This is a genomic window from Shewanella bicestrii (assembly GCF_002216875.1).
Lineage (GTDB): Bacteria > Pseudomonadota > Gammaproteobacteria > Enterobacterales > Shewanellaceae > Shewanella > Shewanella seohaensis.
The window spans coordinates 230,686-286,903 of the sequence record NZ_CP022358.1; the positions used below are offsets into that span (position 1 = coordinate 230,686).

Below are 56,218 nucleotides of genomic sequence, written 5' to 3' on the forward strand. Positions count from 1 at the left end.
GTGGTACTCACGAAGGTCTAACAATGAAGCCGCTGATCGAAGGTGGTGACGTTGTTGAGCCATTGCGTGAACGCGTACTGGGTCGTGTGGTTGCTGTTGATGTTCTGTACCCAGGTACAGAAGATGTGCTTGCACCACGTAACACTCTGCTCGACGAAGCATGGTGTGACAAGTTAGAAGAACACTCAATCGACGAAGTGATTGTACGTTCAGTAATTACCTGTGATACCGACTTCGGTGTGTGTGCGGCATGTTATGGCCGTGACTTAGCCCGTGGTCACCTGATTAACCACGGCGAAGCCATCGGTGTTGTCGCGGCACAATCAATCGGTGAACCAGGTACACAGTTAACGATGCGTACGTTCCACATCGGTGGTGCGGCATCGAGAGCGTCTGCAGAAAACAACGTTCAAGTGAAGAACTCTGGTTCGTTGAAACTGCACAACGCTAAGTACGTGACTAACACTGACGGCAAGCTGGTTATCGTTTCTCGTTCTTCTGAACTGGCGATCATCGACGAATTAGGTCGTGAGAAAGAGCGTTATAAAGTGCCTTACGGTACTGTGCTCGAGAAGTTAGAAGAAGCATCAGTTGAAGCGGGCGATATCATCGCTAACTGGGATCCACATACTCACCCAATCATCACTGAAGTGGCGGGTAGTATTAAGTTCGTTGACATGATCGACGGCGTGACCATGACTCGTCAAACAGACGAACTGACTGGTCTGTCATCAATCGTGATCCTCGACGTGGGTCAACGTGGTTCAGCGGGTAAAGAAATGCGCCCAATGATCCGTCTGGTTGGTGCCGACGGTAGCGACCTGATGATCCCAGGTACTGAAGTACCTGCACAATACTTCTTACCAGGTAGTGCGATCGTTAACCTTGACGACAACGCGCAAATCGCCGTGGGTGACGCGTTAGCACGTATTCCACAAGAATCGTCTAAAACACGCGACATCACGGGTGGTCTACCACGCGTTGCTGACCTGTTCGAAGCCCGTAAGCCAAAAGAGCCAGCAATTCTGGCGGAAATCTCTGGTACCATCTCGTTTGGTAAAGAGACCAAAGGCAAGCGTCGTCTGGTGATCACACCAGCGGATGGCGGTGAACAGTACGAAGAGATGATCCCGAAATGGCGTAACTTAAACGTGTTCGAAGGTGAAAAAGTCGAACGTGGTGAAGTTATTGCTGACGGTCCAGAAGCGGCGCACGACATTCTGCGTCTACGTGGCATCCACAACGTAGCAAACTACATTGTGAATGAAGTGCAAGACGTATACCGTCTACAAGGCGTGAAGATCAACGATAAACATATCGAAGTGATCATCCGTCAAATGCTGCGTAAGTGCGTGATCACCTCTGCGGGTGACAGTGAGTTCTTAGAAGGCGAACAAGTAGAAGTGTCTCGCGTGAAGATCGCTAACCGCGACCTGATCGAACAAGGCAAAGTGCCTGCGACCTTCGAACGTGAACTGCTGGGTATTACCAAAGCGTCTCTGGCAACAGAATCGTTCATCTCTGCAGCATCGTTCCAAGAAACAACTCGCGTACTGACAGAAGCTGCCGTAGGTGGTAAGTCTGATAACTTACGTGGTCTGAAAGAAAACGTAATCGTTGGCCGTCTGATCCCAGCCGGTACTGGTTATGCTTATCACAAGACCCGTAACGATGCCCGTGCTAAGAAAGACGAGCCAGTTGTAGTGAATAAGATCACTGCAAGTGAAGCAGAACAAAACCTTGCAGACCTCCTAAACCTGGCTGGTAGCCAAGATTAAGTAATCAGTTTGTAACAAAAAGGCGCCTATGGCGCCTTTTTTATTGTAAAATGCCGCAAAAGTTGGCTATTTCTTGACAGTCAGGCATTACCTTTCTAAAATTCCGCGTCCCACCATTGTGGGATATAGATTTTTCACACCTTATCGTTGAGTTTGATTCAACTGTTTCGGAGCTATACATGGCAACTGTAAACCAGTTGGTACGTAAGCCACGCGCACCTAAAGTCGAAAAGACTAACGTGCCTGCGTTGAACGCGTGCCCACAAAAACGTGGTGTATGTACACGTGTGTACACTACTACCCCTAAAAAACCTAACTCTGCACTACGTAAAGTAGCTCGTGTGCGCTTAACTAACGGTTTCGAAGTAACTTCGTACATCGGCGGTGAAGGCCACAACCTGCAGGAACACAGCGTGATCTTAATCCGTGGTGGTCGTGTAAAAGACTTACCAGGTGTGCGCTATCACACTGTTCGTGGCGCCCTAGACTGTGCTGGCGTGAACACTCGTCGCCAAGGTCGTTCTAAGTACGGTGCTAAGCGTCCTAAGTCTTAACGCAATCCGTTAAGTAAGGCCAAGCTAGTTTTATTTTGAGAATTCCAGTTTTGGAAATCCCTGAAGCATACGGAGAATTGTTATGCCAAGACGTCGCGTTGTAGGACAACGTAAAATCCTACCAGATCCAAAGTTTCACAGTGAGTTGCTGGCTAAGTTCATCAACGTCATTATGCAAGACGGCAAAAAGTCGACTGCAGAAAAAATCATTTACAAGGCGCTGGATGTTATCGCTGAAAAGAAAGGCGCTAATCATTTAGACATCCTTGAAGCAGCCCTGGACAACGTACGCCCATCAGTCGAGGTTAAATCTCGTCGTGTTGGTGGTTCTACTTACCAGGTACCATGTGAAGTTCGTCCTGTGCGTCGTAACGCACTGGCGATGCGCTGGTTAGTTGAAGCTGCTCGTAAGCGTGGTGAAAAATCTATGGCTTTACGTCTAGCAGGTGAAATGCTAGATGCGTCTGAAAACAAAGGTACTGCTGTTAAGAAGCGTGAAGACGTGCACCGCATGGCTGAAGCTAACAAGGCCTTTGCTCATTACCGTTGGTAATTTGATGGTGTGGGCTTAGGCCCACACCATTGTTGTTGATATTGCCAAGGCAATTGTCTTGGTGGAGAGGGTATAATAGTGGCTCGTACAACCCCAATTGAGCGTTATCGTAATATCGGTATTTGTGCTCATGTGGATGCAGGTAAAACCACCACAACAGAACGTGTTCTGTTCTATACCGGTTTGTCTCATAAAATCGGTGAGGTGCATGACGGCGCCGCGACCACTGACTGGATGGTACAAGAGCAAGAGCGTGGTATTACTATCACCTCGGCTGCTGTAACCACATTCTGGCGTGGTATGGATGCTCAATTCACTGAACACCGCATCAATATCATCGATACCCCTGGTCACGTTGACTTCACTATTGAAGTTGAACGTTCTTTGCGCGTTCTCGACGGCGCTGTAGTGGTTTTCTGTGGTTCTTCAGGTGTTGAACCTCAATCAGAAACCGTTTGGCGTCAAGCTGACAAATACCGCGTTCCACGCTTAGTGTTTGTTAACAAGATGGACCGCGCAGGTGCGGACTTTGAACGTGTAGTGAAGCAAATCAGAACTCGCCTGGGAGCGACTTGTGTGCCTATTCAATTGAATATCGGCGCAGAAGAAAACTTCACTGGCGTGATCGACTTAATCAAGATGAAAGCCATTAACTGGAACGAAGCGGACCAGGGTATGACTTTCACTTATGAAGAGATCCCTGCAGAGTTAGCGGCGAAAGCGGCTGAAATGCATGAGTATCTGGTTGAGGCAGCAGCCGAGGCCTCGGATGAACTGATGGACAAGTACCTTGAAGAAGGCACACTGTCAGAAGACGAGATAAAAAAGGCACTGCGTCAGCGTACTATTAATAATGAAATCGTTTTAGCGACCTGTGGTTCTGCATTTAAGAACAAAGGCGTTCAAGCGGTTCTTGATGCGGTTGTGGAATTCTTGCCAGCCCCCGTCGATGTGCCTCCAATTAAGGGCATTGATGACAATGAGCAAGAAGTTGAGCGCCCATCAGATGACAATGCCCCTTTTGCGGCGTTGGCATTTAAGATTGCTACAGACCCGTTCGTGGGTACTTTGACCTTTATTCGCGTGTACTCTGGCGTACTCGAATCAGGTTCTGGCGTTTATAACTCTGTTAAACAGAAGCGTGAACGTATCGGCCGTATCGTGCAAATGCACGCTAACGATCGTACAGAACTGAAAGAAGTTCGTGCAGGTGATATCGCTGCGGCTATCGGTCTGAAAGAAGTCACCACGGGTGATACACTTTGTGATCCTGATCACAAGGTGATCTTGGAACGCATGGAGTTCCCTGAGCCAGTAATTACCATTGCCGTTGAGCCTAAGTCTAAAGCAGACCAAGATAAAATGGGTATTGCGCTGCAAAAACTCGCAGCTGAAGATCCATCCTTCCGGGTTGAGACTGACGAGGAATCATCACAAACACTGATTTCTGGAATGGGTGAGTTACACTTAGACATTATCGTTGACCGTATGCGTCGCGAATTTGGTGTTGAGTGTAACGTTGGTAAGCCACAAGTGGCCTACCGCGAAACCATTCGCGCATCAGTCGAGGCTGAAGGTAAATTTGTACGCCAATCAGGTGGCCGTGGACAATTCGGTCATGTTTGGTTAAAACTAGAGCCTAATGAAGAAGGCGCTGGTTACGAATTTATCAACGCGATCGTTGGGGGTGTAGTTCCACGTGAATTCATTCCAGCGGTTGATAAAGGTATCCAAGAGCAGATGAAGAACGGTGTTCTCGCCGGCTTCCCTGTGTTGGACGTGAAGGTCACTCTGTTCGACGGTTCATATCACGATGTGGACTCGAATGAAATGGCGTTCAAAATTGCGGGTTCTATGGGCTTCAAAAAGGGTGCGCTCGAAGCGAATCCTGTGTTGCTCGAGCCTTGCATGAAAGTAGAAGTAACTACTCCTGAGAACTACATGGGCGATGTGGTTGGTGACTTAAACCGTCGTCGTGGTTTGATTGAAGGTATGGATGATGGCTTTGGTGGCATCAAAATAGTCCATGCTGTAGTGCCTCTTTCTGAAATGTTTGGTTATGCAACTGATTTGCGTTCTGCGACTCAGGGTCGTGCTTCCTACTCCATGGAGTTCTTGAAGTACACTGATGCACCGCAAAACATTGCGAAAGCGATTATTGAATCTCGTAGCTAATTTTAAGTTACGACATAAATGTAATATGGTCCTGTTGATACAGGATTATTCTGAAAAGAAAGGAATATATCGTGGCAAAAGCTAAATTTGAACGTAATAAGCCTCACGTAAACGTGGGCACCATCGGTCACGTTGACCATGGTAAAACCACTCTGACTGCAGCTATCTCTCACGTACTGGCTAAGACCTACGGTGGTGAAGCTAAAGACTTCTCTCAAATCGATAACGCTCCAGAAGAGCGTGAGCGCGGTATTACCATCAATACCTCTCACATCGAATACGATACTCCAACTCGCCACTACGCACACGTAGACTGCCCAGGCCACGCTGACTATGTTAAAAACATGATCACTGGTGCTGCACAGATGGACGGCGCGATCCTGGTAGTAGCTTCTACTGACGGTCCAATGCCACAAACTCGTGAGCACATCCTGCTGTCTCGCCAAGTAGGCGTACCATTCATCATCGTATTCATGAACAAGTGTGACATGGTTGACGATGCTGAACTGTTAGAATTAGTAGAAATGGAAGTACGTGAACTGTTATCAGAATACGACTTCCCAGGTGATGACTTACCAGTTATCCAAGGTTCAGCTCTGAAAGCGCTAGAAGGCGAGCCAGAGTGGGAAGCTAAGATCATCGAATTAGCAGCGGCACTGGATTCTTACATTCCAGAACCAGAGCGTGATATCGATAAGCCATTCCTGATGCCAATCGAAGACGTATTCTCAATCTCTGGCCGTGGTACAGTAGTAACTGGTCGTGTTGAGCGTGGTATCGTACGTGTTGGTGACGAAGTAGAAATCGTTGGTATCCGTGCAACTACTAAGACAACCTGTACTGGTGTTGAAATGTTCCGTAAGCTGCTTGACGAAGGTCGTGCAGGTGAGAACTGTGGTATCCTGTTACGTGGTACTAAGCGTGATGACGTAGAACGTGGTCAAGTATTATCTAAGCCAGGTTCAATCAACCCACACACTACTTTTGAATCAGAAGTATACGTTCTGTCAAAAGAAGAAGGTGGTCGTCACACTCCATTCTTCAAAGGCTACCGTCCACAGTTCTACTTCCGTACAACTGACGTGACTGGAACTATCGAACTGCCAGAAGGCGTAGAGATGGTAATGCCAGGCGACAACATCAAGATGAAAGTCACTCTGATCTGCCCAATCGCGATGGACGAAGGTTTACGCTTCGCAATCCGTGAAGGTGGCCGTACAGTAGGTGCTGGTGTTGTAGCTAAGATTTTCGCTTAATCGCGAATTAGTTATAGTACTGAAAAAGGAAGCTTCGGCTTCCTTTTTTATTTTGGGCTGGCGTTATTCTGAAATTTGTGTAAAATACCCGCCAATCTGAAGTTGAATAGTCTTTTTGATGACTATTTACACAGCGGGCTTGAAATCTAATTTTAGATAAGTATAATGGCCCCCTCGTTAACCTAGGTTAGCGAATTAAATGATGAGTCAATGAATTCGTCATTATCATAGCGGCTCCGATTGGGAGTCGAACGGTTAAATCATCTCGCTCTGCTTTTCCAGTTGGGAAGAAGCTAGAGGGTGATTTTTTATGTGTCCATTTTAGGAGCTCTGGTCAATGCAGAACCAAAGAATCCGTATCCGCTTAAAAGGATTTGATCATCGCTTAATTGATCAGTCTACAGCGGAAATCGTTGAAACTGCTAAGCGTACAGGCGCCCAAGTACGTGGTCCAATTCCACTACCTACGCGCAAAGAGCGTTATACCGTTTTGATCTCTCCGCACGTTAATAAAGATGCTCGTGACCAGTACGAATTACGTACTCACAAGCGCCTGGTTGACATCGTAGAGCCAACTGAAAAGACTGTAGACGCTCTAATGCGTTTAGATCTTGCGGCTGGTGTCGACGTACAGATTAGCTTGGGTTAATTGAGATCCTTAGAAGAGGTTTGAGAGATGGCTATCGGTCTTATTGGTCGTAAAGTTGGTATGACTCGCATCTTCACTGAAGATGGTGTTTCTATACCTGTTACAGTAATTGAAGTTGCTGGCAACCGTGTTACTCAAGTGAAAACTTTAGAAACTGACGGTTACCGCGCGCTTCAAGTTACTACTGGTACCAAAAAAGCCAATCGCATCACTAAACCAGAAGCAGGTCACTTTGCCAAGAGCGGTGTTGAAGCCGGTCGTGGACTGTGGGAATTGCGTCTGGCAGACGGTGAAGGCGAAGGCATTGAAGTTGGTGCTGAGCTAAATGTAGGTATCTTCGCTGATGTAGCGAAAGTTGACGTTACTGGTCAATCTAAAGGTAAAGGCTTCCAAGGCGGCGTTAAGCGTTGGAACTTCCGTACTCAAGATATGACTCACGGTAACTCTTTGTCGCACCGTTCGAACGGTTCTATCGGTCAGAACCAAACGCCTGGTCGCGTATTTAAAGGCAAGAAAATGTCAGGCCACATGGGTGCCGAGCGTGTTACTACTCAAAATCTGGACGTTGTACGTGTAGATGTTGAACGTAACCTGCTACTGGTTAAAGGTGCTGTTCCGGGCGCAACTAACGGCGACCTGATCATCAAGCCTGCAGTTAAAGCTTAAGGTCTGAGGAGATAGTAATGGAATTGGTATTGAAAGACGCGCAAAGCGCTCTTGAAGTTTCCGAAACTACCTTCGGCCGTGACTTTAACGAGGCACTGGTTCATCAGGTAGTTGTAGCATACGCTGCAAACGCACGTCAGGGCACTCGTGCTCAAAAGACTCGTGCGGAAGTAACTGGCTCTGGCAAAAAGCCATGGCGCCAAAAAGGCACTGGCCGCGCTCGTGCGGGTGGTGTTAAGGGCCCAATCTGGCGTGGCGGTGGCGTAACTTTCGCTGCTAAAACTCAAGATCACAGCCAAAAAGTTAACAAGAAGATGTACCGCGGCGCGCTGAAAAGCATTCTGTCTGAGCTGGTACGTCAAGACCGTCTGGTTGTTGTTGAATCATTCAGCGTTGAAGCTCCTAAAACTAAAGAGCTGAAAGCTAAACTGAAAGCAATGAACTTAGAAGACGTGTTAATTGTGACTTCAGAAGTTGACGAGAATTTATTCTTAGCAGCTCGCAACCTGTACAAGGTTGACGTTCGTGACGTTGCAGGTCTAGACCCAGTAAGTCTGATCGCGTTCAACACAGTGCTTGTGACTGCTGATGCAGTTAAGCAAATCGAGGAGATGCTAGCATGATGATCCGCGAAGAACGTTTGCTAAAAGTAATTCTTGCACCTCACATCTCTGAAAAGAGCACTGTGAATGCTGAGAAGCACAACACTGTTGTTTTCCGCGTAGCTATCGATGCAACTAAAGCTGAAATCAAAGCTGCTGTTGCTAAGCTATTTGAAGTTGAAGTCGAATCAGTTCGCACTTTAGTGAGCAAAGGCAAAACTAAACGTACTGGTGGCCGTGCTGGCCGTCGTAGCGATTGGAAAAAAGCCTACGTGACTTTAGCTGCTGGTGCTGACATCGATTTCGTCGGCGGCGCTGAGTAAGCAAAGGAGAATTATCATGGCAGTTATTAAGTGTAAGCCAACCTCTCCAGGTCGTCGCCACGTTGTTAAAGTGGTGAACTCTGACCTGCACAAGGGTAAACCTTTTGCTGGCCTGTTGGCGAAAAAATCTAAAAGTGGTGGCCGTAACAACACTGGCCGTATCACTGTTCGTCACGTTGGTGGCGGTCACAAGCAGCATTACCGTTTAATCGACTTCAAACGCGATAAAGACGGTATCCCTGCAAAAATCGAGCGTCTGGAATACGATCCAAACCGTACTGCGCACATCGCTCTAGTACTGTATGCGGATGGTGAGCGTCGTTACATCCTTGCTGCTAAAGGCATGCAAGCTGGCGACAAGATCCAGTCTGGTGTTGAAGCCGAAATCAAAACCGGTAACGCAATGCCACTGCGCAACATTCCAGTAGGTTCTGTTGTGCACGCTGTAGAAATGAAGCCTGGTAAAGGTGCTCAGATCGCGCGTTCAGCGGGTGCTTATGTACAAGTTGTTGCTCGTGATGGCGCATATGCCACTTTACGTCTTCGCTCTGGCGAAATGCGCAAAGTGCCAGTTGATTGCCGCGCAACATTTGGTGAAGTTGGTAATGCCGAACACATGCTACGCCAGTTAGGTAAAGCAGGTGCTAAGCGCTGGAGAGGCGTTCGCCCAACAGTTCGCGGTGTTGCAATGAACCCAGTAGACCACCCACACGGTGGTGGTGAAGGCCGTACTTCTGGTGGTCGTCACCCAGTGACTCCATGGGGTGTGCCAACTAAGGGTTATAAGACTCGTAGTAACAAGCGCACTGACAAGTACATCGTACGTCGTCGTAATAAATAGTAAGAGGATTCGCCATGCCACGTTCTCTCAAGAAAGGTCCCTTCATTGACCTGCACTTGCTGAAGAAGGTAGAGAAAGCGATGGAAGCCGGTGACAAAAAGCCTATTAAGACTTGGTCACGTCGCTCAATGATCATTCCAAACATGATTGGTTTGACCATCGCTGTCCATAATGGTCGTCAGCACGTTCCTGTGTTCGTAACTGACGAAATGATCGGCCACAAACTTGGTGAATTCTCACCAACTCGCACTTATCGCGGCCATGCTGCTGATAAGAAAGCGAAGAAGCGTTAATACGGGAGGAATAAGATGGAAGTTTTAGCTAAACATCGTTTTGCCCGTACGTCTGCGCAGAAGGCTCGTCTGGTTGCCGATCAAATTCGTGGTTTGCCTGTTGCTAAGGCCCTCGAAATTTTGACTTTCAGCCCAAAGAAAGCCGCCGTACTGGTTAAAAAAGTACTTGACTCAGCTATCGCAAACGCCGAACACAACGAAGGCGCTGACATTGATGAGCTAAAAGTAGGCGCCGTCTTCGTTGACGAGGGTCCAACTATGAAGCGTATCATGCCACGTGCTAAAGGCCGCGCTGATCGTATCATGAAGCGTACCAGCCACATCACTGTGGTTGTATCAGATCGCTAGGAGAGAGCAATGGGACAGAAAGTACATCCTAATGGTATCCGTCTGGGTATCACCAAGCCTTGGATCTCTACCTGGTACGCAGATAAGTCAGATTATGCAAATAACCTGAACAGCGACTGGGAAGTGCGTAAGTATCTTGCAGACAAACTGCAAGCTGCATCAGTATCTAAGATTGTTATTGAACGCCCAGCGAAAAGCATCCGCGTTACTATTCACACTGCCCGTCCAGGCGTTGTGATCGGTAAGAAAGGTGAAGACGTTGAAGTATTGCGTGCTGCAGTTTCAAAACTGGCTGGCACTCCTGCTCAAATTAACATCGCTGAGATCCGTAAACCTGAGCTAGATGCCAAGTTAGTTGCTGACTCAATTGCACAGCAATTAGAGCGTCGTGTTATGTTCCGTCGCGCTATGAAGCGTGCGGTTCAAAACGCAATGCGTATTGGTGCTCAAGGTATCAAAGTTGAAGTTAGTGGCCGTTTAGGCGGTGCTGAGATTGCGCGCTCTGAGTGGTACCGTGAAGGTCGTGTACCTTTGCATACACTGCGTGCTGATATCGACTATTCAACCTCTGAAAGTCACACTCAATACGGTGTGATTGGTATTAAAGTTTGGATCTTCAAAGGTGAAGTTCTGGACGGAATGCTGCCACAGATTGAAGAGCCGAAACAGCAGCAACCTAAGCGCAAGCCTCGTGGTAAATAGGAGAGCCGGCAATGCTGCAACCTAAACGTATGAAGTTTCGCAAGATGTTCAAAGGCCGCAACCGCGGTCTAGCGAACGGTACCGAAGTTAGCTTTGGTACTTTTGGTCTGAAAGCAGTCGGCCGTGGTCGTTTAACTGCTCGTCAGATCGAATCTGCACGTCGTGCCATGACACGTCACATTAAGCGTCAGGGACAAATTTGGATTCGAGTTTTCCCGGACAAGCCAATTACCTCTAAGCCTCTTGAAGTGCGTATGGGTAAAGGTAAAGGTAACGTTGAATACTGGGTATGTCAGATTCAACCTGGTAAGGTTCTTTATGAGATGAATGGTGTTTCTGAAGTGATCGCTCGTGAAGCGTTTGCTTTAGCTGCTGCCAAGCTTCCAATTAAGACTACCTTCGTAACTAAGACGGTGATGTAATGAAAGCGAGCGAACTAAGAGAAAAGAGCGTTGAAGAATTGAACGCTGAACTACTTGGTCTGCTGCGTGAGCAGTTCAACCTGCGTATGCAACACGCCACTGGTCAGTTGACTCAGACTCATCAACTGAAATTAGTGCGCCGTAACATTGCGCGCGTTAAGACCATTATTACTTCTAAGGCGGGTGCATAATGTCTGATAAAATCCGTACTTTGCAAGGTCGTGTGACAAGCAACAAAATGGATAAAACCATTACTGTAGCTATCGAACGCCAAGTGAAACACCCAATCTATGGGAAGTACATTAAGCGTACGACTAAGATCCATGCACACGATGAAGCTAATCAGTGCAACGAAGGCGATGTAGTAGCGATCCGCGAATGTCGTCCTCTGTCTAAGACTAAATCTTGGACTCTGGTTGAAGTAGTATCAAAGGCCTAATTGTATTAGGTATTTAGGTAAACGGCTCCAGTATTTGGGGCCGTTTGTTTTTTAATACTATACATTCCATATTTATGGTGTTATATTTGCGCGCCATTTTTGACTAAATTCAAAGCAAAAATGGTGTTTATAGTCCCAATTGTGGGAATTGTGTAGTAACGATAGCGGAGCACTTAAAATGATCCAAATGCAATCGACTCTTGACGTCGCATGTAACAGCGGCGCACGCAGAGTTCAGTGTATTAAGGTCTTGGGTGGCTCTCATCGTCGTTATGCCGGTATCGGCGACATCATCAAGGTTTCTGTTAAAGAAGCAATTCCTCGCGCTAAAGCGAAGAAAGGTGATGTGTATAACGCGGTGGTAGTCCGTACTAAGAAAGGCGTACGTCGTCCAGACGGTTCTGTCATTCGCTTCGATCGGAATGCAGCAGTTCTTCTGAACAACAACCTGCAGCCGATTGGCACTCGTATCTTTGGACCAGTGACACGTGAATTGCGCTCTGAGCAGTTCATGAAGATTGTCTCGCTGGCACCAGAAGTACTGTAAGGAGCTTCAAAATGGCAGCTAAAATCCGTCGTCAAGACGAAGTAATCGTATTAGCAGGTAAAGACAAGGGCAAACGCGCTAAAGTTGCTCAAGTATTACCTACTGGTAAGTTAATTGTTGAAGGCATCAATCTTGTCAAGAAACACCAAAAGCCAAACCCACAACTGGGTGTAGCCGGTGGTATTGTTGAGAAAGAAGCACCGATTCAAGCATCAAATGTTGCGATCTTTAACCCTGTCACTGGCAAGGCGGATCGTGTTGGTTTCCGATTTGAAGACGGCAAAAAAGTTCGTTTCTTTAAATCGAACAGTGAACTCGTTAAGTAACTGGAGTAAACGATGGCGAAACTGCATGATAAATATCAAGAGACTGTTGTCGCTGAACTGACTAAAAAGTTCGGTTATACCAGTGTCATGCAAGTCCCTCGGATTGAGAAAATCACCCTGAACATGGGTGTTGGCGAAGCCGTTGCAGACAAAAAAGTTATGGAACATGCTGTTCGTGACATGACTGCAATCGCTGGTCAAAAACCAGTAGTGACTGTTGCTCGTAAATCAGTTGCTGGTTTTAAAATCCGTGAAGGCTACCCTATTGGCTGTAAAGTGACCCTGCGCGGTGAGCGTATGTGGGAATTCTTAGAGCGTTTAGTTGACATCGCAATCCCACGTATTCGTGACTTCCGTGGTCTGAGCGCTAAAGCGTTCGACGGCCGTGGTAACTACGCAATGGGCGTGCGTGAGCAGATCATTTTCCCAGAAATCGATTACGATAAAATCGATAAAATTCGCGGTATGGATATTGTTATCACTACCTCTGCGAATTCTGACGAAGAAGGTCGTGCTTTGTTAGACGCTTTTAACTTCCCATTCAAGAAATAAGGGTAGCGTAATGGCAAAAACATCAATGAAAGCACGTGAAGCAAAGCGTGCACAGCTCGTAGCTAAGTTCGCTGAAAAGCGCGCTGCTCTGAAAGCAATTATTGCAAATCCAGCTTCTTCAGACGAAGACCGTTGGGATGCAGTATTAAAGCTGCAAGCTCTACCACGTGATTCCAGCGCATCGCGTCAACGCAATCGTTGTAATCAAACTGGTCGCCCACATGGTTTCCTGCGTAAGTTCGGTTTAAGCCGTATCAAGTTACGTGAAGCAACCATGCGTGGTGAAGTTCCTGGCCTGCGTAAGGCTAGCTGGTAAGCACTTGTCACGGAGTAAGCTAATATGAGCATGCAAGATCCTATTGCGGATATGTTAACCCGTATTCGTAACGGCCAAGCTGCTAACAAAGTATCTGTGAAGATGCCTTCTGCTAAGCTGAAAGTCGCTATCGCGAAACTGCTTAAAGAAGAAGGTTACATCGCTGATTACGCCGTAGCAGATGAAGCCAAGCCTGAACTGGAAATCACTTTAAAGTATTTCCAAGGCCAACCAGTCGTTGAGACTATCCAGCGCGTAAGCCGTCCTGGTCTTCGTATTTACAAAGGTAAAAACGAGTTACCAAAAGTGATGGGCGGACTGGGTGTCGCAATTGTGTCCACTTCTAAAGGCCTGATGACTGATCGTGCCGCCCGCCTTGCAGGCATGGGTGGCGAGGTTATCTGCTACGTAGCATAAGGAGCTAGGAATGTCTCGTGTAGCAAAAGCACCAGTATCTATTCCAGCTGGCGTAGAGGTGACCTTAAACGAACAGACCCTGACCGTCAAAGGCGCGAAAGGAAGTCTGACTCGAGTGATCAACAATGCGGTCAATGTTGTTATTGAAGATGGCGTGATCAAGTTCCTACCTGTTGAAGGCGCTGTTGGCGCTTGGGCACAGGCTGGTACCACACGTGCATTAGTAAACAACATGGTTGTTGGTGTATCTCAAGGTTTTGAGCGTAAGTTAAAGTTAGTTGGCGTTGGTTACCGTGCGAAGCTCGTCGGTTCTGACATTGACCTGACTTTAGGTTTCTCTCATCCGTTAGTACACAAACTGCCCGCAGGCGTTACTGCAGAGTGTCCAAGCCAAACTGACATCGTCCTACGTGGCGTTGATAAGCAGTTAATTGGCCAAGTCGCTGCTGAGATTCGCGGATACCGTCCACCAGAGCCATACAAAGGCAAGGGTGTTCGCTATGACGACGAAGAAGTACGCCGTAAAGAGGCTAAGAAGAAGTAGGTAACGCGATATGGATAAGAAAACATCTCGCTTACGTCGCGCTATTCGCGCTCGTAAGAAGATCCAAGAGCTGGGCGTGAACCGTCTGGTTGTACATCGTACACCGCGTCACATTTATGCTCAGGTGATCAATCCTGAAGCTCAGGTGGTGGCAGCTGCTTCAACCGTGGAAAAAGCGGTTAAAGAGCAACTGAAGAGTACCGGTAACGTAGACGCGGCTAAAGCAGTAGGTAAATTTATTGCTGAACGCGCGATCGAGAAAGGCGTAACGACTGTTGCGTTCGATCGTTCTGGTTTCAAGTATCACGGTCGTGTAGCTGCTCTGGCAGATGCTGCTCGTGAAGCTGGCCTCCAGTTCTAAGGGGTTATAAAAATGGCTAAATTAGAAGCTCAGCAAAAAGACGATCTGCAAGAGAAATTAATTGCAGTTAATCGTGTTTCTAAAGTAGTTAAGGGCGGTCGTATCTTTAGCTTCACTGCACTAACAGTAGTGGGTGATGGTAACGGTAAGGTCGGCTATGGCTATGGTAAAGCGCGCGAAGTTCCAGCAGCGATTCAAAAAGCTATGGAAAAAGCCCGTCGTAACATGGTGACCGTTGAGTTGAATGCAGGCACTCTGCATCACCCAGTTAAAGGTCGTCATACTGGTTCACGTGTATACATGCAACCAGCATCACAGGGTACCGGTATTATCGCCGGTGGCGCAATGCGTGCCGTATTAGAAGTAGCAGGCGTTCATAACGTTCTGTCAAAAGCATACGGTTCTACTAACCCGATCAACATCGTTCGCGCGACTGTAGATGCTCTGGTGCACATGAAGTCACCTTCGCAAATCGCAGCTAAGCGTGGCCTGAATGTTGACGAAATTCGGGGGTAATGCACCATGGCAACTAAAACTGTAAAAGTTACTCAGACTAAAAGTGCTATCGGTCGTTTACCAAAGCACCGTGCGACCTTAACTGGTCTTGGTCTGCGTCGCATTGGTCACACTGTTGAATTAGAAGATACTCCTTCAGTTCGCGGTATGATCAACAAGGTCTACTACATGGTTAAGGTGGAGGATTAATAGATGCGTTTAAATACTCTATCTCCAGCTGCAGGCGCTAAGCATGCACCAAAGCGTGTAGGCCGTGGTATGGGTTCAGGCTTAGGTAAAACTGCTGGTCGTGGTCACAAAGGCCAAAAATCTCGTAGCGGTGGCGGTGTACGCCCAGGCTTCGAGGGTGGTCAGATGCCACTTAAGATCCGTTTACCTAAATTTGGTTTTACCTCGCGTCGCGCTATGGTAACAGCTGAAGTTCGTGTACTCGAACTGGCTAAAGTTAACGGTGATGTTATCGACTTAAACGCTCTGAAAGATGCGAACGTTATTACTCGCAACATCCAGTTTGCGAAAATCGTTCTTTCAGGTACCATTGAGCGCCCAGTGACCGTAAAAGGTCTGAAGGTAACCAAAGGTGCACGTGCAGCGATTGAAGCTGCTGGCGGTAAGATCGAGGAATAATACGTCGATGGCAAAACCAGGACTTGATTTAAAAAGCGCGAAAGGTGGACTTTCTGAGTTGAAAGCTCGCCTCCTGTTCGTGATTGGTGCGATTATCGTCTTTAGAGCCGGTTCGTTTGTGCCAATTCCTGGTATTGACGCAGCTGTATTAGCAGAGCTGTTTGCTCAGCAAAAAGGTACCATCCTTGGCATGTTTAACATGTTCTCGGGTGGTGCTCTTTCCCGTGCTTCTATCTTTGCATTAGGTATCATGCCGTATATTTCGGCGTCGATTATCATGCAGTTATTGACTGTTGTGCATCCTGCACTCGCTGAATTGAAAAAAGAAGGCGAGTCTGGACGTAAAAAAATCAGTCAGTATACACGTTGGGGTACGTTGGTGCTGGGTACATTCCAGTCGATCGGTATTGCAACAGGGTTACCAAACTTAGTCCCTGGCCTTGTGGTCAACATTGGATTCGGTTTCTACTTTGTAGCGGTTGTGAGCTTAGTAACAGGAACCATGTTCCTCATGTGGCTAGGTGAGCAAATTACCGAACGAGGTATAGGTAACGGTATCTCGATTTTAATTTTCGCAGGTATTGTTGCTGGATTACCTTCCGCTATCGGCCAAACGGCTGAGCAGGCGCGTCAAGGTGACCTGAATGTGTTAGTATTGTTGTTGCTCGCGGTAATTATTTTTGCTGTGACTTATTTCGTGGTGTTTGTAGAACGTGGTCAACGTCGTATCGTCGTTAACTACGCTAAGCGCCAGCAAGGCCGTAAGGTGTTCGCTGCGCAATCTACTCACTTGCCGCTGAAAATAAACATGGCGGGTGTAATTCCCCCAATTTTTGCGTCAAGCATCATTTTGTTCCCAGGCACACTGGCTCAGTGGTTTGGTCAAAATGAGTCTATGTCATGGTTAAGTGATTTTTCACTGGCTGTGTCACCAGGACAACCGCTTTACTCATTATTGTATGCAGCAGCGATTATCTTCTTCTGTTTCTTCTATACTGCGTTGGTATTTAACCCACGTGAAACAGCAGATAACCTGAAGAAGAGTGGTGCATTCATCCCTGGGATCCGTCCTGGAGAACAGACTTCGCGTTACATTGATAAAGTAATGACTCGCCTGACATTAGCTGGCGCGTTATACATTACCTTTATCTGTTTAATTCCGGAGTTCATGTTAATTGCGTGGAAAGTACAGTTCTATTTTGGCGGTACTTCACTACTAATTATGGTAGTCGTAATCATGGACTTCATGGCTCAGGTTCAGACCCATATGATGTCACATCAGTATGAGTCTGTGATGAAGAAAGCTAACCTAGTAAACAAAGCGAACTTAGATCGCTTTGGTCGCTAAGTAGCTTTACGGAGTGATGAAATGAAAGTTCGAGCTTCCGTGAAGAAGATCTGCCGTAACTGCAAGATCGTCAAGCGTAGTGGCGTTGTACGCGTTATCTGTGTTGAACCAAAACACAAACAGCGTCAAGGCTAATAGAAAGATTGTTCAGCCCAATGTTGGGCTGAACAAAATATTGTTTGCAAATCTGTCAACTGTCGAGTATCCTTTCGGGCTTTTCGCAGTTGGCCTTTAACTTAAGGAGTGCATAGTGGCCCGTATCGCTGGCATTAACATTCCTGATCAAAAGCATACAGTCATCGCATTGACTGCAATTTTCGGCATCGGCCGTACTCGCGCTAGAGCAATCTGCGCGGCTACAGCAATTGCTGAAACTGCTAAGATCAAGGAATTGAGCGAAGCTCAAATCGACACCCTACGCGAAGAAGTTGCCAAATACTTAGTAGAAGGTGACTTACGTCGTGAGATTTCTATGAACATCAAGCGTCTTATGGATCTTGGTTGTTATCGTGGTCTCCGCCATCGTCGTAGCCTGCCTCTTCGTGGGCAACGTACTAAGACCAATGCGCGTACGCGTAAAGGTCCACGTAAACCAATCAAGAAGTAACGGGAAGGTAGACAATGGCTAAAGTTCCGTCACGTTCTCCGCGTAAGCGCGTACGTAAACAGGTTGCAGATGGCATGGCTCATATCCATGCTTCTTTCAACAACACAATTGTCACCATTACAGATCGTCAAGGTAATGCGTTGTCATGGGCTACTTCAGGTGGTTCAGGTTTCCGTGGTTCACGTAAATCTACTCCATTTGCTGCACAGGTAGCTGCTGAGCGTGCAGGTGCTGCTGCTCAAGACTACGGTTTAAAAAACCTTGAAGTGTTTGTGAAGGGTCCAGGTCCAGGTCGTGAATCAGCCATTCGTGCGCTGAACGCTGTTGGTTACAAAATTACCAACATTACCGATGTGACGCCGATCCCTCATAATGGTTGTCGTCCTCCTAAAAAGCGTCGTGTATAACGCGTTTCATTAGGATAGTTGGAGAAAGATCATGGCAAGATACTTGGGTCCCAAGCTCAAGCTCAGCCGCCGAGAAGGTACTGACCTTTTCTTAAAAAGCGGTGTGAGAGCAATCGATTCAAAGTGTAAACTGGAATCAGCACCTGGACAGCATGGCGCTCGTAAGCCACGTCTGTCAGAGTACGGTTTACAGTTACGCGAAAAACAAAAAGTTCGTCGTATTTACGGTGTGTTAGAAAAACAATTCCGTAACTACTACAAAGAGGCTGCACGTCTGAAAGGCAACACTGGTGAGAACCTGTTGCAACTTTTAGAAACTCGTTTAGATAACGTTGTTTATCGTATGGGTTTCGGTGCGACTCGTGCAGAATCACGTCAGCTAGTGAGCCATAAGTCAGTTATGGTAAACGGTCGTGTTGTTAACATTCCGTCATTCAAAGTGTCTGCGAATGATGTTGTAAGCATCCGTGAAAAGTCACGTACTCAAGCTCGTATCAAAGCAGCTTTAGAAGTGGCAGCTCAACGCGAGAAGCCTACATGGGTTGAAGTCGACAGCGCGAAAATGGAAGGTGCTTTCAAGCGTATTCCAGAACGTAGCGATTTGTCTGCGGAAATTAACGAACAGCTGATCGTCGAGCTTTACTCTAAGTAAGGCTAACAAACAAGAGAGGACACAATGCAGGGTTCTGTTACAGAATTTCTTAAACCGCGTCTCGTTGATATCGAGCAGGTTAACTCAACACGTGCCAAGGTTACTTTGGAACCGCTTGAGCGTGGTTTCGGCCACACTTTAGGTAACGCGTTGCGTCGCATCCTATTGTCGTCTATGCCCGGCTGCGCGGTTACCGAAGTCGAGATTGACGGCGTACTGCACGAATACAGCAGTAAGGAAGGCGTACAAGAAGATATCCTTGAAATCTTGCTGAACCTGAAAGGGTTAGCAGTGACTATCGAGGGTAAAGACGAGGCTATGCTTACATTAAGCAAGTCCGGCGCAGGCCCTGTCATCGCAGCAGATATCACGCATGATGGTGATGTCACTATCGTGAATCCTGATCATGTTATCTGTCATTTAACAGGTAACAATGATATCAGCATGCGTATTCGCGTTGAGCGTGGTCGTGGTTATGTGCCAGCATCTGCTCGTGCACAGACTGAAGACGATGATCGCCCAATCGGCCGCTTGCTGGTTGATGCTTCTTTCTCGCCAGTTGCACGTATTGCCTACAATGTAGAAGCAGCTCGTGTGGAACAGCGTACTGACTTGGATAAACTCGTTATCGATATGACCACTAACGGTACTATCGATCCTGAGGAAGCTATCCGTCGTTCTGCAACCATCTTAGCTGAACAGCTGGATGCGTTTGTTGAGCTGCGCGACGTGACTGAGCCAGAAATGAAAGAAGAGAAGCCGGAGTTCGATCCGATTCTGTTGCGTCCTGTCGACGATTTAGAGCTAACTGTACGTTCGGCTAACTGTTTGAAAGCCGAAGCGATTCATTACATCGGAGATCTGGTACAGCGTACTGAAGTTGAGCTGCTGAAGACCCCTAACTTAGGTAAGAAATCTCTTACTGAAATTAAGGACGTTTTAGCTTCTCGCGGACTGTCGTTAGGTATGCGTCTGGAAAACTGGCCTCCAGCTAGTTTAGCAGACGACCTATAAGTCTCAGGTTTGTACAGATTTAGGTTATAAGGATTAGGTCATGCGCCATCGTAAGAGTGGTCGTCAACTTAACCGCAACAGCAGCCACCGCCAAGCTATGTTCCGTAACATGGCAAGCTCACTGGTTCGTCATGAGATCATCAAGACAACCGTAGCTAAAGCGAAAGAACTGCGTCGCGTAGTTGAGCCTCTGATAACACTTGCTAAGAGTGACAGCGTTGCAAACCGTCGTTTAGCGTTTGCACGTACTCGCGACGCTGAAGTCGTAGGTAAGTTATTCACTGAATTGGGTCCACGTTACCAGGAACGTCCTGGTGGCTACACCCGTATCCTTAAGTGCGGTTTACGTGCTGGTGATAAAGCCCCAATGGCTTACATCGAGCTAGTAGGTCGTCCAGAAGCTGCTCAAGCTGTTGAAGTTGAAGCTGCTGAGTAATTAAGGTTACAAAGATTGAAAAACCGGGCTCTAAGCCCGGTTTTTTTGTTTTTAGCGTTTCTTCTTTAATCAACCCAAGTCGTTTGTTTCTCAATTTCCTTTGGCAGTTTGAGTTGCCATTTCTTTATCGCTGCACGGCTAAATCGATATTGGCCAAGAGCATCCGTGATAGGGAAGATGTTCTCAGGCTTTTCTCCTGTGAGTATTCTAAGGGCCATGTCCGCAGCGATTGAGCCATGATGATAGCCATCGAGCACATAGCCACCTAGATTGCCATTGGCATAGATGCTAAATCCCCAAAAGCCGAAATTCGGCACCGGCGTGTGGTTAGCAATCCATTCGAGCAAGTTATCGGCATCCACTGATTGATCGTGTTCATCTCTGACTGCGTGATACAGCGCCACTACAATTGCACTATAACCATTATCCTTTGCCGCTCTGACTTGTTGTTGCCACTCTGCTAATTGGGCTAGCTGGAGAATGTGAACTTCGATATCACTTAACATGCTTGATGGTTGCTTACTGATGTACTCGGCCGCGATTTTCGAAGTATTGCTGCCATCGAAGAGCACTAGGATTTTACGATGCTTGGCTTGTGGCAATAATCTCTCGAGTAAGAGTAAGGAACGCTTGAGTAAGGGGCGCTCTAGCACGCCTGTGAAGCGTCTATGTTCATTTAAATGGTATTCCCGAGGATTCATATTCACCTCGAGGTAAACCACGGGAATTTGGCCGTGATTGAGGCGTTTATGGAGATAATGAACGGCGTTGTCATCGGCAAGGATCACAAGTTGTGGTTGTTGCTCCACAATAAATTGCCAAGCGAGTTCTGCACGCTCGGCGTAGCGCTCTTTAGCTAAGCGCTTAGTGTCCATCTCAAAGTGGCTAACTTGATGTTGTGGTGTCAGTTTATCGGTAATGGCTTGATAGTATTCTTTATCCCACTGATAGCCTTGATGGTAACTTTCGATAACCACCACTTTAGCAGCGTAGAGCATCAGCGGGTGACTGGTGAGCATTAGGAGTAGCAACAGTCGCCATCTTTTGTTAAATGGCTTAATCACATTCATAGACAGCGTCCTGCTGGAAAACTGTCTTGAGTATAGTTCAGCCGTTAATTGTGAATGGACAATAAAAAAGCCTCCGAAGAGGCTCTTTGTTTATCTAAATTTACAGCATGGCGATTATTGCGCCGCCGATTTTTGCTGGCTGTAATCTAACTTTTCATGTTTTTGGCCCATGGCTTCGGCCACTTCTGGCGGCATGTAGTTTTCGTCATGCTTAGCCAGTACTTCGGTTGCGGCCAATTTGCCGTCTTCACCTAATACACCTTGTGCCACAATACCTTGGCCTTCGCGGAACAGATCCGGCAGCAGATCGTCATAGGTCACGAGAATTTCGCCACCTAATGAGTCATGCACGGCAAATTGCACGTGCAGGCTGTTTGGATCGCGCACCATAGAACCAACCGTTACCATACCGCCTACGCGAATACGTTGGCCCGCTTCGGGTTTAACACCGGTATCGGTTTTACCGTGTACGATCTCCGACGGTGTATAGAATAAGTTTAAGTTGGAGTTCAGCGCATACAGCAGAAGCGAAGCAATCGCGGCTACGCCACCGATTAATGCTACAGCTAACGTCAGTCTCTTTTTGCGTCTTGGGTTCACGATTTGGTACTCCTAGTCTCTTTAAGGCGTTCTTCGCGGTTCATCTTCTTCGCGATTTCAATCAGTACTTTGCGCTTTTGGCGCGCACTAGTGATGATCAGCGTCGATAAACAGAAGAAGGTCACGCCATAGGCAAGCCATACATAAAAGGCATAGCCACCCATGTTAAAAAAATCACTGATAGAATCGAATTGCATTATTTGACCTCCTCAGCTTTGGCAAGTTCACGCACCCAAGGGCGCATGCCGTTTCTTGCTAAGATTTCTGCTCTAAATCTCACAATAGTGATAGCCCCTATCATAAGGCCGAAACCTAAAATATTGATTAAAAGTGGGTACAACATTTCACTCGACATAGTCGATTTAGAGGTAATTTTAATGGTGGACGGTTGGTGCAGTGAGCTCCACCATTCCACAGAGTATTTGATGATCGGAATGTTGATCACGCCGACGATCGCTAAGATCCCTGCTGCACGTGCTGCCAGCACTTTGTCTTCGAAGGAAGCATAGAGCGAGATAACGCCCAAGTAGAGGAATAGCAGAACTAATTCAGACGTTAGACGCGCATCCCATACCCACCAAGTCCCCCACATGGGCTTACCCCAAGTCGCACCAGTAAAGAGGGCGATAAAGGTAATCACGGCACCAATAGGTGCAATGGATGCGGCGGCCCAATCAGCCAGTTTAATTTGCCATACGAGGCCGATAAATGCGGCTGTCGCCATACCCATGTAGGCGGCCATTGACATTGAGGCTGCTGGAACATGGATAAAGATAATCCGGTAGCTGTCGCCCTGTTGATAATCTGTTGGAGCAAACATTAATCCCCATACCGTGCCGACGGCAATAAAAAGGCAGGCTAAGGTGGCAAACCATGGAAATAATGTTCCTGATAATTTGTAAGCGCGCTCAGGATCCGCGTAAGGGTGTAACCATTTCCACATTTTAGTTAGTACTCACTCGCAGAGATGCACCAATTGCAAAGGGTGCTAAGGTTAACGAACCGATCAACATGGCGCCAATTATAGCGAGCTGACCATCATAGGGTAAATTCATTCCTGCAGCATCTATGGCGCTGGTCGCGAAAATCAGCACAGGAATATAAAGTGGTAAAATAAGCAGACTCAGTAACACGCCGCCTTTACGCAGACCCACGGTTAGGGCCACACCAATTGCGCCTAAGAGGGATAATACTGGTGTGCCCAGTGCGAGTGTTGCAATCAGCGCACCATAACTGTTGGCGTCTAAATTGAGCAGCACCGCCAGCAAGGGCGCGATAATAATCAGTGGCACGCCAGTCAGTAGCCAGTGGGCTAATACTTTGGCCAATACCAATACCGAGAGTGGCTGTGGGCTGAGTAGCATTTGCTCTAAGCTGCCATCGCTAAAGTCGGCTTTAAATAGACGCTCGAGTGAAAGCATAGACGCCAGTAATGCCGCAACCCAAATAATCCCAGGAGCAATACGGGCTAGCATTTGTGGTTCAGGACCAATTCCCAAAGGGAATAGAGTCACAACCATGATGAAGAATAACAAGGGATTAAAGATATCGCCGCGGTGACGAATGGCGATTTTTAGATCCCGCTGCAGTAATGTTAAAAACGCTTGGGTAAAGCTGATGCCTCTTTTCATTATGCCAAACCTTATACGAAGCGATAATCTAGACGAATTTTACGAAGCCTATCATCTTTGATAATGCCCATATCTTGGTGAGTGGTGAGGATCACGCAGCCACCATTATCCGCATGTTGAATAAATAACTGTTCAAGCTCTTCGACACCTCTTTTATCGATTGCGGTAAAAGGCTCATCGAGGATCCACACTTTACAGTCATTGTGCCAGAGTCTGGCTAGTGCTGTACGGCGGTGTTGACCAGCGGATAAATGCCCGGCGAGAGCTTCCTCAAACCCGGCTAAATTCACTTTAGCGAGAATGGCGGAAGTATCGAAATCATCATAGCCACTGATTCTTAAATTGAAGTTAAGGTTTTCTTCAGCGGTTAATTCGGATTTCACCCCGGCAAGATGGCCTAAATACAATAGGTCTTCGTTATATTCGTCGCGGCAACGGTTAATATCTTCATTGAGATAAAAAGTTTGTCCAGCGTAGGGACGAGATAAGCCTGCCAATATACGTAATAAACTGGTTTTGCCGGCGCCATTTGGGCCTTCGATCTGGACGATATCGCCAGCATTAATATCAAAACTTAATTCATCAAACAGGATGCGTTCTTCGCGGATACATGTCAGCTTGCTCGCCGATACCAGTGTGTTTACTGAAGTTATATTTGTCACTGAACCCTCTATCTCAAGCCGGAAGGAAACACAAGTGATTCTAACACAAACGATATTGCGGGGTTTACACTTGCTTAATACTAGATGTCAGCAATTTGATGTGGTTCCAATAACCGCAATATTTCTCGAACTAATCGAACTTTTTTAATACTTGCTAATATATTAACGAATTTGTCACGCTTGTCGCCTTATATCATTTGTGCTGAGATTCTAATCACAAAAAGATGAGATTTATTGAAGTTTGTAGTAATCTTAGTTCGCTATAATGAGTCTGCCTCAAAGGGCAGCGAGAGCTTTGTACGTATTTGCATTAGGAACATTGAACATGAAAAAACTGTTAGCAATGACTGCAGTCGCTGCTTTGACTATGTCAGTCAACGTTTCAGCTCAAGATGCTGAAGCTATTTTCAACAAGGCATGTACCGTATGCCACAGCATGGGTGTTGCTGGTGCTCCAAAGGCGCACAACGCTGCTGAGTGGGAACCACGCTTAGCAAAAGGTATGGACACTCTGTTACACAGTGTAAAAACTGGCTTAAACGCAATGCCACCAGGTGGTATGTGTACTGATTGTACTGACGAAGATTACAAAGCAGCTATCGAGTTTATGTCTAAAGCTCAGTAATTTTTGCAGTGTTAAAAAAACCGGCATTAGCCGGTTTTTTTATGTCTGCGCTAAGCCGAAACTTAGCGCTAGGTGCGGATAATTTATTGCACTTGGGTATCTAACACTAAGCTTGCAGTGTCACCCACATTCACTTTGCTGACCTTGCCTTGAATATCACCTGCTTGAGGTTTGATATTGCCATGCTTAGACAACACCGCAATCACTTCAACACTCGCAGTTTGGCTCAGTTTCACATCGCCACCCATACCCGTGCTGTCATCGAGCGTTACTGTTACCGGTAAAGATTTTGCGCTCACCTTAGTTGCCGCTAATGGCACTTTAGGACCTTCAGTAGCACGGGCGAAGACGAAGATAGTGTCATCAGGGCCAGCTTGTGCGGCCAGTTCAGGTGAAATTGAAATCGCAATACTTACAGACTTAGTCGCAACTTTTGCCTGCTTGTGGACATCATCGTTTGGCATGCCAGCGGTTTCGCCTTGCATACGCAGGTTTGCCGTTTCAATGGCATTCATCAGCGCGGCACGGTCTACATCGGTGCGGTCGCTATTGAGAATGGTTTGCCATGAATCAATGGCTTTTTGATAGTTAGCGGTGAAGAAAGCATCCATACCCACGAGCAGTAAGGTTGATGGATCCTGTGGATCTAATGCTAAAGATTCATCGATTAAGGCTTGAATTTGCGGTGTCATTTGCTGACCCGCTTTATAGTACAAGGCTGTTGCTTTTGGACCAATTAATTCAGCGTGTTTACCGACTAATTCCATCACCTTATCGAAGGCTGCTACAGCTTTATCGAATTGGTTAGCAGAGATATAAGCGTGACCTAGGCTGAACCAAGCTTGGCTGTTTTCAGGTTCGGCTTGTATTTGAGCTTCCATCATCTGTACGCGCTGCGCCATGATTTGCGCCGCGTCCATACCCGCATGTGGGTTAGCAGGTTGAGTGTTGCCGATATTCTCAAAGGCACCCAAGTGCTGATAGAGGTAACCTGAAATCGCAATCAAGCAGACCGACATGACCGATGGCCATAAAATGCTCTTAGGTTTGATCTGGTTGACGAGTGAATCATCGCTCGCTTGTTTGATGTCTTGGAGCAGGCTGATTTCTAGCTCTTTCTTCAGCGCATCAAATTCAGCTTGGTCGAGCAGTTCTTCATTGAGTTCTTTCTCAAGAGTGGCAAGACGTTCATTGAACAATTCAAGGTTAGTTTGTCTGCGAACGCCGGCTTCTTCAGTGCGTAACAACTTTTGCTGTCTGAAATGCGGGATCCAGATCAGCGTTAAGCTGACCAACACAACAAGCGCAATAAAAATCCAAAATGTCGTCATTGTTTCTATATTCACTTTAGTTTGCATAAAAGCGGTTGTTACCGCCGGCTTGGAAGCAAGATTATACGTAAAGATTATTCATTGAACAGTAATATAAGACCTTCAACGCAGTGAAAACTGAGAGTTGGGCACTGGTTCACAAATTGATCCATCAGGTAAATTTTGTATGAAACTTAAGGCTCATTTATCTGTCACATGCAAAACTGTAGGCCTGTGATGGCTCCATTTCGACAAAAATCGAGAATGAGACAAGTCACCCAGTTTTGTATGAAAGAGGCAGACAGGAACAATAGCAAATACTAAAATGAACAAAATTTCGTGCATTTGTGTGAACAGCATGTTGTGCGTTGGTCTAGAGTCTTTCTAAATCAACATATTATTAGAGACTGAGGAAAACCCATGATCCCAGAACTTGGACACTTTTCGCTGATTATAGGAGTGGCATTCGCCTTCTTATTAGTCAGCGTTCCCCTTATAGGTGTTGCCCGTAAAGACCAATATCTAGTGAGGTATGCTTGGCCGTTAACCTACGGAATGTTCTTTTTTATCGCTTTATCCGTAGTATCTCTTGGTTACAGCTTCGCCGTTGATGACTTCTCCGTTGCCTATGTGGCACATCACTCGAACTCCCAGTTACCTATCTTCTTTAAGATTGCGGCCGTATGGGGCGGTCATGAAGGGTCACTGCTGTTCTGGGTGTTTGCGCTATCGACCTGGGCGGCTTCGGTTGCCTTATTCAGTAAAGGCTTAGAAGAAGTGTTCACCGCTAGGGTTTTAGCGGTACTGGCGCTGATCGTGATTGGCTTCAGCTTATTTATGCTACTCACCTCTAGCCCATTTGAACGCCTATTCCCAATGCCAGCCGAAGGTCGTGACTTAAACCCAATGCTGCAGGACGTGGGCTTAATCTTCCATCCACCTATGCTGTACTTAGGTTATGTGGGCTTCTCGGTAAGCTTCGCGTTTGCGATTGCCGCTCTCATGAGTGGTCACCTTGACTCTGCTTGGGCACGTTGGTCACGTCCTTGGACCTTAGCCGCTTGGATTTTCCTCACAGGCGGTATTGCATTAGGTTCTTGGTGGGCATACTACGAATTGGGCTGGGGCGGCTGGTGGTTCTGGGATCCCGTAGAAAACGCTTCCTTTATGCCTTGGTTAGTCGGTACAGCATTAGTGCATTCACTGATCGTGACCGAAAAACGTGGTGCGTTCCGTAACTGGACCGTATTACTGTCTATCTTCGCGTTCTCTTTAAGCTTACTCGGCACCTTTATCGTGCGTTCTGGTGTATTGACTTCAGTACACTCGTTTGCAGCCGATCCAAGCCGCGGTATGTTCATTCTGTTACTACTGGGTCTAGCGATTGGTGGTTCACTCACGCTGTTCGCCTTCCGCGCCAGTGAAATGAGCAGCCCTGCACGTTTCGAGCTGAAATCAAAAGAAACCATGCTGTTAGTCTGTAACGTGTTACTCACGGTTGCAGCGGGTACTGTGTTGTTAGGAACTCTATATCCACTGCTGATCGATGCCTTAGGCATGGGTAAGATTTCTGTTGGACCTCCATACTTCAACGCTGTGTTTGTGCCTATCGTCCTTGTACTGTTTGGCTTTATGGGTGTCGGTCCAATCATCCGTTGGAAGAAATCCAAAGCCGGTGAGCTCAAGCGTCAATTACTGGTGCCAGCATTAGTCTCTGCAGCGATTGGTATCGTGACACCATTTATTGTTGATGGTGCGTTTAATGCTTGGGTTGCCTGTGGTATCGCTGCCGCGTCTTGGATTGTGTTAGCGACGGCAAGAGCCGCTTATAACATCGTTAAGCCAAAAGACGGCGAAGTGAGCGTGGCACGTATGGGCCGCAGCGAGCTAGGGATGATCTTAGCCCACTTAGGTATTGCCGTGTCGGTGATCGGTGCCACTATGGTATCGAACTACTCGGTTGAGAAGAGTGTGCGTATGGGACCTGGCGTGAGCCAAGAGCTTGCGGGTTACACCTTTAAGTATCTCGAGACTAAGAACGTTGTCGGTCCTAACTACACCGCGCAGCAAGGTCAAATTGAGATCTATAAAGGCGATAAACTGCTGACCTTACTCAAGCCCGATCGTCGCCAATACAATGTGCGTACCATGGATATGACCGAAGCCGGTATCGATTGGGGTCTGTTCCGTGACTTATATGTCACCATGGGCGATCCAATCAGCAGCACTGAATTTGCTGTGCGCTTGAACTACAAACCTTTTGTTCGTTGGTTATGGTTTGGAGCAATATTCATGATGGTCGGTGGTTTCTTTGCCGCATCAGATAAACGCTATCGCTCAAAAGTGGCCGCTACGGTTAAGCCACAAGCTGAAAAAGCGAAATTAGCTACCGCGCAATAATTGGGGAATGTATGAAGAAGTTGGTTCTGTTTATCCCATTAGTCATCTTTCTTGGCATGGGGGTATTTTTATACAAAGGATTGTTTTTAAATCCACAGAAACTGGATTCAGCTCTGGAAGGAAAGCCGATCCCGGCTTTCCAACTGGAACGTCTCGAAACACCAAGCGAGATGATTACCAATGAGCAACTGAAAGGTAAAGTGTCACTACTTAACGTATGGGCCACTTGGTGCCCATCTTGTAAGTATGAGCATCCTTTCTTAGTCATGTTGAAACGCCAAAATATTCTGCCTATCTACGGGATTAACTACCGCGATGAGCGTGTTCCCGCACTGGAAGAATTGAAACGTCAAGGCGATCCATACCATATCAACATCTTCGATAAGGATGGACGCTTAGGGTTAGATTTGGGTGTGTATGGCGCGCCAGAAAGCTTTATTGTCGATCATAAAGGTATTATTCGCTTCCGTTACGCGGGTCCAATCGACCAACGCGTGTGGAGCGAAACTCTGTACCCCATGATCCAACAATTACAAGCTGAAGCGGCGAAGGATGGTGCAGCGTGAAAACTCTGACAAAAATCATCGGTGGTTTAGTGTTGTTGCTGAGTATGGCAACAACGGCGATGGCGACACCTGTCGATACCTACGAGTTTAAATCGCCAGAAAACCAAAAACGCGGTCTATCTCTGGCCCATGAGTTACGTTGCCCACAATGTCAAAACCAAAACCTGATCGACTCTAATTCACCCGTTGCCCGAGATCTGCGTCTTGAAGTCTACAAGATGGTCGATGAAGGCAAGGGCGATGATGAGATCATCGAGTTTATGACCAGCCGTTATGGTGAGTTCGTCCTCTACAAACCGAAAATGGAAACCAAAACTTATATTCTTTGGTTAGGTCCAGTAGGTTTGTTGCTGCTCGGTCTTATCATTGGTTTCATCTTTATCCGCAAGCAACGCATCGGTGGCACGACCGAGCCTGAAATCAGCGCCGAAGATCAAAAAGCGCTTGATGCTCTATTAAAGCGTGATAATAAATGAAGTCATTTGCCTTAGCTGCAATCCTAGCGAGTCTGACTGTTGCCTTTGCTGGTGGTGCCCAAGCGTACCCCGGCATGCAGCAGGCAAATAAGCCGATAGAGTCGACAGTCGATCTGATTAACGTTTTACCAAAAACTTATCCTATCGAACCCGTTGCCTTTAGTGACGTCGATGGCAAAGCTATCGATTTCAGCCAATACAAAGGCAAAGTTGTAATGGTAAACATGTGGGCTACTTGGTGTCCTCCCTGTGTCAGAGAGTTACCTGCGATTGAACGATTGGCGACAAAGTTTAAAGCGGAAGAGTTTGCACTATTACCTATCTCTATCGATGCGGATGGCAAACAGCAGGTGCAGCCGTTTCTGACCTCATTAGGAATGGCGAACTTTAACTCCTACTACGATCCTGAACAAAACCTCGGGCAAGTGTTTCCATTAGATACTATTCCCGCGACCTTTATTCTCGATCAAAACGGCCAATTGATCGCGTTTGTGCGATCATTTGTCGACTGGGATGACGCAAAAGCCGTATCACTGATCCAAGGTTTTATCGATAAAGGCGCGAAAAAGCTGAATTAAGCAGCAAATTGCGCGTAAAAAGAACGTCATTGTAGAAAAGATCGCCATGCGATCTTTTTTCTTTTAAAAAGCCCTTGCACAAAAAGTTCTGCTGCCTATAATGCGCATCCACTGACACGGCAGACAGCGAAAGCAAGCGCGGTGACAGTGCGAATCGAATGCAAAATTTGCAGTTGATTCGAAAGCCTCAAGAAGTTTGCAAAAACGCCTTGACGCGACAAGGGAAATGCGTAGAATACGCATCCCTGACCCGCTGAGCGGTAACGCGAAGTGAATGGTCAAATGCTCTTTAACAATCTAAACAAGAAATCTGTGTGGACACTCACAGGTGTTGAGTTAATCGAAATTACTCTGCCGTTTGGCGAGTAATCAAAGAATTAAATCAATGAATGAGTGTTCATAGCAATATGTACAACGACTTATTAAGTTAAGTCGATTCAGAATTCATTGAGTCGAATCTTCGGATTCACAAAACTTTTAATTGAAGAGTTTGATCATGGCTCAGATTGAACGCTGGCGGCAGGCCTAACACATGCAAGTCGAGCGGCAGCACAAGGGAGTTTACTCCTGAGGTGGCGAGCGGCGGACGGGTGAGTAATGCCTAGGGATCTGCCCAGTCGAGGGGGATAACAGTTGGAAACGACTGCTAATACCGCATACGCCCTACGGGGGAAAGAGGGGGACTTTCGGGCCTCTCGCGATTGGATGAACCTAGGTGGGATTAGCTAGTTGGTGAGGTAATGGCTCACCAAGGCGACGATCCCTAGCTGTTCTGAGAGGATGATCAGCCACACTGGGACTGAGACACGGCCCAGACTCCTACGGGAGGCAGCAGTGGGGAATATTGCACAATGGGGGAAACCCTGATGCAGCCATGCCGCGTGTGTGAAGAAGGCCTTCGGGTTGTAAAGCACTTTCAGTAGGGAGGAAAGGTTGTAAGTTAATACCTTGCAGCTGTGACGTTACCTACAGAAGAAGGACCGGCTAACTCCGTGCCAGCAGCCGCGGTAATACGGAGGGTCCAAGCGTTAATCGGAATTACTGGGCGTAAAGCGTGCGCAGGCGGTTTGTTAAGCGAGATGTGAAAGCCCCGGGCTCAACCTGGGAATTGCATTTCGAACTGGCAAACTAGAGTCTTGTAGAGGGGGGTAGAATTCCAGGTGTAGCGGTGAAATGCGTAGAGATCTGGAGGAATACCGGTGGCGAAGGCGGCCCCCTGGACAAAGACTGACGCTCAGGCACGAAAGCGTGGGGAGCAAACAGGATTAGATACCCTGGTAGTCCACGCCGTAAACGATGTCTACTCGGAGTTTGGTGTCTTGAACACTGGGCTCTCAAGCTAACGCATTAAGTAGACCGCCTGGGGAGTACGGCCGCAAGGTTAAAACTCAAATGAATTGACGGGGGCCCGCACAAGCGGTGGAGCATGTGGTTTAATTCGATGCAACGCGAAGAACCTTACCTACTCTTGACATCCAGAGAATTCGCTAGAGATAGCTTAGTGCCTTCGGGAACTCTGAGACAGGTGCTGCATGGCTGTCGTCAGCTCGTGTTGTGAAATGTTGGGTTAAGTCCCGCAACGAGCGCAACCCCTATCCTTATTTGCCAGCGCGTAATGGCGGGAACTCTAGGGAGACTGCCGGTGATAAACCGGAGGAAGGTGGGGACGACGTCAAGTCATCATGGCCCTTACGAGTAGGGCTACACACGTGCTACAATGGCGAGTACAGAGGGTTGCAAAGCCGCGAGGTGGAGCTAATCTCACAAAGCTCGTCGTAGTCCGGATTGGAGTCTGCAACTCGACTCCATGAAGTCGGAATCGCTAGTAATCGTGGATCAGAATGCCACGGTGAATACGTTCCCGGGCCTTGTACACACCGCCCGTCACACCATGGGAGTGGGCTGCAAAAGAAGTGGGTAGCTTAACCTTCGGGAGGGCGCTCACCACTTTGTGGTTCATGACTGGGGTGAAGTCGTAACAAGGTAGCCCTAGGGGAACCTGGGGCTGGATCACCTCCTTACCTATACGACTAACTCGATGTTTGTTGAGTGTTCACACAGATGGCTTGTTGAACTTCTCGAAAGAGGAGGGAGAGCGAAATGCACCGCATGCCGGTAAGCATTGTTCTTTAACAATTTGGAAAGCTGATAGTAATTAATACAATGATGTCTGTCGTTGTGTTAATACGAAAAAAATTGAGTTCTTAAAACACTTTTTAAGTGTCTTGAATATTCAAGTCTAAGGCGAGTCCATCTTCTTGGTCGAAGATGAGACAAGTAAAACCAGCTGGTCGCAACAATTCAAGTGAAACTCATTTGGGTTGTATGGTTAAGCGACTAAGCGTATACGGTGGATGCCTTGGCAGTCAGAGGCGATGAAGGACGTAGTAACTTGCGAAAAGCGTTGGCGAGCTAGTAACAAGCATTTGAGCTAACGATGTCCGAATGGGGGAACCCAGCAGCATAAGCTGTTATCACTACATGAATACATAGTGTAGTGAGGCAAACGAGGGGAACTGAAACATCTAAGTACCCTTAGGAAAAGAAATCAACCGAGATTCCCCTAGTAGCGGCGAGCGAACGGGGATTAGCCCTTAAGTCAGAGGGGTGTTAGTGGAATGGTCTGGAAAGTCCAGCGGCACAGGGTGATAGCCCCGTACACGAAAACTAACCTTTGATGAAAACGAGTAAGGCGGGACACGTGATATCCTGTTTGAATATGGGGGGACCATCCTCCAAGGCTAAATACTCCTGACTGACCGATAGTGAACCAGTACCGTGAGGGAAAGGCGAAAAGAACCCCTGTGAGGGGAGTGAAATAGAACCTGAAACCGTATACGTACAAGCAGTGGGAGCGGTACTTGAGACCGTGACTGCGTACCTTTTGTATAATGGGTCAGCGACTTACGTTTTGTAGCGAGGTTAAGCGAATAGCGGAGCCGTAGGGAAACCGAGTGTTAACTGCGCGTTTAGTTGCAAGGCGTAGACCCGAAACCCGGTGATCTAGCCATGGGCAGGTTGAAGGTTGAGTAACATCAACTGGAGGACCGAACCGACTAATGTTGAAAAATTAGCGGATGACTTGTGGCTGGGGGTGAAAGGCCAATCAAACCGGGAGATATCTGGTTCTCCTCGAAAGCTATTTAGGTAGCGCCTCGGACGAACACCTTTGGGGGTAGAGCACTGTTAAGGCTAGGGGGTCATCCCGACTTACCAACCCTTTGCAAACTCCGAATACCAAAGAGTGCTATCCGGGAGACAGACGGCGGGTGCTAACGTCCGTCGTCAAAAGGGAAACAACCCAGACCGTCAGCTAAGGTCCCAAAGTGTATGTTAAGTGGGAAACGATGTGGGAAGGCTTAGACAGCTAGGATGTTGGCTTAGAAGCAGCCATCATTTAAAGAAAGCGTAATAGCTCACTAGTCGAGTCGGCCTGCGCGGAAGATGTAACGGGGCTAAACATACCACCGAAGCTACGGGTGCAATCCATTAGGGTTGCGCGGTAGAGGAGCGTTCTGTAAGCCGTTGAAGGTGAAGGGGTAACCCACGCTGGAGGTATCAGAAGTGCGAATGCTGACATGAGTAACGATAAAGGGGGTGAAAAACCCCCTCGCCGAAAGACCAAGGGTTCCTGTCCAACGTTAATCGGGGCAGGGTGAGTCGACCCCTAAGGCGAGGCCGAAAGGCGTAGTCGATGGGAAACAGATTAATATTTCTGTACTTCCGCTAACTGCGATGGAGAGACGGAGAAGGCTAGGCTAGCGCGGCGTTGGTAGTCCGCGTTTAAGGTGGTAGGTGGAATGCTTAGGCAAATCCGGGCGTTCTTAACACTGAGAGCTGATGACGAGTCCCCAAGGGGATGAAGTAGTTGATGCCATGCTTCCAGGAAAATCTTCTAAGCTTCAGGTTAGCGGGAATCGTACCCCAAACCGACACAGGTGGTCGGGTAGAGAATACCAAGGCGCTTGAGAGAACTCGGCTGAAGGAACTAGGCAAAATGGTACCGTAACTTCGGGAGAAGGTACGCTGCTGTTGGTGATGGGACTTGCTCCCTAAGCTGACGGCAGTCGCAGATACCAGGTGGCTGCAACTGTTTATCAAAAACACAGCACTGTGCAAAATCGCAAGATGACGTATACGGTGTGACGCCTGCCCGGTGCCGGAAGGTTAATTGATTGGGTTATCGCAAGAGAAGCTCATGATCGAAGCCCCGGTAAACGGCGGCCGTAACTATAACGGTCCTAAGGTAGCGAAATTCCTTGTCGGGTAAGTTCCGACCTGCACGAATGGCGTAATGATGGCCACGCTGTCTCCAGCCGAGACTCAGTGAAGTTGAAATTGCGGTGAAGATGCCGTATACCCGCGGCTAGACGGAAAGACCCCGTGAACCTTTACTATAGCTTGGCACTGAACATTGACCCTACATGTGTAGGATAGGTGGGAGACTTTGAAGCGGGAACGCTAGTTCACGTGGAGTCGTCCTTGAAATACCACCCTTGTAGTGTTGATGTTCTAACTTGGGCCCCTAATCGGGGTTAAGGACAGTGCCTGGTGGGTAGTTTGACTGGGGCGGTCTCCTCCCAAAGAGTAACGGAGGAGCACGAAGGTTGGCTAAGTACGGTCGGACATCGTACGGTTAGTGCAATGGCATAAGCCAGCTTAACTGCGAGACAGACACGTCGAGCAGGTACGAAAGTAGGTCATAGTGATCCGGTGGTTCTGAATGGAAGGGCCATCGCTCAACGGATAAAAGGTACTCCGGGGATAACAGGCTGATACCGCCCAAGAGTTCATATCGACGGCGGTGTTTGGCACCTCGATGTCGGCTCATCACATCCTGGGGCTGAAGTCGGTCCCAAGGGTATGGCTGTTCGCCATTTAAAGTGGTACGCGAGCTGGGTTCAGAACGTCGTGAGACAGTTCGGTCCCTATCTGCCGTGGGCGTTGGATGATTGAGGGGAGTTGCTCCTAGTACGAGAGGACCGGAGTGAACGAACCGCTGGTGTTCGGGTTGTCATGCCAATGGCATTGCCCGGTAGCTATGTTCGGAATCGATAACCGCTGAAAGCATCTAAGCGGGAAGCGAGCCCCAAGATGAGTCATCCCTTGGACTTTAAGTCCACTAAAGAGCCGTTCGAGACTAGGACGTTGATAGGTCAGGTGTGTAAGCGTTGTGAGGCGTTGAGCTAACTGATACTAATGACTCGAGAGGCTTAACCATACAACCCAGATGGGTTTTACTAAGTGATACTTAGACGAATACAAACACTTAAGAAGTGCAACTCAAACAGCTTTCCGAATTAATTTACTGCCTGCATGAGATAAGACAGGTAAGTAAATAGCAAATTTGCTTGGTGACAATAGCATTGTGGTCCCACCTGATCCCATCCCGAACTCAGAAGTGAAACGCAATCGCGCCGATGGTAGTGTGGGGTCTCCCCATGTGAGAGTAGGTCATCGCCAAGCGCCTAACATTCTCGTGAAGAGAGCATGAAGCCAGCTGAATAAGCTGGCTTTTTTGTTTTTCGCGTTTGCCATTTTTAGATTGTGATTTTGAAATCATTCATTCCAATTTTTAGCCTCTTTCACTCGCACACCCCTGATGCGCGCTAAATCCCGACTTGTAACCTTCTTTTCTTCACGTTACTGAGCCATGCCTGCCGATGGCAACTCTTGCTATTACTTCAGAGGTTACTTACCTTATGCAGTAATTTATTGGGGTAGCTAAGGATCTATGATGAAGTTAGAGATGATTTGTACTGGGGAAGAGGTGCTGTCGGGTCAGATTGTTGATACTAACGCGGCCTGGTTTGCCAGCACTATGATGGAGCATGGCATTGAGATCCAACGACGAGTGACTGTGGGGGATCGCCTCGAAGACTTAATTGCGGTTTTCCAAGAGCGTAGCTTGCATGCCGATGTCATCTTAGTGAATGGCGGCTTGGGGCCGACCAGTGATGATATGTCCGCCGAAGCAATGGCTAAGGCTAAGGGAGAGTCTCTGGTTGAGAATCGCGAGTGGCGTCAGCACTTAGAAGATTGGTTTACGCGTAATAACCGTGAGATGCCCGTCAGTAATTTGAAGCAGGCGATGCTGCCTGAGTCTGCGGTAATGGTGGATAACCCCGTCGGTACGGCTTGTGGATTTAGAGTGAAGTTGAATCGAGCCTGGTTATTCTTCACCCCAGGTGTGCCATTTGAACTCAAGCATATGGTGAAGGAACAATTTATTCCTTTTATCCGTGAAGAGTTTGACCTCGATGCTAAGGTGGCGCTGAAGAAGTTGCTCACCATAGGTCATGGCGAGTCTTCCCTTGCCGACAAAATCGAGCCATTGGAGTTGCCTGAGGGGATTACCATTGGTTATCGCTCCTCAATGCCACATATTGAGATTAAGATCTTTGCCCGCGGTGAGAAGGCGATTGCTTTGCTGCCACGGGTGACTGGGCACATCAAAATGGTGCTGGGTACTGCGGTTGTCGCAGAAGATAAAGCGACGCTTGCCGAGGAAATCCATGCGAAGTTACTGAATTCTGGCTTGACCTTGAGTGTTGCCGAGTCTTGCACGGGTGGGATAATTACTAGTCAGTTAGTGGATTTCCCCGGCAGTTCTTCCTATTTACAACACGGTCTGGTGACTTACAGTAACGAGTCTAAGGTGCGAGTATTAGGTGTTAATCCGGCGACGTTAGACGATCACGGCGCAGTGTCTATTCCCACGGTCGAAGAAATGGCTAAGGGCGCGCGTGCTATCTTAGACAGTGATTTTGCCTTAGCAACCAGTGGGATCGCGGGACCAGATGGCGGAACCGAAGAGAAGCCCGTCGGTACCGTAGCAATTGCCTTGGCAACCCGCAGTGGCGTCTACAGCCAAATGATAAAACTGCCGCGACGTTCACGGGATTTAGTGCGTAGCTTAAGTGCGGCAGTGGCCTACGATATGTTAAGACGTGAATTACTCACAGAAGCTGTGATTGTGGATTATCAATCGATAGGGCGTTTCAGCAAGTAGCTCTTTGGATGCTGAAGGGTTTTAGTCAGTCTAGCTGGATTAACAAAAATGCTCCCGAGGGAGCATTTTTTTATGGCGAATGGTTTGCAACACAAGCGGCTATTTAGTGAATTTAAGAACTAATTTGCCTGGGACGACTTGAATGCTCTCGGTCATCTTGGCCATCAGCGCTTGATTACTGTCCTTCGTATCGAGCACATAAACGGGCTGATTCTCGAGGAAATGCCTTAAGTAGCCCATAACCTGTGGCGTCGCACTACTGATGGCTTTCTCGATATCCTTAGGGGTTGATTCTACTTTCACCAATTCAAGCTGGCGCAGGTAGACGCTGTGGGTGGCACTGTCATACCAAGGCTTGGCCTCAAAGGTGGTTGAAAGCTGCGCCTTCAACGGAAAAATAGGATTAGTGATGGACACTTGAGTGGCCGCACTTACGCTCATAGTGTCAGGCTTTTCGCCGAGTCTGACACTGATGTCGTTAATGCGCACTTGTGCGCCTACCAGTTGATTACCTTGTTTCACCTCAAAATGGATCTCTTTGCTGAGATACTGCTCCATTTCATGCTCGCTAATACTGTACTGCGTGACGCAGCCGCCAAGCAGTACAGATAATCCCAAGCAAAGGCTAAGCGTGAGTTTTTTCATTAACCTGTGTTTCTCATGCCCGCAGCGACACCGGCAATCGTCAGCATTAAGGCGAGTTGCACGTGTTCGGAAGCGGGAGCTTCGGTTGTTTCCTTGCGAGTACGAGCTAATAACTCGGTCTGCAGGAAGTTTAATGGATCGATATAGGGATTGCGCAGTTTGACTGATTCGCGATTCCAGGGTGTATGCGCCATTAAGGTATCCGATTTAGTCAGCTCGAGCACCACTTTAATACCGAGATCTAAACGCTGGCGTAAAGTTTCGCCTAAGTGGTGTAGATTGGGCGGTACTAAGCAGGTTTCGTAGTAGCGCGCTAAGTTAGGTTCCGCCTTGGCGTATACCATTTCCAGCATAGAAATCCGCGTACTAAAGAAGGGCCATTCGCGTTCCATATCCTGTAGCAAGCCTATTTCGCCACGTTGGCAGGCAGCCTGTAATGCTTCACCGGCGCCGAGCCATGCTGGCAACATTAAGCGGTTTTGAGACCAAGCGAAAATCCAAGGAATGGCACGTAAGCTCTCGATACCGCCATCGACACGGCGTTTTGCTGGGCGACTGCCTAATGGTAGTTTGCCCAGTTCAACCTCTGGAGTGGCTGCACGGAAATAAGGCACAAAATCAGGCTCTTCACGGACAATACCGCGGTAAGCACTCACTGACTCCTCAGCAATGCGCTCCATACAATTACGCCATTCCTGCTTAGGCTCGGGCGGCGGAAGCAAGGTCGCTTCTAACACCGCTGAGGTGTACAGGGCTAAGCTTTGCACCGCCAATTTAGGCAGGCCGAACTTAAAGCGGATCATCTCACCTTGTTCGGTGACGCGAATACGACCATCAACTGAGCCGGGCGGTTGTGACAGAATCGCTTTGTGAGCTGGGCCGCCGCCGCGACCAATACTGCCACCACGACCATGGAACAGCGTCAGCTTCACGCCAGCCTGTTTACAGACGGCGACTAACTGCTCCTGAGCACGGTATTGCGCCCAAGCGGCCGCCATTACACCCGCGTCTTTGGCCGAGTCTGAATAACCGATCATCACCTCTTGCATACCTTTGGTGTAACCACGGTACCAGTCGATATCGAGCAGCGCGGTAATACACTCGGCGGCGTTATTTAAGTCGCTTAAGGTTTCAAATAGCGGCACAACGCGCATCGGATGAGTGCAGCCGGTTTCTTTGAGCAGTAATAATACGGTTAATACATCTGAAGGCTTGCTCGCCATGGAAATCACATAGGAGCCCAACGCCTTAGCAGGATGTTTTGCAATTAAGCGGCAAGTGTTAAGCACTTCGGCCACATCGGCAGAAGGTTGCCAGTTGCTTGGGATCAGCGGGCGACGGTTACTGAGTTCACGCAGCAAGAAGGCTTGTTTTTCGGTTTCATCCCAATGATTAAAGTCCCCCATACCTAGATAGCGGGTTAACTCTGCAAGAACATCGCAGTGACGGCCTGCGTCTTGGCGGATGTCGAGCCTTAACATATGGATGCCAAAACAAGCGAGACGGCGCAGAATGTCGAGGAGTAAACCGTTAGCAATCAAACGCATGCCGCAGTCACATAGACTCTTATACAGCATCTCTAGCGGCGCTTTCAGATCGCTTTCTTGCCAAATCAGCGTCGATTTATCGACTTCTGGGTTATGGCCTTCGATGCGGGCGTTTAAGTAGTCGATGGTGTCGCGCAGTTTTTGTCTTAATGAACGCAGCACAAAACGATAGGGTTCGCAGCTATTGTTGGTATACGCCATCAGTTCGCTGTTGGCTTCTTCCATCGATAACTCGCCAACCAGCAACACTATATCCTTGAGGAATAAGCGGGCAGCGGCATGGCGATTACGATCTAACACTTCTTGGGTGACTTTAGCGGTCACAAAAGGGTTGCCGTCGCGATCGCCACCCATCCAGCTTGAGAAGCGCACCGGTGCGATATCGATAGGCAATTGCTGGCCAGTACGATCTTGTACTTGATCGTTGAGCTGCCTTAAAAAGTCGGGGACAGCATGCCAGAGGGATTCTTCAATGGTGGATAATCCCCAGCGGGCTTCGTCCACAGGTGTTGGGCGTTCACGGCGAATTTCATTGGTGTGCCAGATTTGGGCGATTAACTGGCGCAGACGCAGATTAATTTGGCGGCGCTCTCTGTCCGATAGTTGATTGTTTTCTTGCTCGGCGAGGCAATCCACAATCGCAGCATATTTTTGGATCAGTGTGCGGCGAGAGATTTCCGTTGGATGCGCGGTGAGGACTAAGTCGATGTCCAGCGTTTTTAAGCAATCCAACATCTTGGTTTGATCGATACGGCCATTAAGCATGCGACCAAGCAACTGTTCGACCGGATCCGGTACGCAAACCAGCTCATCGCAGTTACGGCTAATAGTATGAAATTGTTCGGATAAGTTTGCTAAGTTGAGGAATTGGTTAAAGGCTTTAGCAAAAGGCACTAACTCTTCATCGGGGAGTGCGGTCAGCAGTTCTAGCATTTGCTCCCGTGCCGCTTCGTCGCCACGGCGGGAATCTTTTGCGAGTTTACGAATTTGCTCAACCTTCTCGAGGAAAGAATCGCCGAGGTGGGTGCGCATCGTATCGCCCAAGATCTGCCCTAACATACTCACGTTCGATCTTAACGACGCATACATGTCGGTCACATTGTCTGCCACATTACCTGCCATAGTTACTCCGAATTGAAAAATATAAAAATCCGCAATATACCCAAACAACCTGTAGGTGATGAGAGTCTTCAGGTCGCTTGGGTATATAGCCCGCTAGCACAATACCCACCACTGAGGGCAATGGTCAACAGCAGAACTTATAACTTATACGACTGGCTTATCTTATATGCAACTAATCACGATAATTGTTGAAGAATATTCAATATAAATGCGAGCTAACGCAATATTTTATTATGTTTAGTGGAAGTGAATATGAACTGCATCATTTTCGGCTTTGCGGGTATGTGTATTCGGTGTTAATAAAAAGGACTGATTTTTCCGTCTTTCATCTATAGATAACTGAGTTATTAAGCAGTTAGTGAAGTATTGTGTTATTTGCTAAGCGTGCTTGAACGCAGATAAAAGATAAAATTTAATAAAAATATATATTCACATATATTGCATAAATAGATCTTTGTGGTAGTCTAGCCAGCAGTTGAGATGAGTCACCCCTTGTGACCTGTAGAGTAAATATCATGATGTATAGCGTTAAGCCGTCAGTGAATAAAATAACGACCCATTACGATTTCCTACGACGATAGTCTTGTCATCATAGATATACGCTGGTGCGTGTACGCTATTCATCTATTCTTTAAGTCTCTTTGATTCGGTTTATAAAAATACATATGAAAAACATCGCCATTATCGGTGCCAGTGGTTACACAGGCGCACAACTAACAGCTTTAGTCCATGCGGAGTCTGAATTAGCGATTCAAGGTCTGTATGTCTCTGAAAATAGTTTAGATAAAGGTAGAGCTTTAGCAGATTTGTACCCTGTCTACAGCCACATTGATTTAGCTCTGTCACCACTGACTGAAGAAGCGAAGGCGAAGATCGTCGCCGAGGCGGATGCCGTGGTGTTAGCGACCGAACATTCGGTGAGTTTGCATTTAGCGGCGTGGTTCTATAACCAAGGTTTAGCCGTGTTTGACTTAAGCGGTGCCTATCGTTTCAGCGATGTGGCGCAGTACCCTAAGTGGTACGGTTTTGAGCATGAATATCCCGAAGTGTTGGCCAAGGCTGTCTATGGTCTAGCCGAGTGGAATGCCAAAGAAGTCGCCGCGACTAAAATGATTGCTGTGCCAGGTTGTTACCCAACAGCATCATTAACAGCATTGAAACCATTAAAGAATTTACTGACCTCAGCCTATCCAGTGATCAATGCGGTTAGTGGTGTGACGGGCGCGGGTCGTAAGGCGCAGCTGCATACTAGTTTTTGCGAAGTGAGCCTCACACCCTACGGCGTATTAGGCCACAGACATCAACCCGAGATTGCCACTCAACTGGGGCAAGAGGTGATCTTCACGCCGCACCTAGGCAACTTCAAGCGCGGCATTTTAGCGACCATCACGGTACAGCTAAAACCAGGCACAACCACTGCCGATGTGGCTGCGGCATACAGTGTGTATGACCAAGCTCCGCTGGTGACAGTGAAACAGAACCAGTTCCCGAAAGTGGATGATGTGGTGCTGACTCCGAATTGCCACTTAGGTTGGAAGTTTGATGAGAATAGTGGCTACTTAGTGGTTGCCAGTGCCATCGACAATTTGATGAAGGGCGCGGCGAGCCAAGCCCTGCAATGCATAAAGATTCACTTTAACCTTTAACCGTTCATCCTTATTTAAGAGAGTCGTCAAGATGTCTACCAACAACTCAGTATTAGTTCTTAAAGTCGGCGGCGCCCTGCTGCAGTGTGAAATGGGGATGGCGCGTTTAATGGATACCGCGGCAGCAATGATCGCTAATGGTCAGCAAGTGCTGATGGTGCATGGCGGCGGCTGTTTGGTCGATGAGCAATTAGCCGCAAACGGTATGGAAACCGTCAAGTTAGAAGGCCTGCGGGTGACCCCGCCGGAGCAAATGCCGATTATTGCTGGTGCACTGGCCGGAACATCAAACAAGATCCTCCAAGGCGCAGCGACAAAGGCTGGGATTGTGAGTGTGGGCATGAGCTTAGCCGATGGCAACACAGTATCGGCCAAGATCAAAGATGAGCGTTTAGGGTTAGTAGGCGAGGTTTCTCCTAAGGACGCCACTTACCTCAAGTTTATTCTGTCCCAAGGTTGGATGCCGATTTGTAGCTCGATTGCCATGATGGACGATGGCCAAATGCTGAACGTGAACGCCGACCAAGCGGCGACGGTATTAGCTAAGTTGGTCGGTGGTAAGTTGGTGTTGCTATCGGATGTGTCTGGCGTGCTCGATGGTAAAGGTCAATTAATCCCTTCGCTGACAGGCCAACAGATTGCCGAGTTGGTGAAGCAAGGCGTGATCGAAAAGGGAATGAAAGTAAAAGTAGAAGCTGCGCTCGAAGTGGCGCAGTGGATGGGGCAGGCGGTTCAAGTTGCCTCATGGCGTGATGCAAGCCAGTTAGTCGCATTAGCAAAAGGTGAGGCCGTGGGCACACAAATCCAACCATAAGCGGAGTAGGTTATGAAGCATTTACTATCGATAAAAGAGTTAACCCAGCAACAGTTGCTGGATCTGATTACCTTAGCCAAGACGATTAAAGCGAATCCCGCTGAGTATCGTCATGCGCTGGACGGTAAGAGTGTGGTGATGTTATTTGAAAAGCCATCCCTGCGTACTCGTGTTAGCTTCGATATCGGTATTAACAAGCTCGGCGGCCACTGTTTATACCTAGACCAACAAAATGGTGCCTTAGGTAAGCGGGAATCGGTCGCTGACTTTGCTTCTAACCTGTCCTGTTGGGCCGATGCTATTGTGGCGAGAACTTTCTCCCACAAGACCATCGAACAATTGGCCGAGTTTGGCACTGTGCCTGTGATAAATGCGCTTTCGGATTTATATCATCCCTGCCAAGCGCTGGCCGATTTCTTAACTTTGGCCGAGCATTTTGAAAATATCAGTGATGTTAAGTTAGCGTACGTAGGTGACGGTAATAACGTGACGAATTCATTGATGTATTGCGCGGCCATTCTCGGTGCCACCATGACAGTGATCTGCCCTGCGGGTCACTTTCCTGATGGCTACGTCGTGGCCGAAGTACAAGAACTTGCCAGCCGATATGGCGGCAAGGTTGTACTGACTTCAGATATTGGTGCTATCGAAGGTCACGATGCTATCTATACTGATACTTGGATTTCCATGGGTGATCCAACACCGTTAGCGGAAATTAAGGATAAGTTTGCACCTTATCAGGTCAATAAGGGCTTGATGGCGAAAGCGGGTGCTCACTTCTTTATGCACTGCTTACCCGCTCACCGCGGTGTTGAAGTGACCGATGAAGTGATGGATGGCGAAGGTTCCTTGATCCTGCAACAAGCAGAGAATCGGATGCACGCCCAAAACGCAGTACTGGTAACCCTATTTAGTTAATTTAACCCTGTTTAGCAGCCTACTTTCTCCAAGGTGAGAAACGAGTTATAGGAATTTAAGATGTCTATCGAGAACAAAAACACTGGCGTGAAAAAAGTCGTTTTAGCCTATTCGGGTGGTCTAGATACTTCGGCCATTATTCCTTGGTTAAAAGAAACCTACGACAACTGTGAAATCATCGCTTTTTGCGCTGATGTAGGTCAGGGTGAAGAAGAATTAGTGGGTCTGACTGAAAAGGCATTAGCTTCTGGCGCATCGGAATGTCATATCGTCGATCTGAAAGAAGAATTCGTTAAAGATTACATCTACCCAACCATGGCAACGGGTGCAATCTATGAAGGTACTTACTTGTTAGGTACTTCAATGGCGCGTCCAATCATCGCTAAGGCGCAGGTTGAAGTGGCTCGTAAAGTGGGGGCCGATGCCCTGTGCCACGGTTGTACCGGTAAGGGTAACGACCAAGTGCGTTTTGAAGGTTGCTTTGCGGCATTAGCACCTGATTTAAAAGTGATTGCACCATGGCGTGAATGGACCATGCAGAGCCGTGAAGATCTGCTGGCTTACTTAGCTGAGCGTAATATCAAGACGTCGGCTTCTGCGACTAAGATCTACAGCCGTGATGCTAACGCATTCCACATTTCCCACGAAGGTGGCGAGTTGGAAGATCCATGGAACGAGCCAAGCAAAGGTGTGTGGACGCTGACTGCCGATCCAGAAGATGCCCCAAACCAAGCAGAATATGTGTCACTCGAAGTTGAACATGGCCGTGTGACTAAAGTAAACGGTGAGCTATTAACTCCTTACGCTGCACTGATGAAGCTGAATGCCATCGCTGCACCACATGGCGTGGGTCGTATCGATATCACCGAAAACCGTTTAGTGGGCATGAAGTCTCGTGGTTGCTACGAAACTCCAGGCGGCACTGTGATGTTTGCTGCGCTGCGCGCGATTGAAGAGTTAGTGCTGGATAAAACCAGCCGTACTTGGCGTGAGCAAGTGGGTGCCCAAATGGCACACTTAGTGTACGACGGTCGTTGGTTTACACCTCTGTGTAAGTCGCTGCTGGCGGCATCTGAGTCATTAGCCGAGTCTGTTAACGGTGAAGTTGTGGTTAAACTCTACAAAGGTCACGCGATTGCCGTTAAGAAGCGTTCGCCAAACAGCTTGTATTCTGAAGCGTTTGCCACCTTCGGTGAAGATCAAGTGTATGACCAAAAACACGCTGAAGGCTTTATCCGTCTGTACTCGTTAGCAAGCCGCATTCGCGCGCTCAACGCTAAGTAATAGGCAGACTCAAAGGGCGCCTAGCGCCCTTTTTTATATCTTAAGTTTTAACGTATTCAAAGCAGTGACCGAGGGGATTGAGCATGGCTTTATGGGGTGGAAGATTTCAGGGCGAAACCAGCGCGCTATTTAAATTATTCAACGATTCACTGCCTGTGGATTACCGTTTGTTTGAGCAGGATGTTGTCGGCTCTATCGCTTGGGCCGATGCGATTGCCAGTGTCGGCATTATCACTGCTACTGAATGCAGCGACTTGAAGAAAGCACTGAACGAGCTGCTGGTGGAAGTGAAGGGCGATCCTGCGATTATTCTCGCATCGGGCGCGGAAGATATTCACAGCTTCGTGGAGTCGGCGTTGATCGCTAAAGTCGGCGATCTGGGTAAGAAACTCCATACGGGCCGTAGCCGTAACGACCAAGTCGCTACCGATTTAAAGCTCTGGTGCCAATCCGAAGGTGCGGCATTAGTGGCTCGCCTGCAAACCTTACGCAGCGAACTTATCGCGCTTGCTGAGCGTGAATTCGACGCTGTCATGCCGGGGTATACTCACCTGCAACGTGCTCAACCAGTCACGTTTGGCCACTGGTGCTTAGCCTATGTGGAGATGATTGAGCGCGATCTTAGCCGCTTAACCGATGCCTTAAAGCGCGCCAATACCTGTCCGCTCGGTTCGGGCGCCTTGGCGGGCACAGCCTATCAAATGGATAGACATGTGCTGGCAGCGGCACTGAACTTTGCATCGCCAACCTTAAACAGTTTGGACAGCGTGTCGGACCGCGACCATGTAGTTGAGCTATGTTCTACGGCTTCAATCAGCATGATGCACTTAAGCCGTATGGCCGAAGATTTGATTTTCTTCAACTCGGGTGAAGCGGGTTTTATCTCATTAAGTGATGAAGTGACCTCGGGTTCATCGTTAATGCCACAAAAGAAAAACCCCGATGCGCTGGAGCTTATTCGCGGTAAAACGGGCCGTGTGTACGGCAGTTTAGTGGGTATTCTCACCACGATGAAGGCATTGCCTCTGGCCTACAATAAAGACATGCAGGAAGACAAAGAAGGCTTGTTCGATGTGGTCGACAGCTGGGCAATCTGCTTGGATATGGCGGCATTAGTGTTATCTGGCTTAGTCGTTAACCGCCCGAATGCGCTGTTAGCCGCGCAGCAAGGTTATGCCAACGCGACCGAATTGGCGGATTATCTGGTGTCTAAAGGCATGCCATTCCGCGAAGCGCACCATGTGGTCGGTGTGGCTGTCGTTGCCGCGATCGCTAAGAAGATCCCGTTAGAAGCCTTCTCTCTCGCTGAGTTTAAAACTTTTGCCGATATCATCGAGGCGGATGTGTATCCCAACCTCACTATCGAAGCCTGTTTGGCAAAACGTGATGTCCTCGGTGGTACGGCGCTAACTCAGGTGAAGCAAGCCATCGCTGCGAAGAAAGTTGTTTAAAGCTTTAATCGAGTAATAAAAAACGCGACTCTAGGGTCGCGTTTTTTTATGGTGATTTATTCTATTGGAATAAATCGTCTGTCGGCGCATCGATGAATAGGTTGTTTTCATCTTGGCTTTCACTGATATATTCCTTAGGTTCAGTGCCCGAGATAAAGTATTCAAATGCGCTAGTGTAGTCAGTCTTGCGAGTCAGCTTGCCGGTCGCCAGATCGATCCGCACCGAGACAATCCCTTCTGGCGGAATCGCTGTGGTTTCAGGTACGCCCTTCAGCACGTTATTCATAAACTCGTTCCAGCCTGGGCCTGCGGTCTTAGCGCCCGCCTCGGTACCCGTGATTTGATCCTTCTCACCGTTGGAGTTCCATGCGGTTCTGCCTAACTGACGACCATGGTCATCAAACCCAACCCAGAAGGTGCTGGTCAGTGTCGGACCAAAACCACTGAACCAAGTATCGCGTGATTCGTTGGTTGTGCCCGTTTTACCTGCAATATCATGACGCTTGATTAACTGCGCAGCACGCCAGGCTGTACCTTGCCAGCCTGTGCCTTTACTCCAATCGCCACCACCCCAGATCACGCTCTTCAGCGCTTCGGTGATCAGGAATGCCGTTTGTTCAGAGATAATTTGCGGAGCATAACGGCCTGTTTGCTCGAAGCAATGGGCGACAGGTTCATCGGTTTGAGTGGTTGGCTCACCAAAACTCATTGGATCGCTGCTAGGCTGCACAGAGCTGTTGTTAGGCTTACAGGCCAAAGTCGGATTTGCCTTCTCAATCACATTACCGAAGGAGTCTTCTACTCGTTCTATATAGAAAGGTTCAACCAAGAAGCCACCATTCGCGAACACGTTGAAAGCGGTTGCCACTTGCAACGGGGTGACCGAAGGAGAACCTAAGGCTAACGACTCGTTACGAGGTAAGTCGTTAGGATCAAAGCCAAACTTAGTCAATTCGGCGATAGCCGCATCTAAACCAATATGGCGCATGGCACGAACCGACATTACGTTGATCGATTGCGCTAAGCCCACACGCAGACGCGTCGGACCGCCATAGATATCGGGCGAGTTTTTAGGGCGCCACGCAGTACCTTGGCTAATATCGGGTTTATTAATCGGCGCGTTGTTAATCAGAGTCGCGAGTGTAAAGCCTTTCTCTAATGCCGCAGCATAGATGAAAGGTTTAATATTCGAACCTAATTGACGTTTCGCTTGGGTCACGCGGTTGTATTGGCTTTGGCTGAAGCTGTAGCCACCGACTAAGGTTCGGATAGCACCATTTGTAGGATCGAGTGCTACAGTGGCACTGGCCACTTCTGGCACTTGCGATAATTGTAAGTACTGACCGTTATCGCGGATCCAAATGCGCTCACCGACTTTTAGCATATCCGAAGCCGATTTTGGCACCGAGCCTTGGCGTTTATCGGTGATAAATTTACGCGCCCATTTTAGGCCATCCCACTTAATGACTTTGGTTTCGCCCTTGGCGGTTAACACGCTGGCTTGCTGACCATCGATGTTTAATACCGCAGCAGGTTGCAACTCTTGTACAGGCGTAATTTTTGCGAGCTCGGCTTTGATTTGTGCATCGTCCGGCTTGGTGTCGGTCCAAAGAACCGCTGCAGGACCACGGTAACCGTGGCGCTCATCATAGGCATAGACGTTATTACGTAATGCTTGCTGTGCTAGCAGTTGCTGCTCTGATGAAATCGTGGTGTAGACGTTATAGCCATTCGTGTAGGCCTCTTCTTCACCGTATTTTTGCACCATGTAATCTCGAGCCATTTCAGAGATATAAGGGGCGTAAAGGTCGATTTCAGCGCCATGGTATTTGGCGACGAGCGGCTCTTGCACAGCAGCTTGGTATTCAGCTTTGCTGATGTAACCCACTTCGTTCATTCGCATCAATACCACGTTGCGGCGTGCGAGTGCGCGTGAAGGAGAGGTAATAGGGTTTAGGGTCGACGGTGCTTTAGGGAGGCCCGCGATCATACTCATTTCGGAAAGCGTGAGATCTTGAACGTTTTTACCAAAATACACTTGAGCAGCCGCGCCGACACCATAGGCTCTCTGACCTAAATAAATACGGTTAACGTAGAGTTCTAAAATCTCATCTTTAGTTAACAATTGCTCGATGTGGTAGGAAATAAAAATTTCCTTCACTTTACGAATAATGGTCTTGTCGCGGGTCAGGAAGAAGTTACGCGCCACCTGCATGGTGATAGTACTCGCGCCTTGCTTCTTTTCACCTGTGGTGAGCATGACGATTGCGGCACGCATCACCCCAACAGGATCGATACCGCCGTGCTCATAAAAGCGTGCATCCTCGGTGGCGAGGAAGGCTTGGAGCAGCGGTTTAGGCACTTCTTCGAGTTTCAGCGGAATGCGACGCTTCTCACCGAATTGAGAGATGAGCTTGCCATCGCTACTGTAAATGCGCAAAGGTGTTTGTAATTGCACATTTTTTAGTGTCGATACATCCGGCAGATCCGGCAAAACATAAAAGTATGCTGCAACAATGGCGCCCACGCCCAAAAGGGCTAGACTGAATAGAGCTATAACAATACGTTTTAACCACTTCACCTAAATTGATCCTAATGTTCAGTTAAGTGCGACAGTATATAAGGCGCGCACGTTTGGGTGAAGCAAAAACGTGACGTCCCTAAAATAGCGTTTGTAAAATCTTGAAACATTCTATACAAATACGTATAACGGGTTGATTTTGTGCTAATCTCTTTTACTACTGAATACAAATAATAAAGTGACAACGGACTATGCTTTCAAATTTATGGAAGCGTCAGGCTCCGCAAATGGTCGGGATTGATATTGGTTCCCATGAAGTAAAGGCTATTCTGCTGAGTAAGACTGCTGATGGATATAAAATACTAAGTCATGCAGCGGTTCCCGTAAAAAAGGGGGCTATTAACGATCATGATATTCGTGATGCCGATGCCGTTGTTGAATGTCTCAAACAGATTAAGCGTATTTTGCCAAAGTCGGTTAAATATGCAGCGGTTGCGGTCTCAGGTTCTGCGGTGATGACTAAGGTTATCTACATGGATGCCTCGCTGAGCGAGGAGGAAATGGAAGCGCAAATTGAGATTGAAGCCGATAACCTGATCCCATACTCCCTCGATGAAGTTAGCATTGATTTTGAAACCTTAAATGTCAACAGCACCGATCCTTCTAAGGTTGATGTGCTGCTTAGCGCGTGCCGCACTGACAATATTGATGCCAGAGTCGATGCGCTCGATGAAGTCGAGCTCGAAACCAAAGTTGTTGATGTGGAAGGTTATGCTCTGGGCAGAGCCGTTGAGTTGGTGCTAGGACAGTTACCCGAAGGCGCTCGACAGAAGGCGGTGGCCATGGTCGATATTGGCGCCAACATGACGACCTTCAGTGTGGTGGAGTCGGGCGAAACGACCTTTATTCGTGAGCAAGCCTTTGGCGGTGAGTTATTTACTCAGTCGATTCTGTCTTTTTATGGCATGTCCTACGAACAAGCAGAGAAGGCCAAAATTGAAGGTGATTTGCCACGTAATTATATGTTCGAAGTGTTATCTCCCTTCCAAACGCAATTACTGCAACAAATTAAACGAACGCTGCAAATTTATTGTACGTCGAGTGGCAAAGATAAAGTCGATTATCTCGTATTATGCGGTGGAACATCTAAACTGGAAGGCATGGCTAACTTATTAACGAATGAGTTAGGCGTCCACACGATTATTGCCGATCCTTTCCAAGGGTGTCTGCATGCGGATGAATCCGTTAAAAATATACTGCAACCTAGCATTAGCAAATATATGGTTGCTTGTGGCTTAGCGCTGAGGAGCTACGGTCAATGGCGAACATAAACCTGCTTCCTTGGCGTGAAGAAGCAAGAGAAAAGCAGAAGCGCGATTATATTGGAATATTAGCGGCGGTATTTTTAGGCTCAGCAGTTTTAGTCTATGTAGCCCTGTCTTTACTCGACATGATGACCGATGAACAGCGCGGACGGAATGCTTATTTACAGTCCGAAATTCAACAACTCGATGCGCAAATCGCCGAGATTAAAAAGATCACCGAGCGTAAGAAAGATATTGAGCGTCGTACCGAGATCATTTTGAACCTTCAGCAATCCCGTAATTTGCCGACACACGTATTAGATGAGCTGGTGCGTATCGTGCCGCCCGGAATATATCTATCTAGTCTAGAGAAAAAAGGCAGTTTATTACTGATTGAAGGCCGCAGTGAATCTAACAACAACGTGGCCAACATGATGCGTAAGGTGAAGGCATCTGAATGGTTAACCGATCCCAATATGCAATCTATCGTGTCTCAAGATGATGAGCTAAGACAATTACAACGCTTTAGCTTAAGAGTGAGCATTAAAGGTGCTATGGCTGATGAGCCTATTAAAACGACAAAAGGAGCGAGTAAATGAAGCTCGATCTAAGTCAGTTTAATGATATCGATTTTGAGAACATCGGCGGTTGGCCAAATCAAGTCAAAGTATTTTTCGCTGTGCTATTGGCGCTTTGCGTTTTCGCTGCGGGTTATTTTCTCGTGGTTTCGGATGCTATCGATGTGTATAACGCGGAGCAAACAAAGGAAGAGCAGCTGAGAGAAGATTTTAAAACCAAATATCAGCTTGCCGCTAACCTTAAATTGTACCGTGAACAGTTAGCAGTGATGGAGGAGCAATTTGCCGAGCTACTCAAAATGCTGCCCTCTGAAAATGAAATGCCAGGGTTGCTCGATGACTTAACCTTTGTGGCCACTGACGCCGGATTACGGATTAATAGCTTAAATTGGGAACCTGAAATTCAGCGGGATTTCTATATTGAGTTCCCGATAAAAATGTCGGTCACAGGTGATTATCACCAAATCGGCAATATGGTTAGCGGCGTGGCTAAACTGCCCCGTATCGTCAGCTTGCACGATTTTACGATTAAGCGTGACGAGAGCGGTAATCTGGCCATGGATATTCTGGCCAAAACCTATCGCTTTAAAGAGGGGGCAGAATTACCACCCGAAAAGCCTGCCAAAAACAAGGGGAAGAAATAATGAAACTCTTACCTCTGTTAGCATTAAGTCTTTTTTTAATGGGTTGTGTTGGCGATCGTAGTGATTTAGAGCTATTTGTTACTACTACCAAGGCACAGCATGTGGCGCATATTCCACCCTTAAAAGAGCCACCTAAGTTTGAGCATTTTGCGTATCAAGCCGAATTAATGCGTAGCCCCTTTGTCCCACCTTCTCGTGAGTTAACAGAAGAGGTGGTTGATACCAGCAAAAACTGCTTACAGCCGGATTTAAAACGTCGGAAAGGTCGTTTAGAAACCTATGCTTTAGACAATCTAAAAATGCGCGGCACCTTAAGCGAAAGCAATTCGATTTGGGCGCTTATTGAAACCAATGATGGCAGTGTATATCGGATGGGCGTAGGTGAGTATCTTGGATTGTTTAATGGACATATAGCGAAAGTGACTTCTCAAAATGTAGAAGTTGTAGAATTAATTCCGGATGGTTCTGGTTGTTGGTCTGAACGTACAAACAACATCGAACTTTCTGGAAAATAACAAGCGAAGGATGAGGGAATAATGAAATCTTCTGCCGCGATAAAAATCCCGTTATCGTTTTTATCTTCAGGCTTAGCTAAGTCTGTTATTGGGATCGCATTAGTATTTGGATTTTTGCCATCGAGTTTTGCGGCAAATAGGTTGATGGATGTCAAATACCATGCTCTTGTCGATCATCAATTAGAAGTCGAGTTAGTATTTGAGGAGGCAATTAGCGCACCCACAATTGACTCTAATGCTTCTCCTGCTCAGTTGGTATTAACCTTCGATGACAGTATTTCTGGCCTGTCTAAGGATCGTCTGCCGATTAACCAAGTCGGTGTGAAGGACATAGTGACGGCGCAGCAAGATACCCATTTAATGGTGACATTGGGCTTATCTAAGGTTAAACCATATCAAGGTAGTGTCGTTGGTAATTCTTATCGTTTAACCATTAACGATGAAGTTGCAGGCTCACAAGCTGGTAATAATCCGTTCGTTAATAGCGTTAAAAATATCGATTTTCGTCGCAATGCAAATGGCGGTGGTGATTTATTAGTCTATTTAAATAATCGCTCGGTTGCCGCGAACGTTGAACAAATTGGTGCCAAGCTTGAGGTTCAGCTTTACAACACAGATATTAACAGCGACTTGTTATATGTGATGGATGTGCAGGATTTCTCCACACCGGTAAAGCATTTTGAAACCTTTAAGGACGATTTAACGACTCGGATTTTAGTCGATGTCTCGGGTAACTATGAGTTCAATTACAAACAGGAAGATAATCTCTTTAGGCTCTCAATTAACAAAGTAGAGCGCGCTGCGGCGACCAAAGAGGTCAAGAAATATAACGGTAAAACGCTTTCGTTAAATTTCCAGAATATTTCAGTCCGTACTGTGTTGCAGATTATTGCCGACTATAACAACTTCAACTTAGTTACCAGTGACACGGTTGAGGGAGATATCACCTTAAGACTCGATGACGTGCCTTGGGACCAAGCATTGGACCTGATCCTGCAAACTAAAGGACTCGATAAGCGTATCGAAGGTAATATTCTGATGGTGGCGCCAAGTGAAGAACTGGCGATTCGCGAAAGCCAAAACCTCAAGAATAAGCAGGAAGTAAAAGAGCTTGCGCCACTCTACTCTGAGTATTTGCAAATCAATTATGCCAAGGCGACTGATATTGCCGAGTTACTCAAAGGGGCGGATTCTAGTTTATTGTCACCACGTGGCTCAGTGGCCGTCGATGAGCGTACCAACACAGTGTTAGTGAAAGATACCGCTGAAATCATCGAGAATATCCATCGTTTGGTTGAAGTGCTCGATATTCCTATCCGCCAAGTGTTGATTGAATCTCGCATGGTCACGGTAAAAGACGACGTGTCTGAAGATTTAGGTATCCGTTGGGGCGTGACTGATCAGCAGGGTAGCAAAGGGACGTCAGGAACCCTTGAAGGCGCAGGCAGCATTGCCAATGGTACTGTGCCAACGCTGGATAACCGTTTGAACGTGAATTTACCTGCGGCGGTAACAAACCCTACCAGCATTGCTTTCCATGTGGCAAAGCTTGCCGATGGCACCATCTTAGATTTAGAGCTGAGTGCGCTTGAGCAGGAAAACAAAGGTGAGATTATCGCGAGCCCTCGCATTACCACCTCTAACCAAAAAGCGGCGTATATCGAGCAGGGTGTGGAAATCCCTTATGTACAATCCACTTCCAGTGGCGCGACGTCGGTGACCTTTAAGAAGGCGGTATTGTCATTAAGAGTGACACCACAAATTACCCCTGATAACCGCGTGATTCTGGATCTTGAAATCACTCAAGACTCTCAGGGTAAAACGGTGGATACTCCCACAGGTCCGGCAGTCGCTATCGATACTCAACGTATTGGAACGCAAGTGTTAGTGGATAATGGAGAAACCATTGTACTCGGTGGTATTTATCAGCAGAATTTAATCAGCCGCGTGAGCAAGGTGCCTATCTTGGGTGACATTCCTTTAGTTGGCTTCTTATTCCGTAACACTACTGACAAGAATGAGCGCCAAGAGCTGTTGATTTTCGTGACGCCTAAAATTGTGAACGAGAAGCTCTAATCGTTTGTTACGAGTCGAATAAAGCCAGCATACATTGCTGGCTTTATTGTGTCTGAAATACAATTCTTATCATAAATAGCGTGCATCACTTGCCAGACTAGACATGAAACTGAGATAATCCTCGGTCAAGTCTCATTAGAGCAAGGTAACATACAGTAGGTCGGCTTGTTCATGAGTCGACATAGGCATACTTTTCATTAAGATTCAGACGTACAAGAAATGGCTGAAAAACGTAATATTTTTCTGGTAGGCCCAATGGGCGCAGGTAAAAGCACAATTGGTCGCCATCTGGCGCAAATGCTGCATTTAGAATTCCACGATTCAGATCAAGAGATTGAGCAACGCACAGGCGCCGATATTGCTTGGGTGTTTGACGTTGAAGGCGAAGAAGGTTTCCGCCGTCGCGAAGCTCAGGTTATTGCTGATCTGTCTGAAAAACAAGGTATTGTCCTTGCCACTGGCGGTGGTTCAGTTCAGAGCAAAGATATCCGTAATCATTTATCTGCTCGCGGTATCGTGGTGTATCTCGAAACCACTATCGACAAACAGGTTGCGCGCACTCAAAGAGACAAGCGTCGCCCATTACTGCAAGTAGATGATCCGCGAGAAGTATTAGAAAACCTCGCAGAAATCCGTAACCCTCTGTACGAAGAAATTGCTGATGTGATCGTTAAGACCGACGATCAAAGTGCAAAGGTTGTTGCGAATCAAATCATTGAGCAATTAGGTTTCTAGGCAGAATGACAAAACAAATTCAGGTTGATTTAGGTGAACGTAGTTATCCCATTTATATTGGCCAGAGTTTGATGAGTGATGGCGAGACCTTGTCTCGCTACCTGCTGAAAAAACGTATCCTTATCGTCACCAATGAAACTGTCGCGCCCTTGTATCTTAAGCCGATCCAAGACACGATGGCTTCGTTTGGTGAGGTAACCAGCGTCATCCTTCCCGATGGCGAACAATTCAAAGATTTAACGCATTTAGATTCCATTTTTACGGCTTTGCTGCAACGCAATTATGGCCGTGATTCAGTGCTGGTGGCTCTCGGTGGTGGAGTTATTGGTGACATGACGGGTTTTGCCGCTGCCTGTTACCAACGTGGTGTCGATTTTATTCAAATTCCAACCACGTTATTATCGCAAGTAGATTCCTCTGTTGGCGGAAAAACCGCCGTTAATCATCCGCTTGGCAAAAATATGATCGGGGCTTTTTATCAGCCACAGATGGTCATTATCGATACTGAATGCTTACAGACCTTGCCCGCGCGTGAATTCGCAGCGGGGATGGCAGAAGTCATTAAGTATGGCATCATGTGGGATGCTGAGTTTTTTCAATGGCTTGAGAACAATGTTCAAGCATTGAAAAGCCTAGATACTCAAGCTTTGGTCTATGCGATTTCTCGCTGCTGTGAGATTAAAGCCGATGTCGTGAGCCAAGATGAGACCGAGCAGGGCGTCCGCGCGCTATTAAACCTTGGACATACCTTCGGCCATGCGATTGAAGCCGAGATGGGCTATGGTAACTGGCTGCATGGTGAGGCGGTTGCGGCTGGCACAGTCCTTGCTGCACAAACGGCTAAGTCCATGGGATTGATTGATGAGTCAATTGTTCGTCGTATTGTGCAATTGTTCCACGCTTTCGATCTGCCAATAACAGCGCCGGAATCGATGGATTTCGACAGTTTTATTAAACATATGCGTCGCGATAAGAAAGTCTTAGGTGGTCAGATCCGGCTGGTACTCCCGACGGCCATTGGTCGAGCTGATGTCTTTAGCCAAGTTCCGGAATCTACCCTAGAACAGGTTATCTGCTGCGCATAAACCTTGTGTGGTGGATGAGTGACGTTTCAGGGGCAAGTCTTGCTTCCTTCACAGGAAGCCCTCGTAGAAAGATTGCATCATGTGGCCAGTTATAGCGACCAGCTACTGGTGCTTGTGGGCGCGCACGGCTCG

The 56,218-nt window shown here is 47.6% G+C and carries 62 protein-coding genes and 3 rRNA genes (2 of these 65 running past the window's edge); 55 read left to right on the forward strand and 10 right to left on the reverse strand.

The window, feature by feature from the left end; translation table 11 throughout:
* The 33 genes from rpoC to rplQ form a co-directional block, all read left to right on the forward strand.
* Nucleotides 1-1,778 carry the final stretch of a DNA-directed RNA polymerase subunit beta' gene (gene rpoC / locus CF168_RS01035; RefSeq protein ID WP_089066696.1) on the forward strand. Its footprint begins 2,440 nt before the window's first position, so 1,778 of the gene's 4,218 nt are visible here — the last part of the coding sequence; the start codon falls outside the window, past its left edge; the stop codon is at nt 1,776-1,778.
* Nucleotides 1,779-1,957: 179 nt separating this feature from the next.
* Nucleotides 1,958-2,332 (forward strand): 30S ribosomal protein S12, encoded by a 375-nt coding sequence (gene rpsL / locus CF168_RS01040; protein ID WP_011494631.1) that lies wholly within the window; start codon nt 1,958-1,960, stop codon nt 2,330-2,332.
* 82 nt (nt 2,333-2,414) lie between these two features.
* The gene (gene rpsG / locus CF168_RS01045; protein WP_011070613.1) at nt 2,415-2,885 is read left to right on the forward strand and encodes a 30S ribosomal protein S7; all 471 of its coding nucleotides are present in this window, start codon (nt 2,415-2,417) and stop codon (nt 2,883-2,885) included.
* A 78-nt stretch (nt 2,886-2,963) separates the two neighbouring features.
* Nucleotides 2,964-5,060, forward strand: a complete 2,097-nt coding sequence (gene fusA / locus CF168_RS01050; RefSeq protein ID WP_089066697.1) for an elongation factor G — start codon at nt 2,964-2,966, stop codon at nt 5,058-5,060.
* Between the two features lie 71 nt (nt 5,061-5,131).
* A complete protein-coding gene (tuf, locus tag CF168_RS01055) occupies nt 5,132-6,316 on the forward strand; it encodes an elongation factor Tu (protein WP_011715454.1) in 1,185 nt (394 codons plus the stop codon).
* A 337-nt stretch (nt 6,317-6,653) separates the two neighbouring features.
* Nucleotides 6,654-6,965 carry a 30S ribosomal protein S10 gene (gene rpsJ / locus CF168_RS01060; protein ID WP_011070616.1) on the forward strand — a complete coding sequence of 104 codons (312 nt, stop codon included), beginning with the start codon at nt 6,654-6,656 and terminating at the stop codon, nt 6,963-6,965.
* Nucleotides 6,966-6,992: 27 nt separating this feature from the next.
* Nucleotides 6,993-7,631 (forward strand): 50S ribosomal protein L3, encoded by a 639-nt coding sequence (gene rplC, locus CF168_RS01065; RefSeq protein ID WP_011070617.1) that lies wholly within the window; start codon nt 6,993-6,995, stop codon nt 7,629-7,631.
* A gap of 17 nt (nt 7,632-7,648) precedes the next feature.
* A complete protein-coding gene (gene rplD / locus CF168_RS01070) occupies nt 7,649-8,254 on the forward strand; it encodes a 50S ribosomal protein L4 (RefSeq protein WP_011070618.1) in 606 nt (201 codons plus the stop codon).
* Entirely contained in the window at nt 8,254-8,556 is a 303-nt protein-coding gene (gene rplW, locus CF168_RS01075) for a 50S ribosomal protein L23 (protein ID WP_039977607.1), read from the forward strand. The genes rplD and rplW overlap by 1 nt, the downstream gene beginning before the upstream one ends.
* 16 nt (nt 8,557-8,572) lie before the next feature.
* Nucleotides 8,573-9,397, forward strand: a complete 825-nt coding sequence (gene rplB, locus CF168_RS01080) for a 50S ribosomal protein L2 (RefSeq protein ID WP_011621028.1) — start codon at nt 8,573-8,575, stop codon at nt 9,395-9,397.
* A 14-nt stretch (nt 9,398-9,411) separates the two neighbouring features.
* On the forward strand, nt 9,412-9,690 hold the full coding sequence (gene rpsS, locus CF168_RS01085; protein WP_006083596.1) for a 30S ribosomal protein S19: 279 nt from the start codon (nt 9,412-9,414) through the stop codon (nt 9,688-9,690).
* Between the two features lie 15 nt (nt 9,691-9,705).
* Nucleotides 9,706-10,038, forward strand: coding sequence for a 50S ribosomal protein L22 (rplV, locus tag CF168_RS01090; RefSeq protein ID WP_006083595.1), 333 nt, complete (start codon nt 9,706-9,708; stop codon nt 10,036-10,038).
* A gap of 9 nt (nt 10,039-10,047) precedes the next feature.
* Nucleotides 10,048-10,740: a 30S ribosomal protein S3 gene (gene rpsC / locus CF168_RS01095; protein ID WP_011070621.1), complete on the forward strand. Its 693-nt coding sequence runs from the start codon at nt 10,048-10,050 to the stop codon at nt 10,738-10,740.
* 11 nt (nt 10,741-10,751) lie between these two features.
* On the forward strand, nt 10,752-11,162 hold the full coding sequence (gene rplP / locus CF168_RS01100; protein ID WP_006083593.1) for a 50S ribosomal protein L16: 411 nt from the start codon (nt 10,752-10,754) through the stop codon (nt 11,160-11,162).
* Nucleotides 11,162-11,353, forward strand: coding sequence for a 50S ribosomal protein L29 (rpmC, locus tag CF168_RS01105; protein ID WP_007644429.1), 192 nt, complete (start codon nt 11,162-11,164; stop codon nt 11,351-11,353). The genes rplP and rpmC overlap by 1 nt, the downstream gene beginning before the upstream one ends.
* Nucleotides 11,353-11,601, forward strand: coding sequence for a 30S ribosomal protein S17 (gene rpsQ, locus CF168_RS01110; RefSeq protein ID WP_011070622.1), 249 nt, complete (start codon nt 11,353-11,355; stop codon nt 11,599-11,601). The genes rpmC and rpsQ overlap by 1 nt, the downstream gene beginning before the upstream one ends.
* Before the next feature lie 178 nt (nt 11,602-11,779).
* Nucleotides 11,780-12,148 carry a 50S ribosomal protein L14 gene (gene rplN / locus CF168_RS01115; RefSeq protein WP_011715463.1) on the forward strand — a complete coding sequence of 123 codons (369 nt, stop codon included), beginning with the start codon at nt 11,780-11,782 and terminating at the stop codon, nt 12,146-12,148.
* Between the two features lie 11 nt (nt 12,149-12,159).
* Nucleotides 12,160-12,474: a 50S ribosomal protein L24 gene (gene rplX, locus CF168_RS01120; RefSeq protein ID WP_011070623.1), complete on the forward strand. Its 315-nt coding sequence runs from the start codon at nt 12,160-12,162 to the stop codon at nt 12,472-12,474.
* A gap of 12 nt (nt 12,475-12,486) precedes the next feature.
* Entirely contained in the window at nt 12,487-13,026 is a 540-nt protein-coding gene (gene rplE, locus CF168_RS01125) for a 50S ribosomal protein L5 (RefSeq protein ID WP_011715464.1), read from the forward strand.
* 10 nt (nt 13,027-13,036) lie between these two features.
* Nucleotides 13,037-13,342: a 30S ribosomal protein S14 gene (gene rpsN, locus CF168_RS01130; protein ID WP_011621030.1), complete on the forward strand. Its 306-nt coding sequence runs from the start codon at nt 13,037-13,039 to the stop codon at nt 13,340-13,342.
* Nucleotides 13,343-13,366: 24 nt separating this feature from the next.
* Complete coding sequence (gene rpsH, locus CF168_RS01135) at nt 13,367-13,759, forward strand: 30S ribosomal protein S8 (RefSeq protein ID WP_007644434.1); 393 nt, start codon at nt 13,367-13,369, stop codon at nt 13,757-13,759.
* Between the two features lie 10 nt (nt 13,760-13,769).
* Nucleotides 13,770-14,303: a 50S ribosomal protein L6 gene (rplF, locus tag CF168_RS01140; RefSeq protein ID WP_011715466.1), complete on the forward strand. Its 534-nt coding sequence runs from the start codon at nt 13,770-13,772 to the stop codon at nt 14,301-14,303.
* Nucleotides 14,304-14,313: 10 nt separating this feature from the next.
* A complete protein-coding gene (gene rplR / locus CF168_RS01145) occupies nt 14,314-14,664 on the forward strand; it encodes a 50S ribosomal protein L18 (protein ID WP_011715467.1) in 351 nt (116 codons plus the stop codon).
* 12 nt (nt 14,665-14,676) lie between these two features.
* Complete coding sequence (gene rpsE, locus CF168_RS01150; RefSeq protein WP_007644438.1) at nt 14,677-15,180, forward strand: 30S ribosomal protein S5; 504 nt, start codon at nt 14,677-14,679, stop codon at nt 15,178-15,180.
* A 6-nt stretch (nt 15,181-15,186) separates the two neighbouring features.
* The gene (rpmD, locus tag CF168_RS01155; RefSeq protein ID WP_007644440.1) at nt 15,187-15,369 is read left to right on the forward strand and encodes a 50S ribosomal protein L30; all 183 of its coding nucleotides are present in this window, start codon (nt 15,187-15,189) and stop codon (nt 15,367-15,369) included.
* A gap of 3 nt (nt 15,370-15,372) precedes the next feature.
* Nucleotides 15,373-15,807, forward strand: a complete 435-nt coding sequence (gene rplO, locus CF168_RS01160; RefSeq protein WP_011070628.1) for a 50S ribosomal protein L15 — start codon at nt 15,373-15,375, stop codon at nt 15,805-15,807.
* A gap of 7 nt (nt 15,808-15,814) precedes the next feature.
* Nucleotides 15,815-17,155 carry a preprotein translocase subunit SecY gene (secY, locus tag CF168_RS01165; RefSeq protein ID WP_011621032.1) on the forward strand — a complete coding sequence of 447 codons (1,341 nt, stop codon included), beginning with the start codon at nt 15,815-15,817 and terminating at the stop codon, nt 17,153-17,155.
* Nucleotides 17,156-17,176: 21 nt separating this feature from the next.
* On the forward strand, nt 17,177-17,290 hold the full coding sequence (gene rpmJ / locus CF168_RS01170; RefSeq protein WP_006083579.1) for a 50S ribosomal protein L36: 114 nt from the start codon (nt 17,177-17,179) through the stop codon (nt 17,288-17,290).
* Nucleotides 17,291-17,405: 115 nt separating this feature from the next.
* Nucleotides 17,406-17,762 (forward strand): 30S ribosomal protein S13, encoded by a 357-nt coding sequence (gene rpsM, locus CF168_RS01175; RefSeq protein WP_089066698.1) that lies wholly within the window; start codon nt 17,406-17,408, stop codon nt 17,760-17,762.
* 14 nt (nt 17,763-17,776) lie between these two features.
* Nucleotides 17,777-18,169, forward strand: a complete 393-nt coding sequence (rpsK, locus tag CF168_RS01180) for a 30S ribosomal protein S11 (protein ID WP_006083577.1) — start codon at nt 17,777-17,779, stop codon at nt 18,167-18,169.
* Nucleotides 18,170-18,200: 31 nt separating this feature from the next.
* Complete coding sequence (gene rpsD / locus CF168_RS01185) at nt 18,201-18,821, forward strand: 30S ribosomal protein S4 (RefSeq protein WP_011070631.1); 621 nt, start codon at nt 18,201-18,203, stop codon at nt 18,819-18,821.
* Between the two features lie 24 nt (nt 18,822-18,845).
* Nucleotides 18,846-19,835, forward strand: a complete 990-nt coding sequence (locus CF168_RS01190) for a DNA-directed RNA polymerase subunit alpha (RefSeq protein ID WP_011070632.1) — start codon at nt 18,846-18,848, stop codon at nt 19,833-19,835.
* A 40-nt stretch (nt 19,836-19,875) separates the two neighbouring features.
* Nucleotides 19,876-20,271, forward strand: coding sequence for a 50S ribosomal protein L17 (gene rplQ / locus CF168_RS01195; protein ID WP_011621033.1), 396 nt, complete (start codon nt 19,876-19,878; stop codon nt 20,269-20,271).
* Between the two features lie 65 nt (nt 20,272-20,336).
* Here the strand turns inward: rplQ and CF168_RS01200 are convergent, their stop codons facing one another.
* The 6 genes from CF168_RS01200 to ccmA form a co-directional block, all read right to left on the reverse strand.
* A complete protein-coding gene (locus tag CF168_RS01200; RefSeq protein ID WP_086017281.1) occupies nt 20,337-21,290 on the reverse strand; it encodes an ABC transporter substrate-binding protein in 954 nt (317 codons plus the stop codon).
* A gap of 165 nt (nt 21,291-21,455) precedes the next feature.
* Nucleotides 21,456-21,941, reverse strand: a complete 486-nt coding sequence (ccmE, locus tag CF168_RS01205; RefSeq protein WP_011715470.1) for a cytochrome c maturation protein CcmE — start codon at nt 21,939-21,941, stop codon at nt 21,456-21,458.
* The gene (ccmD, locus tag CF168_RS01210) at nt 21,938-22,138 is read right to left on the reverse strand and encodes a heme exporter protein CcmD (protein WP_011621036.1); all 201 of its coding nucleotides are present in this window, start codon (nt 22,136-22,138) and stop codon (nt 21,938-21,940) included. Before ccmD ends, ccmE begins: the two co-directional genes overlap by 4 nt.
* On the reverse strand, nt 22,138-22,884 hold the full coding sequence (locus tag CF168_RS01215; RefSeq protein ID WP_011715471.1) for a heme ABC transporter permease: 747 nt from the start codon (nt 22,882-22,884) through the stop codon (nt 22,138-22,140). The genes ccmD and CF168_RS01215 overlap by 1 nt, the downstream gene beginning before the upstream one ends.
* A gap of 1 nt (nt 22,885) precedes the next feature.
* On the reverse strand, nt 22,886-23,572 hold the full coding sequence (gene ccmB / locus CF168_RS01220; protein ID WP_011715472.1) for a heme exporter protein CcmB: 687 nt from the start codon (nt 23,570-23,572) through the stop codon (nt 22,886-22,888).
* Between the two features lie 11 nt (nt 23,573-23,583).
* Complete coding sequence (gene ccmA / locus CF168_RS01225) at nt 23,584-24,234, reverse strand: cytochrome c biogenesis heme-transporting ATPase CcmA (RefSeq protein WP_086904164.1); 651 nt, start codon at nt 24,232-24,234, stop codon at nt 23,584-23,586.
* Between the two features lie 325 nt (nt 24,235-24,559).
* Here ccmA and CF168_RS01230 point away from each other — a divergent pair, with 325 nt between their 5' ends.
* On the forward strand, nt 24,560-24,859 hold the full coding sequence (locus CF168_RS01230; RefSeq protein WP_011621040.1) for a c-type cytochrome: 300 nt from the start codon (nt 24,560-24,562) through the stop codon (nt 24,857-24,859).
* A gap of 83 nt (nt 24,860-24,942) precedes the next feature.
* Here the strand turns inward: CF168_RS01230 and ccmI are convergent, their stop codons facing one another.
* The gene (gene ccmI, locus CF168_RS01235) at nt 24,943-26,190 is read right to left on the reverse strand and encodes a c-type cytochrome biogenesis protein CcmI (protein WP_089066699.1); all 1,248 of its coding nucleotides are present in this window, start codon (nt 26,188-26,190) and stop codon (nt 24,943-24,945) included.
* 399 nt (nt 26,191-26,589) lie between these two features.
* Here ccmI and CF168_RS01240 point away from each other — a divergent pair, with 399 nt between their 5' ends.
* The 8 genes from CF168_RS01240 to CF168_RS01275 all read left to right on the forward strand — a co-directional run bounded on the left by CF168_RS01240 (nt 26,590) and on the right by CF168_RS01275 (nt 37,201).
* Nucleotides 26,590-28,569, forward strand: a complete 1,980-nt coding sequence (locus CF168_RS01240) for a heme lyase CcmF/NrfE family subunit (RefSeq protein ID WP_089066700.1) — start codon at nt 26,590-26,592, stop codon at nt 28,567-28,569.
* An 11-nt stretch (nt 28,570-28,580) separates the two neighbouring features.
* Nucleotides 28,581-29,135 carry a DsbE family thiol:disulfide interchange protein gene (locus CF168_RS01245; RefSeq protein ID WP_089066701.1) on the forward strand — a complete coding sequence of 185 codons (555 nt, stop codon included), beginning with the start codon at nt 28,581-28,583 and terminating at the stop codon, nt 29,133-29,135.
* A complete protein-coding gene (nrfF, locus tag CF168_RS01250; RefSeq protein WP_011621044.1) occupies nt 29,132-29,611 on the forward strand; it encodes a heme lyase NrfEFG subunit NrfF in 480 nt (159 codons plus the stop codon). Before CF168_RS01245 ends, nrfF begins: the two co-directional genes overlap by 4 nt.
* Complete coding sequence (locus CF168_RS01255) at nt 29,608-30,189, forward strand: TlpA disulfide reductase family protein (protein ID WP_089066702.1); 582 nt, start codon at nt 29,608-29,610, stop codon at nt 30,187-30,189. The genes nrfF and CF168_RS01255 overlap by 4 nt, the downstream gene beginning before the upstream one ends.
* A 478-nt stretch (nt 30,190-30,667) precedes the next feature.
* Nucleotides 30,668-32,210 (forward strand): 16S ribosomal RNA (locus CF168_RS01260).
* Between the two features lie 306 nt (nt 32,211-32,516).
* A 23S ribosomal RNA gene (locus CF168_RS01265) occupies nt 32,517-35,410 on the forward strand.
* 129 nt (nt 35,411-35,539) lie between these two features.
* Nucleotides 35,540-35,655 (forward strand): 5S ribosomal RNA (gene rrf, locus CF168_RS01270).
* The 16S, 23S and 5S rRNA genes sit together here, the layout of an rRNA operon.
* A gap of 271 nt (nt 35,656-35,926) precedes the next feature.
* Nucleotides 35,927-37,201: a CinA family nicotinamide mononucleotide deamidase-related protein gene (locus tag CF168_RS01275; RefSeq protein ID WP_089066703.1), complete on the forward strand. Its 1,275-nt coding sequence runs from the start codon at nt 35,927-35,929 to the stop codon at nt 37,199-37,201.
* A gap of 99 nt (nt 37,202-37,300) precedes the next feature.
* Here CF168_RS01275 and CF168_RS01280 read toward each other — a convergent pair whose 3' ends face one another.
* Together CF168_RS01280 and ppc are read right to left on the reverse strand one after the other, a co-directional pair.
* A complete protein-coding gene (locus CF168_RS01280; RefSeq protein WP_086904083.1) occupies nt 37,301-37,846 on the reverse strand; it encodes a DUF1439 domain-containing protein in 546 nt (181 codons plus the stop codon).
* The gene (gene ppc, locus CF168_RS01285; RefSeq protein ID WP_089066704.1) at nt 37,846-40,515 is read right to left on the reverse strand and encodes a phosphoenolpyruvate carboxylase; all 2,670 of its coding nucleotides are present in this window, start codon (nt 40,513-40,515) and stop codon (nt 37,846-37,848) included. The genes CF168_RS01280 and ppc overlap by 1 nt, the downstream gene beginning before the upstream one ends.
* Before the next feature lie 665 nt (nt 40,516-41,180).
* Here ppc and argC point away from each other — a divergent pair.
* From argC to argH, 5 genes are all read left to right on the forward strand, one after another.
* Complete coding sequence (argC, locus tag CF168_RS01290; protein ID WP_089066705.1) at nt 41,181-42,161, forward strand: N-acetyl-gamma-glutamyl-phosphate reductase; 981 nt, start codon at nt 41,181-41,183, stop codon at nt 42,159-42,161.
* Between the two features lie 31 nt (nt 42,162-42,192).
* Nucleotides 42,193-42,975 (forward strand): acetylglutamate kinase, encoded by a 783-nt coding sequence (argB, locus tag CF168_RS01295; protein ID WP_011624812.1) that lies wholly within the window; start codon nt 42,193-42,195, stop codon nt 42,973-42,975.
* A gap of 12 nt (nt 42,976-42,987) precedes the next feature.
* Nucleotides 42,988-43,893, forward strand: a complete 906-nt coding sequence (locus tag CF168_RS01300) for an ornithine carbamoyltransferase (protein WP_011624429.1) — start codon at nt 42,988-42,990, stop codon at nt 43,891-43,893.
* A 60-nt stretch (nt 43,894-43,953) separates the two neighbouring features.
* The gene (locus CF168_RS01305; protein ID WP_086904085.1) at nt 43,954-45,177 is read left to right on the forward strand and encodes an argininosuccinate synthase; all 1,224 of its coding nucleotides are present in this window, start codon (nt 43,954-43,956) and stop codon (nt 45,175-45,177) included.
* 83 nt (nt 45,178-45,260) lie between these two features.
* Nucleotides 45,261-46,628 (forward strand): argininosuccinate lyase, encoded by a 1,368-nt coding sequence (argH, locus tag CF168_RS01310; RefSeq protein WP_086904086.1) that lies wholly within the window; start codon nt 45,261-45,263, stop codon nt 46,626-46,628.
* 61 nt (nt 46,629-46,689) lie between these two features.
* On the opposite strand, the gene CF168_RS01315 is transcribed toward argH, so the two are convergent.
* Nucleotides 46,690-49,209, reverse strand: a complete 2,520-nt coding sequence (locus tag CF168_RS01315; RefSeq protein ID WP_089066706.1) for a penicillin-binding protein 1A — start codon at nt 49,207-49,209, stop codon at nt 46,690-46,692.
* Between the two features lie 191 nt (nt 49,210-49,400).
* Here CF168_RS01315 and CF168_RS01320 point away from each other — a divergent pair, with 191 nt between their 5' ends.
* The 8 genes from CF168_RS01320 to CF168_RS01355 form a co-directional block, all read left to right on the forward strand.
* Complete coding sequence (locus CF168_RS01320) at nt 49,401-50,480, forward strand: pilus assembly protein PilM (protein ID WP_086904088.1); 1,080 nt, start codon at nt 49,401-49,403, stop codon at nt 50,478-50,480.
* A complete protein-coding gene (locus tag CF168_RS01325; protein ID WP_089066707.1) occupies nt 50,468-51,052 on the forward strand; it encodes a PilN domain-containing protein in 585 nt (194 codons plus the stop codon). The genes CF168_RS01320 and CF168_RS01325 overlap by 13 nt, the downstream gene beginning before the upstream one ends.
* Nucleotides 51,049-51,675, forward strand: coding sequence for a type 4a pilus biogenesis protein PilO (locus tag CF168_RS01330; RefSeq protein ID WP_089066708.1), 627 nt, complete (start codon nt 51,049-51,051; stop codon nt 51,673-51,675). Before CF168_RS01325 ends, CF168_RS01330 begins: the two co-directional genes overlap by 4 nt.
* A complete protein-coding gene (locus CF168_RS01335) occupies nt 51,675-52,190 on the forward strand; it encodes a pilus assembly protein PilP (RefSeq protein ID WP_089066709.1) in 516 nt (171 codons plus the stop codon). The genes CF168_RS01330 and CF168_RS01335 overlap by 1 nt, the downstream gene beginning before the upstream one ends.
* A gap of 21 nt (nt 52,191-52,211) precedes the next feature.
* Entirely contained in the window at nt 52,212-54,266 is a 2,055-nt protein-coding gene (locus tag CF168_RS01340; protein ID WP_089066710.1) for a type IV pilus secretin PilQ, read from the forward strand.
* Between the two features lie 219 nt (nt 54,267-54,485).
* Complete coding sequence (gene aroK / locus CF168_RS01345) at nt 54,486-55,001, forward strand: shikimate kinase AroK (protein ID WP_011718623.1); 516 nt, start codon at nt 54,486-54,488, stop codon at nt 54,999-55,001.
* Nucleotides 55,002-55,006: 5 nt separating this feature from the next.
* Entirely contained in the window at nt 55,007-56,086 is a 1,080-nt protein-coding gene (gene aroB, locus CF168_RS01350; RefSeq protein ID WP_089066711.1) for a 3-dehydroquinate synthase, read from the forward strand.
* Between the two features lie 18 nt (nt 56,087-56,104).
* Nucleotides 56,105-56,218: the start of an AAA family ATPase gene (locus tag CF168_RS01355; RefSeq protein ID WP_089066712.1), read on the forward strand. The gene runs 1,302 nt beyond the window's last position; the window shows 114 of its 1,416 coding nt (coding positions 1-114); the start codon lies at nt 56,105-56,107; its stop codon lies beyond the right edge, outside the window.

What these genes read in the sequence shown, in the direction of transcription:
- rpsL (WP_011494631.1), top strand. Translation starts at nt 1,958, where the DNA reads ATGGCAACTGTAAACCAGTTGGTACGTAAGCCACGCGCACCTAAAGTC.
- rpsG (WP_011070613.1), top strand. Translation starts at nt 2,415, where the DNA reads ATGCCAAGACGTCGCGTTGTAGGACAACGTAAAATCCTACCAGATCCA.
- rpsJ (WP_011070616.1), top strand. Translation starts at nt 6,654, where the DNA reads ATGCAGAACCAAAGAATCCGTATCCGCTTAAAAGGATTTGATCATCGC.
- rplC (WP_011070617.1), top strand. Translation starts at nt 6,993, where the DNA reads ATGGCTATCGGTCTTATTGGTCGTAAAGTTGGTATGACTCGCATCTTC.
- rplD (WP_011070618.1), top strand. Translation starts at nt 7,649, where the DNA reads ATGGAATTGGTATTGAAAGACGCGCAAAGCGCTCTTGAAGTTTCCGAA.
- rplW (WP_039977607.1), top strand. Translation starts at nt 8,254, where the DNA reads ATGATCCGCGAAGAACGTTTGCTAAAAGTAATTCTTGCACCTCACATC.
- rplB (WP_011621028.1), top strand. Translation starts at nt 8,573, where the DNA reads ATGGCAGTTATTAAGTGTAAGCCAACCTCTCCAGGTCGTCGCCACGTT.
- rpsS (WP_006083596.1), top strand. Translation starts at nt 9,412, where the DNA reads ATGCCACGTTCTCTCAAGAAAGGTCCCTTCATTGACCTGCACTTGCTG.
- rplV (WP_006083595.1), top strand. Translation starts at nt 9,706, where the DNA reads ATGGAAGTTTTAGCTAAACATCGTTTTGCCCGTACGTCTGCGCAGAAG.
- rpsC (WP_011070621.1), top strand. Translation starts at nt 10,048, where the DNA reads ATGGGACAGAAAGTACATCCTAATGGTATCCGTCTGGGTATCACCAAG.
- rplP (WP_006083593.1), top strand. Translation starts at nt 10,752, where the DNA reads ATGCTGCAACCTAAACGTATGAAGTTTCGCAAGATGTTCAAAGGCCGC.
- rpmC (WP_007644429.1), top strand. Translation starts at nt 11,162, where the DNA reads ATGAAAGCGAGCGAACTAAGAGAAAAGAGCGTTGAAGAATTGAACGCT.
- rpsQ (WP_011070622.1), top strand. Translation starts at nt 11,353, where the DNA reads ATGTCTGATAAAATCCGTACTTTGCAAGGTCGTGTGACAAGCAACAAA.
- rplN (WP_011715463.1), top strand. Translation starts at nt 11,780, where the DNA reads ATGATCCAAATGCAATCGACTCTTGACGTCGCATGTAACAGCGGCGCA.
- rplX (WP_011070623.1), top strand. Translation starts at nt 12,160, where the DNA reads ATGGCAGCTAAAATCCGTCGTCAAGACGAAGTAATCGTATTAGCAGGT.
- rplE (WP_011715464.1), top strand. Translation starts at nt 12,487, where the DNA reads ATGGCGAAACTGCATGATAAATATCAAGAGACTGTTGTCGCTGAACTG.
- rpsN (WP_011621030.1), top strand. Translation starts at nt 13,037, where the DNA reads ATGGCAAAAACATCAATGAAAGCACGTGAAGCAAAGCGTGCACAGCTC.
- rpsH (WP_007644434.1), top strand. Translation starts at nt 13,367, where the DNA reads ATGAGCATGCAAGATCCTATTGCGGATATGTTAACCCGTATTCGTAAC.
- rplF (WP_011715466.1), top strand. Translation starts at nt 13,770, where the DNA reads ATGTCTCGTGTAGCAAAAGCACCAGTATCTATTCCAGCTGGCGTAGAG.
- rplR (WP_011715467.1), top strand. Translation starts at nt 14,314, where the DNA reads ATGGATAAGAAAACATCTCGCTTACGTCGCGCTATTCGCGCTCGTAAG.
- rpsE (WP_007644438.1), top strand. Translation starts at nt 14,677, where the DNA reads ATGGCTAAATTAGAAGCTCAGCAAAAAGACGATCTGCAAGAGAAATTA.
- rpmD (WP_007644440.1), top strand. Translation starts at nt 15,187, where the DNA reads ATGGCAACTAAAACTGTAAAAGTTACTCAGACTAAAAGTGCTATCGGT.
- rplO (WP_011070628.1), top strand. Translation starts at nt 15,373, where the DNA reads ATGCGTTTAAATACTCTATCTCCAGCTGCAGGCGCTAAGCATGCACCA.
- secY (WP_011621032.1), top strand. Translation starts at nt 15,815, where the DNA reads ATGGCAAAACCAGGACTTGATTTAAAAAGCGCGAAAGGTGGACTTTCT.
- rpmJ (WP_006083579.1), top strand. Translation starts at nt 17,177, where the DNA reads ATGAAAGTTCGAGCTTCCGTGAAGAAGATCTGCCGTAACTGCAAGATC.
- rpsK (WP_006083577.1), top strand. Translation starts at nt 17,777, where the DNA reads ATGGCTAAAGTTCCGTCACGTTCTCCGCGTAAGCGCGTACGTAAACAG.
- rpsD (WP_011070631.1), top strand. Translation starts at nt 18,201, where the DNA reads ATGGCAAGATACTTGGGTCCCAAGCTCAAGCTCAGCCGCCGAGAAGGT.
- CF168_RS01190 (WP_011070632.1), top strand. Translation starts at nt 18,846, where the DNA reads ATGCAGGGTTCTGTTACAGAATTTCTTAAACCGCGTCTCGTTGATATC.
- rplQ (WP_011621033.1), top strand. Translation starts at nt 19,876, where the DNA reads ATGCGCCATCGTAAGAGTGGTCGTCAACTTAACCGCAACAGCAGCCAC.
- CF168_RS01200 (WP_086017281.1), bottom strand. Translation starts at nt 21,290, where the DNA reads ATGCTCACCAGTCACCCGCTGATGCTCTACGCTGCTAAAGTGGTGGTT.
- ccmD (WP_011621036.1), bottom strand. Translation starts at nt 22,138, where the DNA reads ATGCAATTCGATTCTATCAGTGATTTTTTTAACATGGGTGGCTATGCC.
- CF168_RS01215 (WP_011715471.1), bottom strand. Translation starts at nt 22,884, where the DNA reads ATGTGGAAATGGTTACACCCTTACGCGGATCCTGAGCGCGCTTACAAA.
- ccmB (WP_011715472.1), bottom strand. Translation starts at nt 23,572, where the DNA reads ATGAAAAGAGGCATCAGCTTTACCCAAGCGTTTTTAACATTACTGCAG.
- CF168_RS01230 (WP_011621040.1), top strand. Translation starts at nt 24,560, where the DNA reads ATGAAAAAACTGTTAGCAATGACTGCAGTCGCTGCTTTGACTATGTCA.
- ccmI (WP_089066699.1), bottom strand. Translation starts at nt 26,190, where the DNA reads ATGACGACATTTTGGATTTTTATTGCGCTTGTTGTGTTGGTCAGCTTA.
- CF168_RS01240 (WP_089066700.1), top strand. Translation starts at nt 26,590, where the DNA reads ATGATCCCAGAACTTGGACACTTTTCGCTGATTATAGGAGTGGCATTC.
- CF168_RS01245 (WP_089066701.1), top strand. Translation starts at nt 28,581, where the DNA reads ATGAAGAAGTTGGTTCTGTTTATCCCATTAGTCATCTTTCTTGGCATG.
- CF168_RS01255 (WP_089066702.1), top strand. Translation starts at nt 29,608, where the DNA reads ATGAAGTCATTTGCCTTAGCTGCAATCCTAGCGAGTCTGACTGTTGCC.
- CF168_RS01275 (WP_089066703.1), top strand. Translation starts at nt 35,927, where the DNA reads ATGAAGTTAGAGATGATTTGTACTGGGGAAGAGGTGCTGTCGGGTCAG.
- CF168_RS01280 (WP_086904083.1), bottom strand. Translation starts at nt 37,846, where the DNA reads ATGAAAAAACTCACGCTTAGCCTTTGCTTGGGATTATCTGTACTGCTT.
- ppc (WP_089066704.1), bottom strand. Translation starts at nt 40,515, where the DNA reads ATGGCAGGTAATGTGGCAGACAATGTGACCGACATGTATGCGTCGTTA.
- argC (WP_089066705.1), top strand. Translation starts at nt 41,181, where the DNA reads ATGAAAAACATCGCCATTATCGGTGCCAGTGGTTACACAGGCGCACAA.
- argB (WP_011624812.1), top strand. Translation starts at nt 42,193, where the DNA reads ATGTCTACCAACAACTCAGTATTAGTTCTTAAAGTCGGCGGCGCCCTG.
- CF168_RS01300 (WP_011624429.1), top strand. Translation starts at nt 42,988, where the DNA reads ATGAAGCATTTACTATCGATAAAAGAGTTAACCCAGCAACAGTTGCTG.
- CF168_RS01305 (WP_086904085.1), top strand. Translation starts at nt 43,954, where the DNA reads ATGTCTATCGAGAACAAAAACACTGGCGTGAAAAAAGTCGTTTTAGCC.
- argH (WP_086904086.1), top strand. Translation starts at nt 45,261, where the DNA reads ATGGCTTTATGGGGTGGAAGATTTCAGGGCGAAACCAGCGCGCTATTT.
- CF168_RS01320 (WP_086904088.1), top strand. Translation starts at nt 49,401, where the DNA reads ATGCTTTCAAATTTATGGAAGCGTCAGGCTCCGCAAATGGTCGGGATT.
- CF168_RS01325 (WP_089066707.1), top strand. Translation starts at nt 50,468, where the DNA reads ATGGCGAACATAAACCTGCTTCCTTGGCGTGAAGAAGCAAGAGAAAAG.
- CF168_RS01330 (WP_089066708.1), top strand. Translation starts at nt 51,049, where the DNA reads ATGAAGCTCGATCTAAGTCAGTTTAATGATATCGATTTTGAGAACATC.
- CF168_RS01335 (WP_089066709.1), top strand. Translation starts at nt 51,675, where the DNA reads ATGAAACTCTTACCTCTGTTAGCATTAAGTCTTTTTTTAATGGGTTGT.
- CF168_RS01340 (WP_089066710.1), top strand. Translation starts at nt 52,212, where the DNA reads ATGAAATCTTCTGCCGCGATAAAAATCCCGTTATCGTTTTTATCTTCA.
- aroK (WP_011718623.1), top strand. Translation starts at nt 54,486, where the DNA reads ATGGCTGAAAAACGTAATATTTTTCTGGTAGGCCCAATGGGCGCAGGT.
- aroB (WP_089066711.1), top strand. Translation starts at nt 55,007, where the DNA reads ATGACAAAACAAATTCAGGTTGATTTAGGTGAACGTAGTTATCCCATT.